The organism is Nocardiopsis sp. NPDC055551 (assembly GCF_053619415.1).
In genome coordinates this window covers 171,760-229,430 of sequence record NZ_JBSHJJ010000005.1, presented here as the reverse complement: position 1 = coordinate 229,430, position 57,671 = coordinate 171,760, and the positions used below count along the sequence as shown (strand labels likewise).

The window sequence follows — 57,671 nt, the reverse complement described above, 5'->3', positions numbered from 1 at the left end:
GGCGAAGGAATCCTGGACGTGGGACTCGCGGTTGCCGAGCACCCCCGGCAACAGCCGGGTGATCGCCTCCACGATGACCAACGTCGCGGACTCGCCCCCGTTGAGGACGTAGTCGCCGATACTGATCTCCTCGACCGGCATCCGGCCGGCCGCGTCCACCGCCACCCGGGAGTCGATCCCCTCGTACCGGCCGCAGCCGAACACCAGGTTCTCCTCACCGGCCAGACGCTCGGCGTCGGCCTGGGTGAAGGGGCGTCCACTGGGGGTGGGCAGGATCAGCCTGGCCGGCCGGTCCGCGATGACCTCGTCGAGCGCCTCCCCCCACGGTTCGGGCTTCATCACCATGCCGGGGCCGCCCCCATAGGGGGTGTCGTCGACGGTGTTGTGCCGGTCGTGGGTCCAGGAGCGCAGGTCGTGGACGCGCACGTCGAGGAGGCCCGCGGTACGGGCCTTGCCGATCAGGGACAGGTCCAGGGGGGCGAAGTAGTCGGGGAAGATGCTGATGATGTCGATGCGCACGGCGTACTCGGTCTCGTTCGCTCGGCGACCGGGCGGCTTCGGCCGCTCAGTCGTTGGTGTGGAGGTCGAGCAGGCCGGGCGGCGGGTCCAGCGTGATCCGCCCCGCGGTCACGTCCACCTCGGGGACGATCGGGGCGACGAACGGCACGAGGACCTCGTGGCCGGCCTCCGCGGTGATCACCAGCACGTCCTGGGCGTAGTGGAGGACGTCGTCGACCGTTCCGATGGTCGTGCCGTCGGTGGCGACCGCGGTCAGACCGATGAGCTCGTGGTCGTGGAACTCGTCCGGATCGTCCAGGGGCGCGATGTCCTCGGAGTCCACCAGGAGGGCGGTGCCGCGCAGCGCCTCGGCGGCGTCGCGGTCGGCCATGCCCTTGAAACGGACGAGCAGCTTCCCGCTGTGTCGACGGATCGAGGCGATGGTGAGTGGTCCCACCGACCCGGGGTCGGTGTTCAGGACGGCGCCCTCCACGAACCGGGCCTCGGGGTCGTCGGTGCGCACCTCGACGGCCACGTCGCCGCGGATGCCGTGCGCACGGCCGATCCGGCCCACCACGAGTCGCATGAGTCCTTTTTCCTTCGATCGATACCGGCCCGGGAGCTCGACCGGGCGCCTCGGTGGCGCCTTGGAAGGCTTCGGGGAAAACCGTGCCCGGGCGCCCCACAGGGGTGCCCGGGCACGGGTGTGGGGCACCGACCTCTCGGCCGGCGCCCCGGGAGGCGCGTCAGCGCACTTCGTGCAGGTCCAGCAGGTCCACACGCACGTAACGACCACCGGCGAGCGCGCCGATGATGGTACGCAGTGCCTTGGCGGTGCGGCCGTTGCGACCGATCACCTTGCCCAAGTCGTCAGGGTGGACCCGGACCTCCAGGACCTTGCCCTTGCGGAGCCGCTTGGCTCTCACCTGGACGTCCTCGGAGTTCGCAACGATCCCCTTCACGAGGTGCTCAAGCGCCTCTTCCAGCACGATCAGGCCTCGCCCTCGGACTTCTTCTCGGCCTCGGCGTCCTCAGCCGGCTTCTCGGCCGGCTTCTCCGCCTTCTTCTCGGCCTTCTTGGTCTTCTTCTCCTGACCGGGGAGCACGAGCTCCTTCAGCGCGGCCTGGAAGGCGGCCTCCTTGGCCTCCGGGTCCTTGGCCTCGGCGACCTGGAGCGGAGCCGGAGCCTGCAGGCCCTTGAACTTCTGCCAGTCACCGGTCTTGCGCAGGAGGACCTTCACCGCGTCGGACGGCTGAGCGCCGACGGAGAGCCAGTACTGGGCCCGCTCGGAGTCGATCTCGATGAGACTCGGGTGCTCCTTGGGGTGGTACTTGCCGATCTCCTCGATCGCCTTGCCGTCACGCTTGTTGCGGGCGTCGGCGACGATGACACGGTACTGCGGCGTACGAATCTTGCCCATACGCTTGAGCTTCAGTTTGACAGCCACTGGAGTGGTCTTCTCCCGAAAACGGTGTTAGCGCCTGACCGGCGACCCACGTGGGGTTGTGGAACCCGTCGAGGCAGGACATGAGCGGCGGACTAGTTAGAGGGCCGGCCCACCGCCGTTAGTCGACTCCTCATTGTGCCAGACGCCGGCGGGTTCCTCGGCCAGGACCACGGACGAGTCCGGTCACATTCGAAAGCGCGGCCATCCCCCTTCGTGGGGAACGGCCGCGCCACCGATCACTTGTCGTCGTTCTTACCGAACTTGAAGTCCGAGAGGTCCGGCATGTTCGGTCCACCGAAGGCGGGCGGGAGGCTGGGCTGCTGCCCACCGCCGCCGCCCAGGCCCGGGGGCAGCTGCGGTGTCTGCGGCCCCTCCTCCTGGCGGCGCTGCCGCTCGGCGGCGCGCTCGGCCTCCTGCTGACGGGCCTTCATCGGGTTGCCGCTGCGCTGCTTGCCCTTCTTCGGCTTCTTGCCCTTCTTGGCCTTCTTGCCGCCGCCACCCGGCATGCCCGGCATCCCGGGCATCCCCGGCATGCCGCCGCCGCTCTTCATCTTGCGCATCATCTTCTGCGCCTCGAAGAAGCGGGTGACCATGCCGTTGACGTCGCCGACCTGGGTACCCGAACCGTTGGCGATGCGCAGCCGGCGCGACCCGTTGATCATCTTGGGGTTGGTGCGCTCGGCGGGGGTCATCGACTGGATGATCGCCTGGATGCGGTCCAGGGACTTGTCGTCGATGTTGTCGATCTGCTCGCGCATCTGGCCCATGCCGGGCATCATCCCGAGCAGGTTGCCGATGGGGCCGAGCTTGCGGACCATCTTCATCTGTTCGAGGAAGTCGTCGAGCGTGAAGTCCTCGTCCGAGGCCATGGTCGAGGCCATCTTCTCGACCTCGGCCTCGTCGAACGTGCGCTGGGCCTGTTCGATGAGGGTGAGGACGTCGCCCATGTCCAGGATGCGCGAGGCCATCCGGTCCGGGTGGAAGAGGTCGAAGTCCTCGAGTTTCTCGCCGGTGGACGCGAACATGATCGGGCGGCCGGTGAGGTGCCGGATCGACAGGGCCGCACCACCACGGGCGTCACCGTCGAGCTTGGTGAGCGCCACCGCGTCGTAGCCGACGCCGTCGAGGAAGGACTGCGCGGTGTTGACCGCGTCCTGACCGATCATCGCGTCGACGACGAAGATGATCTCGTCGGGCTCGACCGCGTCACGGATGTCCGCCGCCTGCTGCATCATCTCGGTGTCCACACCGAGGCGGCCGGCGGTGTCGATGATGACGACGTTGTGGTTGTTGCGCCGCGCGTGCTCGATCGACTCGCGCGCGACCTGAACCGGGTCGCCCACTCCGTTGCCGGGTTCGGGCGCGAACACCTGGGTGCCCGCGCGCTCACCGACCACCTGGAGCTGCGTGACGGCGTTGGGACGCTGGAGGTCGGCGGCCACCAGCAGCGGGGTGTTGCGGTCGTCCGACAACCACTTGGCGAGCTTGCCCGCCAGGGTGGTCTTACCCGCGCCCTGAAGACCCGCGAGCATGATCACGGTGGGGGGCGTCTTCGCGAAGCGGATCTGCCGCGTCTCGCCACCGAGGATCTCGACCAGTTCCTCGTTGACGATCTTGATGACCTGTTGGGCGGGGTTGAGGGCCTTGGAGACCTCTTCGCCGCGGGCGCGCTCCTTGATCCGCGCGATGAACTCGCGGACCACGGGTAGTGCGACGTCCGCTTCGAGCAGCGCGAGACGGATCTCGCGCGCGGTCGCGTTGATGTCCTCTTCGGAGAGGCGCCCCTTGCCGCGCAGCGAGGAGAAGACCGATGTCAGCCGGTCGGAAAGCGTCTCGAACACGAGTTCAGCCAGTCCTTCGTATCGGGAATGGCTTCCTAGCCTACCCGCACGTCGCCACCTGGGGCGCTGTGCGGGCGGGCGCGGCAGCCGGACGTTGGAGGGGCGGGAACCTTCGGTCCCCGCCCCGGTTCACGGGAGGGCTACGAGGGCTACTGGCCCTCCTCACCCTCCCCGGCGCCCTCTTCCGCGCCTTCCTCGGTTCCGTCCTCGGCGCCCTCTTCACCGGTGTCCTCGCCACCGGAGAGAGTGGCCTCATGCTGTTCGTTGACGGCGGCGATCATCTCCTCCTGCTGGGTGGAGGTCAGCCCACGGGTGGACAGAACGGCGTCGGCGTCGATGTTGTACTCCTCGGGGTCGGAGCTGGTGACGTCGTAGTCGACCCCGCAGGACAGGTCCAGGGTGCCGCCGGCCTCCAGCGCGCCGGACTCCGAGCACTCCTGGTCGCCGAGTTCCTCGTTGGCGAAGGTGACGTCCATGCGCACCAGGACGGTGCCGCTGCCGTTGTCACCGGCGTCGTGCACGGTGCCGGACCAGGTGCAGCTGGGCCCCTCGTCGCAGCTCATGCCGGCCTCGCCGTCCCAGGCCGCCTCGACCCGGGCGTCGCGAGAGGAACCGAGTTCCTCTTCCACGGCGGTGGCCAGGCCGGTGTAGAGCTCCTCCACCGCGGGTTCCTCGGCCGCTGCCAAGTCCAGGCGTACCTGGGGACCGCTCTCGGCGCCCTCGGGGACCAGTTCCTCGATCGCGATGCGCAGGACCTGGTTGGTCTCGGCGTCGATCCACAGCTGGTTGCGTTCGCCGGCGAGGTCGACCCGGTAGGCACGCGTGCCGTCCAGGTCCTCCTCCACCGCCTCGTCGCTCTCCAGTTCCATCGCCCCGAGGGTCTCGGCGAGCGAGGGCGGAGCGAGCGTGCTGGAGGGGTTGAGTCCGGCCTGCGCGGGCGAGGAACGCACCCAATTGCCCTCGAAGGCGTCGCTGTCGGGACCGAAGACGCTCCGGTCCAGCCAGAACTCCTCGTCGGCGCGCAGGAACAGCTTGCTGTCCGCGGCGAGTACCTCGGCCTCGGCACCGTTGACCTGGAAGGTGCCGCGGGTGGCCCCACCGTCGGCGACGGTGAGCTCGGTCTCCTGTACGTCCGCGCCGACACTGGCGGCGATCTGCCCGGTCGCGACCACGGCCGGGTAGTCGGCCAGGGCGGTCAGGGCCTCCTCCAGCAAGGGCGCGGCGTCGACGGGTTCCGCGGTCTCGGTGGCGGGCTCCTCCGCCTCGTCACCGCCACCGGAGCACGCGGCCAGTCCCAGCGCGGCGATGGTTCCCACCGCGGCGAGCGTGAACCGTCCGCCCCTGTGACCCCTTTTTCGAGTAACCGGCGCCATCTTGCCTCCTGCCCCCATCGGCTGAGGGGTGCTGATACGAATCGGCGTTGAAGTGAGTCATCGGGGAGGGATCGGGCTCTTGGCGGCCCGGCCTACCGTTCCCCGGCACGTGGTGAATCGGTGCGTGTTCCGTCGATGTCCCGGCGTATGCGGGAAGGGACCGTCGCACCGCTTCGAAAGGGTACCGAACCCAGACACGGGTCACTGCCAACAGTGCCACTTGATTACGTACACATATCCGACAAGCTGGGAGAACCGACGCCCGAAAAACCCCGGCATGCCCGTTTCGGACACATGGACGGGGCCGACGGGTCATGCCCGTCGGCCCCTGGATCGCCTCACCGCGTCAACGGATCGAGACCCTCACCTCGACGTTGAGGTCAGGCATCGACCCGCGGTGAGGTCGTCTCCCCACCCGGAGGCGTCGGAGAGGAGACCGCTTCCGGAGTTTCCGTGGCCAACGCGTCGAGCTCGTCGAAGGCGTAGGCCGATTCGGCGTGCAACTCGTGATCGAGGCCGTTGGTCTCGACCTCCTCGGGAAGACGGAAGCCGATGATGAGGTCGATCACCTTGGCGATGACCCACGTGAGGACGAACGTGTAGATCGTGACGCCGAGGACCGAGATGGTCTGGGCGGCCAGGAGGCCCGCTCCCCCGCCGGTGAACAGACCGGCGTCGCCGCCACCGGGCACCGCCGAGGAGGCGAAGAACCCGAGGGCCAGACAGCCGATCACGCCGCCGACCATGTGGAGCCCGACCACGTCCAGGGCGTCGTCGTACTTGAACCGGAACTTGAGGCTGATGGCGTAGGCGCACACGGCACCGGACAGGGCACCGACGAGTATCGCGCCGACCGGGGTGACGTTGGCGGCCGACGGGGTGATCGCGACCAGACCGGCGATGGCGCCGGAGGCGAAACCGAGGGCGCTGACCCTGCCGTAGCGGAGGCGCTCGACCAGCATCCACGCGGCGGTGGCGGCGGCGGTGGCGACCTGGGTGTTGACCAGGGCCAGGGCGGCCTGCTCGTTGGCGGCGTAGGCGGAACCGCCGTTGAAGCCGAACCAGCCGAACCACAGGAGCGCGACGCCCAGCAGGACGAACGGCAGGTTGTGCGGGCGCGTGGACTCCGAGCCGAAGCCCTTGCGTCGGCCCAGGACCAGGACCAGCGCGAGCGCCGCCGCGCCGGCGTTGATGTGGACGGCGGTTCCACCGGCGAAGTCGATGACCTCGGGCAGCCCGGTCCACTCGTGCATGCGCGCGACCCAGCCGCCGCCCCAGACCCAGTGGGCGACGGGGAAGTAGACCAGGAGCGCCCACACCGGGGCGAAGAGCAGCCAGGCGCCGAACTTGGCGCGGTCGGCGATGGCCCCGCTGATCAGGGCCACGGTGATGACCGCGAACATCAGCTGGAAGCCGGCGTCGACGAGCAGCGGGTAGCCGCCCTCACCGTCGGCGGCCGGCTCGACCTCGGTCATGATCCCGGTCAGTCCGACGTAGTCGAAGCCGCCGATGAACAGGTCCAGGGCACCGTGGCCGGGAGCGTAGGTCAACGAGTGCCCGATGAGCACCCACAGGACGCTGACGATCGCGATGCTGCTGAAGCTCATGAGCATCATGTTGAGGACGCTCTTGGCCCGCGACATGCCTCCGTAGAAGAACGCCAGGCCCGGGGTCATGAGCATCACCAGCGCGGCGCTCATCAGCAGCCACGCGGTATTGCCGGTGTCGATCATTTCGTCGCCTCCATGGGATGGACGGGTGAGGTCGTCTTTCGACGAGGGCACCGGTCGGCGAGCGCGTCTTCGGGCCCGTCTCGGATCACCACGGCGACAACGGTCCATCTCCGGTGTTACCCATCGGAGCCCCACGTGTTGCGCGGGCGTAAAAGGACCGCGGACGGTGTTACGGAGCGGTGAAGCGGAGGCGCGAAGAGGCCGGCGCACCCGCTGGTGCGCCGGCCTCTTCGGTGGGTTCGTGTGGGTTCGGGACTCAGCCCAGGATCGCGTCCACGAAGACCTCGGGGTCGAAGGGCGCCAGGTCGTCGGGGCCCTCCCCCAGCCCGACGAGCTTGACCGGGACGCCCAGCTCACGCTGGACCTGGACGATGATGCCGCCCTTGGCGGTGCCGTCGAGCTTGGTCAGGGCGATGCCGGAGACGTTCACGACCTCGGCGAACACCCGCGCCTGGCGCAGGCCGTTCTGTCCGGTGGTCGCGTCCAGGACGAGGAGGACCTCGTCGACCTGGGACTTCTTCTCCACCACGCGCTTGACCTTGCCGAGCTCGTCCATGAGCCCGGTCTTGGTGTGCAGGCGTCCGGCCGTGTCGATGATGACGGTGTCGGCCCCGTCCTCGATTCCACGGGCGACCGCGTCGAAGGCGACGCTGGCGGGGTCGGCGCCCTCCTCCTTGCGCACGACCGGGGCGCCGACCCGGGAACCCCAGGTCTGGAGCTGTTCGCCGGCTGCCGCGCGGAAGGTGTCGGCGGCGCCCAGGACCACGCTGCGACCGTCACCGACCAGGGCACGGGCGAGCTTGCCGGTGGTGGTGGTCTTGCCGGTGCCGTTGACTCCCACGACCATGACCACGGCCGGGCGGTCGCCGTGCGGCGTGGTGCGCACGACACGGTCGGTGCCGGCACCGATCTGTTCGAGGAGTTCGTCGCGGAGCAGGCTCCGCACCTCCTCGGTGTCACGGGTGCCGAGCACCTTGACCCGGGTGCGCAGGTTCTCCACGATCTGGGTGGCCGAGGTCACGCCGATGTCAGCGGTGATCAGCGTGTCCTCGATCTCCTCCCAGGTGTCCTCGTCGAGGTTCTTGGCGGAGAGCAGGTTGAGCAATCCCTGGCCGAGAGAGCTCTGGGAACGGGCCAATCGGGCCCGCAGGCGGACCATGCGTCCCTCTGACGGGGGCGGGGTCTCGATCTCGGGTTCGGCGGGGGCGGCGGGGGCCTCGGGTTCGGCCTCCTCCGCCGGAGGCGCGTGGGCGGGGGGCGTGCGTACCGTCCCCTCGTCCCGTTCCCGGTCCTCCTCCGGTGCGGGCGCCTTAGGGGTGTCGGTGACCTCGGGCTTGGTCTCCTCCTTGCCCGGCGCGACCGAGCTTCGGGTCCTGACCAGGAAGAACCCGCCGACCACCAGGAGGGCGACGACGACGATGATGCTTACGAGCAAGGTGATGTCCATAGCGTGAGCCAGTCTTCCAGAGTGTCCGACGCGTTCGCATCACGTCCGGTCCACCGGGCACGGCCCGGGACGGGGCTCAGGTACCGCGATGGCGTGTGGTGCGCAGGATGAGCACGAAGAACGGTGCTCCGAGGAAGGCGGTGACCACGCCGATGGGCAGTTCCGCGGGGGCGACGATCGTGCGCGCCACGATGTCGACGGTGACGAGGAAGGCACCGCCGGCCAACACGGTGACCGGCAGGATCGCCCGATAGTTGGAGCCGACCAGGCGGCGCACGATGTGCGGCACGACGATGCCGACGAACCCGATGAGTCCGCTCACCGACACGGCGGCCGCGGTGGCAAGGGACGCGGCGGCGATGACGACCAGGCGCACCGCGGCCGGGTTGAGGCCGAGGCTGACGGCCTTGTCGTCGCCCAGCGCCAGCATGTCCAGCAGGTAACCGGACAGCAGCAGCACGGCCAGTCCCACCGCGGCGTAGGGGGCGATGAGCCGCACGTCGTCCCAGCCGCCCCGGCCGAGGCCACCGAGCAGCCACGCGTAGATGCGTTGGAGCTGGTCGATCCCCATCTGTTGGACGAGGGTCTGCGCCGCGGACAGGAAGGAGGAGACGGCCACCCCGGCGAGCACCAGAGCGGCGGTGCCCCCTCCTCCGGCGGTGGAACCGAGCGCGTAGGCGGCGGCCACCCCCAGGAGCGCGCCGACGAAGGCCGCCACGGGGACCAGCGCCCGGGGGTCGGCGACGAGGTCGCCGCCGAACACCATGACCATGGTGGCTCCCAGCCCGGCGCCGGCGGCGGCACCGAGCAGGAAGGGGTCGGCCAGTGGATTGCGGAAGACCCCTTGGTAGGCGCCGCCCGCGGTGGCCAGGAGTGCGCCGACGATCGCGCCCATCACCACTCGGGGCAGGCGCAGCTCCATGAGCAGTGCCTCCTGCCGTTCGGTCAGGGGTGACTCCACCCAGCCGAAGGGCAGGAGACCGACGAAGTGGCGGAGGATGTCGGTGGCGGTCAGGGAGGCCGCCCCGGCCGAGACGCCGAACACCGCGGCCGTGCACAGCACGACCACGCCGGCCAGCAACCACCCGAACGGGACCCCGAAGCCCTTCACCGCCCTACCTCCGCCCTTCCTCTACTCGCCCGCGCTCTGCTGGACGGCTTCGCCGACGGTCTCGGCGAAGTCGACCACACGCGGTCCCCAGCGGGAGGAGGTGTCCTCGTCGAGCAGGTGCACGGCGTCGTTCTCGACCGCGGTGACGGTGTCGAAGGCGGGGCGTTCGGCCACGTCCTCGACGGCGGACTCGTCGCCGTAGGACAGGAAGATCAGGTCCGGGTTCTCCTCCACCACGAACTCGGTGGACAGCTGCGGGTAGCCGCCGCTCTCGGTGTCGTCCGTCTGGTCGGCGATGTTCACCAGGCCGAACGCGTCGTAGACCTGACCGACGAAGGTGGCGGAGGTGACGGAGAACAGGGTGTCGTCGAGCTCGTGGTAGAAGGTGAGTTCGGTGTCACCCAGGGCTCCGCAGGCCTCTTCGACGACGGCGTTGAAATCGGTCTCGACCCGGTCGGCCTCCGCGTCGGCCTCCTCCGTCTTGCCGGTGACCTCGCCGAGCAGGCGGATCTGGGCGTAGACGTCCTCCAGGTCGGCGGCGTCGCCCAGCACGAGCGTGGGGATGTCCACGGCGTCGAGCTGCTCCACGCTGTCGATGGCGCTGTCGGAGAGGATGACCAGGTCGGGGTCGTACTCGCTGATGGCCTCGACGCTGGGGGTGTAGCCGCTGAGGTCCGTGGTGGGGGCCTCTTCGGGGTAGTAGGAGTACTCGTCGACCGCCTCGACCTGGTCGCCGGCGTCGATGGCGAAGAGGGACTCGGTGGTGCTGGGGGAGAGCGAGACGATGCGCTCGGGCGCCTCTTCCAGGGTGACCTCGCCGACGGAGTCGTCGACGGTGACCGGGAAGGTGCCGTCACCGATCTCGGTACGCTCGGCGGGCTCGGGGACACCGCACTCCGCCGACGCGGTCTCGGTGGTCTCCTCCGTGTTCTCCGGTTCGGGGTCGTCCGTACCGCAGGCGGTGAGGGCGAGCGTGGCGCCCAAGAGGGCGATGGGAAGCTGGCGGGCGATCCGCACGGTGCTCCTTCGAGTGCGTGCGGGGAGGAGCACGGCCCAGATCGGGACGGCCGGTCCTTCCCACGAGGACAGGGGACGTCGGCGTCGGCGAGGCGACCTGGCTCGTCCCCGCGCTCGGCGGGGCTTCACAGTTGCGGGACAGCGCCGGATCCGGCGGCCGGATGTGGCCGCCTGCCGGACTTCGCTCGATCGACACCGGCTGGTACCGACCCGGGTGGGACGGCACAGCGCGTCCAACTCTACTGCGCGGTACTTGGGGACCGACTCGGGCGTGTGCGACCACTCCGACCTGCGTGTCCTTCGTTACGGACGGTCGTTTTCGTGAAACGGTCACGTTCCGGCTCCGGAAGCCAACCCAACCGTTTTCATGGACATTAAGACGAAATACGTCTTCCGTCCGTTTTATAAACCATTGCAACCCCGGAGGAAACTCACGGCACTTCGTCACGCCATGTGGCCATATTGAGTCTGAATGAACATTGACACCCCACATCGCACACGGCAATGATCTCGTTGCCATGCGCGCCGATCCTCCCAATACGGACACTTCCGGCGTATCCCCTCCGTGTGTGCACTCCATACCCGGTGGGTCGTCGATTCCCCCGCTGTCCTGAGGCGCGCACGAGAAGGGATGTGTTGACAAGGTGGCACCCCACCGATCACGCCTGGCCCCATTGGCCGGATTGACACTCATCGCCGGCCTGGTGGCGGCCACACCCGCGACCGCGGACGAGGAACAGGGGCTCGCTCCCCTGCACCCCGCCCCCACCGCGGGCAACGGCGAGCTCACCCACCAGGTCCAGGACCTGTGGTTCATCGAACTCGAAGGCCCACCCACCACCGAGGGCACCTCCGTCGCCCGTGTCGACGACGAACACACCGAATTCCACGCCGAGGCCCGAGAACACGGCCTTGAGTACACCGAACGCCACTCCTTCACCGAACTGTGGAACGGCGTCTCCGTGGAGATGGAGGACGATCAGATCGGAACGGCCCGGGAGATCCCCGGTGTGGCCGCCATTCACCCGGTCATGCGGCACGAGATCCCCGAGATCGCCGACAACGAGCCCGAGATGGACACGGCCCTGGGCATGACCGGCGCCGACATCGCGCAGAGCGAGCTCGGTCTGACCGGCGAGGGACTGCGTGTGGCCATCATGGACACCGGAGTCGACTACACCCATCCCGACCTGGGCGGCCCCGGCGGGTTCCCATCCGAACGCGTGGTGACCGGCCACGACTTCGTCGGTGACGACTTCAACGCCGGCGACCCCGAGAACGCCGAGCCGATCCCCGACGACGACCCACAGGACTGCAACGGGCACGGCACCCACGTCGCCGGCATCGTCGGCGCCCAGGGCCAGGTCACCGGTGTGGCGCCCGACGTGGAGTTCGGCGCCTACAAGGTGTTCGGCTGCGCCGGTTCCACCACGTCCGACATCATGATCGCCGCCATGGAGCAGGCCCTGGCCGACGACATGGACGTGCTCAACATGAGCATCGGCTCCGCGCACTCCTGGCCGCAGTACCCGACCGCCGTCGCCTCCGACCGACTGGTCGACGAGGGCATGGTCGTGGTCGCCTCCATCGGCAACGAGGGCGCCACCGGCCTGTACTCCGCGGGCGCGCCCGGTCTGGGCGAGGACGTCATCGGGGTGGCCGCCTACGACAACACGCACATCCGCGCGGCCGCGGCCGAGGTCACCCAGAGCGGCGAGACCGTCGCCTACATGGAGATGGACGACGCCACGCTTCCACCGACGTCCGGGGAGACCGACGAGATCGTGGACATCGGCCGCGGTTGTCTGGCCGCGGGCGACGAACTCGAAGGCGACCCCGAGGGCAAGACCGCGCTGATGGTCCGCGGCGAGTGCACCTTCACCGAGAAGTACGACGCCGCCGTCGACGCGGGCGCCACCGGTGTCGTGGTCTACAACAACCTGCCCGGCATGTTCGCGGGCGGCGGCATCGTCGACCGCGGTGCCTTCTCCGTCGGCGTCTCCGACGAGTCCGGCGCGCACCTCCTGGAGCTCCTGGAGTCCGGCGAGAGCGTCACCCTCACCTGGACCGGTGAGGAGACCACCATCCCGAACCCGACCGGCGGGCTGATCAGCAGCTTCAGCTCCTACGGTCTGGGCGCCGACCTGTCCCTGAAGCCGGACATCGGCGCCCCGGGCGGTCTGATCAGCTCCACCTACCCCATGGCCAAGGGCGGCTACGCCACGGTCAGCGGCACCTCGATGTCGTCCCCGCACGTCGCGGGCGGCGTCGCGTTGGTCCTGGAGTCCCGGCCCGACCTGGACGCCCACGACGTACGCGACGTGCTCCAGAACTCCGCGGACCCGACCATGTGGTGGGGCGACCCGGACATGGGCGTGCTCGACAACGTCCACCGTCAGGGCGCCGGCATGCTCGACCTGCCCGGAGCCGTGGAGGCGACCACCTCGTTGTCCCCCGGCAAGCTCGGCCTGGGCGCCACCGAGGGGCCCGTGACCGAGACCGTCACCATCACCAACGACGGTGACGCCGAGGCCACCTACGCGATCGAACACGAGCCCGCCCTGGGCACCCACGGCGACACGTTCGCACCGCTGTTCAACGACACCTACGCCGAGGCCGTGTTCGGTCAGGACGAGGTGACGGTGCCGGCCGGCGGTTCGGTCTCCGTCGACGTGACCATCACTCCGCCCGCCGACGACCTCGACCAGATGATCTACGGCGGTTACGTCAAGGTCACCGAGGGAGACGGCGAGGGTGACACGCACCGCGTGCCGTACGCCGCCTACAACGGCGACTACCAGGCCATCGACGCCATGACCCCGATCACCGACGGCGACGGGAACACGCACGAGCTTCCGTGGTTGACCAAGATCACCGAGTGCGAGGCGTTCTTCGGTCTGGACTGCGCCGGCAGCGGCGGCGGGTACGAGAACCAGCCCGAGGGCGCCGCCTACTCCCTGGACTGGGTGGACGGTCTGCCGGACGTGCCCTACGTGATCGCCCACTTCGACCACCACGTCACCAAGCTGGAGATGACCGTGGTCGACGAGCGCACCGGCCGACCGGTCCACCCGGACCGCAACATCGCCCTGTCGGTCGACCACGTCAACCGCAGTGCGACCCCCACGGCGTTCTTCGCCTACGCCTGGGACGGCACCGTGACGGACTCGCACGGCCGGATCACCGACGTGCGCGACGGTGACTACCGGCTGGAGGCCCGGGCGCTGAAGGCGCTCGGCGACCCTGACGACCCGGACCACTGGGAGGACTGGACCTCCCCGGTCATCACCATCGACCGAGGCTGACCCCGGTCTCCTCTTCGGGGCCGTCCTCCCCACCGGGAGGGCGGCCCCTTCGCGTCCGCCCGCGGCTCGGTCGCCGGCCGGGCGTACACTGCTTCGCCGGGGCGAACGTCCCCATTCCCCGACTCTCGGAAGGGCTCCCCATGGCCGGATTCTTCGACCGTTTCCGCATTCCCGAACCCACCCGTAGGGAGCTCGACCGGCCCGGGTACGAGGAGGTCCTCGGACACATCCGGAACGGCCGCAAGATCCACGCCATCAAGGTCGTCCGCGAACGCACCGGCATGGGGCTGGCCGAGGCCAAAAGCCTCGCCGAGGCCATCGAAGCGGGCGATTGGAGCCCGGCCGGGCCCGCGGACGGTCAGAGCCTCGCCGACCGGACCCGCGAACTGTTGGCTCGGGACCGTGTCGCCGACGCCGTCCTGATGGTCGCGAAGGAGACCGGCATGACCGAGGACGAGGCCTCGCGCTTCATCGGCTCCCTCGACCGCTGATCCGAACGCGGTGGCCCATGCCGCGTCAGGACGTCGGACGTTCGAGCTTTTGGCTGATCACCTGGGAGATGCCGTCGCCCTGCATGGTGACGCCGTACAAGGCGTCGGCCGCCTCCATCGTGCGCTTCTGGTGGGTGATCACGATGAGCTGCGACGACTCCCGCAACTCCTCGAAGATCACCAACAGCCGCTGCAGGTTGGTGTCGTCCAGGGCGGCCTCGACCTCGTCCATCACGTAGAAGGGCGAGGGGCGCGCCTTGAAGATCGCGGCGAGGAACGCCACCGCGGTGAGTGAACGCTCACCGCCCGACAACAGCGACAGTCGCTTGACCTTCTTGCCCGGCGGGCGGGCCTCCACCTCGATGCCGGTGGTCAGCATGTCCTCCGGTGTGGTGAGCACCAGCCTGCCCTCGCCTCCGGGGAACAGACGGCCGAAGATCGCCGCGAACTCGCGTTCCACGTCCAGGTAGGCGGAGGAGAACACCTCCTGCACCCGGGCGTCGACCTCGGCGACGATGTCCATCAGGTCGCGACGGGTCTTCTTCAGGTCCTCCAACTGCGCGTTGAGGAACGCGTGCCGCTCCTCCAGCGCCGCGAACTCCTCCAGGGCCAGCGGGTTGATCTTGCCGAGCTGGTTGAGCTGTCGTTCGGCCGCCTTGAGACGCTTGGCCTGCACCTCGCGCACGTACGGCAACGGGACCGCGTCCTCGTGGGCGTCCGCGGGCGGCGGCACCGGTACGCGCGGACCGTACTCGGCGACGAGCGTGGGCACGTCCACGCCCAGCTCCTCCATGGCCTTGGTCTCCATCTGCTCCAGGCGCAGCCGACGCTCGGCGCGGGCCACCTCTCCGCTGTGCGCGGAGCTGGTGAGCTTCTCCATCTCCACGGAGAGCTCCCGCACGCGGGCCCGCACCGTCTTGAGTTCGCCGTCGCGCGCCTCGCGTTCGGCCTCGGCCGTGGCGCGTTCGGTCTCGGCGGTGGCCGCCGACACGGCGATACGTTCCAGGGCCAGTCGGGCGCTCTCGGTGACGGCCCGGGCGACGGTGGCCTGGGCGGCCCGGTCGCGGCGGCGCTCGGCCTCGCGTTCGACGGCCCGACGTTCCTCCGCGGCCTGGGCGAGCAGCGCGTCGGCCCGACCGGCGATGGACCTGGCGCGTTCCTCGGCGGTGCGCACCGACAGACGGCGTTCCATCTCGGTGGCACGGGCTCGGGAGGCCAGGTCGGAGAGTTCGTCGCGATGGTCGGCGTCGGGCGCCTCCTCCTCCACGGCGGCGGTGATCTCCTCCGCCTCGGCCAGCTCGGCCTCCATGGCCTCCAGCCTCAGGACGTCCTCGTCGCGCGCGGCGCCGGCCTTGGCCGCGGCCGCCTGGTAGCGCTCGGACTCGGCCTCGGCCGAACGCGCCTGCCCGCCGAGCTTGCCCAGACGCTGGGCGGATTCGTTGCGTTTGCGGTCACTCTGCTTGCGTCGGGCGGTGAGTTCCTCGGCGGCCCGGGCGATGTCGGCGCGGTCGCGCTTGGCGGCGTCCAGGTCCACGGCCACCCGTTTGGCGGTCTCGGTGGCGGTCTCCAGGCGCTCGGCGGCCTCGTCGACCGCGGCCTGGACCTCCAACAGGCTGGGCGCCGCCGCGGTGCCGCCGTGCACCAGCTCGGTGGCGAACACGTCTCCCTCGGGGGTGACGGCCCGCACCCCGGGCAGGGTTGCGACCAGGTCCAGGGCCGCACGGGCGTCGGAGGCCAACGCCACCCGGTCCAGCAACGCGGTGACGGCGCCGGTCAGGTGGTCGGGCGCGGTGACGGCGTCCGCGGCATAGCGGACGCCCTGGGGCAGCGCGGGCCAGTCGGCTCGTTCGGCGCAGGGCACCGCTCGGGACACCACGATCCCGGCGCGTCCGGCGTCCTCGGACTTGAGCAGTTCCAGGGCGGCCATGGCGCTATCGTGGTCGGTCACGGCCACCGCGCCGGCGGCCACCCCGAACGCGGCGGCCACAGCGGTCTCGTGTCCGGGTTCGACCTGGACCAGGGTGGCCAGGCCACCGAGCATGCCGGGAAGGTTCGCGGCCAGCAGGGTGCCCGCGCCGTCCTTGTGCGCCAGCCCCAGTTCCAGCGCCTCCTTGCGCGCGGCCAGCGCGGCGCGTTCACCCTCAGCGGTGCGTTCGGCGTCGCGGAGCCGGTTGAGTTCGGCGTCGGCCGCGGACAGGCTCTGGGTGAACCGTTCCTGGGTCTGGTCGAGTTCGGCGTCACCCTCGTCGAGTCCGGCCGACTCCTCGGCCGCCATCTCGTACTCGGTCTGGGCACCGGCGGCGCGTTCGGCGGCCTGGGCGGCGGCCTCCTCCAAACGGGCGATCTCCGACCCGTGGGAGGCCAGGCGACCGCGCAGACCCTCCACCCGCGCGGACAGGCGAACGAGGCCCTCGCGGCGTTCGGCGGAGGCGCGGGAGGCGGCCTCCAACCGGCGTTCCTCCCGGTGCAGGGCGTCCTCGGCGGCGGCGCGCTCGGTGACGCTCGTCTCCAGGACCTCGCGGGCCTCCTCCAAGCGGGTCTGTAGCTCCTCCTCCTGGGCGGCGGCCTCCTCGGCCTCCATCTCCAGTTCCTCGGGGTCGCGGCGGCCGACCACCTCGCCCTGCACCGCGCTCAGGTTCTGGTGGCGTTCGGTGGCCAGGCCGCGCACGGCGTCGAGGCGTTCGGTGAGGCGTGAGAGCGCGTGGTAGGTGTCGTTGGCCCTGGCCAGGTTCGGGGCGGCGGCGGTGGACTGTGCCTCCAGCTCGGCCTCACGTTCCTGGGACTGCTTGAGGGAGGCCTCGGTGGCGCCGCGTCGTTGGAGGACGTCCTTCTCGTCGGCCTCCTCCTTGGCGAGCTTGTCGGTGAGGGTGACGATGTCGTCGGCGAGGAGGCGCAGGCGGGCGTCGCGCAGGTCGGCCTGGATGACGGCGGCCTTGCGGGCGAGTTCGGCCTGGCGGCCAAGGGGTTTGAGCTGACGGCGCAGTTCGGCGGTGAGGTCGGTGACGCGGTCCAGGTTGCCCTGCATCGCGTTGAGCTTGCGGATCGCCTTCTCTTTGCGCTTGCGGTGCTTGAGGATGCCCGCGGCCTCCTCGATGAGGGCGCGGCGTTCCTCCGGGCCGGCGTGCAACACGGTGTCCAGTTGGCCCTGGCCCACGATGACGTGCATCTCCCGGCCGATGCCGGAGTCGCTGAGAAGGTCCTGGATGTCCAGCAGGCGACAGGTGTCGCCGTTGATCGCGTACTCGGAGCCGCCGTTGCGGAACATCGTCCGCTTGATGGTGACCTCGGTGTAATCGATCGGCAGCGCGCCGTCGGTGTTGTCGATGGTGAGGCTGACCTCGGCACGTCCCAGCGCCTGGCGGGTGGAGGTACCCGCGAAGATCACGTCCTCCATCTTGCCGCCGCGCAGGGACTTGGCCCCCTGCTCACCCATCACCCAGGACAGGGCGTCGACGACGTTGGACTTGCCCGAACCGTTGGGCCCCACCACGCAGGTGATCCCCGGTTCGAATCGAAGGGTGGTGGCCGACGCGAACGACTTGAAGCCGCGCAACGTCAGATTCTTCAGGTACACCCACACCTCCCACGACGGTCACCGTTCTCGCCACGGGCGGTCGCCACGAGGCCGACAACAAGGGTGCCACGAAGCGGTGACCAAAGGGTGATGTTAGGAGCTTCCGAGCCCGATGAACTGCGACACCGCGCGCACGGATCCGCTTACCGGCGGGGGTTCTCGGGAGAATGGGACACGGCCGGAAAACCGGCCCGGTCAGGGGTTGACATCCAGGGGAATGTCCGGCGAACACACAGGGTTGCCCTTCGGCCCGCCGGGTACAACGCTTAAAGAGGCCGCCAAGGGAAGGAAAAATTCAGCGGCGGAAGCACGGGTGATCGATCCGGCCAGGGACGCCAGTGATGTTGTCGGCGTCCCCGTCAGTGGATCGACAGATCTCGTTCGCACCCACCCGTGCGGCTACGAACGTGGTGTTGTGGTTCAGGCGAGCGCGGGCTCGCGGTCGGTCGCGCTGGTGGCGACGTCGGTGACGGCCATGCTGAGCTGGTCGTTCTGTGCCTGAAGACGACCGATCTCGTCCTCAAGGTCGCGTACCCGCTTCTGAAGCCGCCGCATCTCCGAAACCATTCGAGGGTCGGAGCCGCCGACGTGGCCGAACAGAGCCTTCGCCATGATGTGGGTCCTCCACGCTGAGTGACCAGTGGTTGTGCGCACGTGCGACATCCCGTGTAATGAAACGACCGTGGGTCGTGTGTCACGGGTGGTTGATGCGCGATGTGTCTTTAAGAGTCTCACCATGCGCGCCGCTGGTCAAGATTGGATTACAACAGTCCGTAACGACCACTGCCCGGCCGTAGGGGCTCAAGGCACGTGGTTTCGCACGATCCGAATCGGTCCACCCCCGGTGCCGCGTGCGGCCGGTGACGGCGGAGCTCTCACGTCCGGCGCCCTGGCCCGCGACCACCGTCCACGGCTGTGATGCGCCATTCGACGGTGGATGATTCGTACCGCGTTACCCTTCCAGTCTACTCAACGCTCGACGAAACCGTCGAAGGAACCCCCTGGCGGGGACCAACGTTCGATCACGGAATCCACACGACCGGGTGTTCCCCCGCCTCTGAGGTGCTCCAGAAGGCGCCCACAGTCGGCCCGGGGGCCCTCCGCGACGACCTCCACACGACCGTCGTCGAGATTGGTGGCGGCTCCGGTCAGCCCGATTTCGAGCGCCCGAGACCGCGCCCACCAGCGGAAACCCACCCCCTGCACCCGACCACGCACCCACGCGGTCAGCCGGACGGGTTCACTCCGTTCTCCCATGGTCGGGCCACTCCCTTACCTCGCGGCGACAGTTTCCTCACCGACACGCCCCATCGCCCTTCCCCTAGGCGACGCGGGGCACTTTCCGCCCCTGAGCAGGGGACTTCTCCAGAGAACCTCAGGCCCGGGAGCGAGGCGCCCGCTGGCAGGTCGGGCAACTGAACGAGGAACGGTTCATGAACGCCTCGCGCACGATCGCGGTCCCACAACGTCCGCACGGCCGATCCCGTCGGCCGTACGCGTTCAGCCCGCGCTCGAAGTAGCCGCTCTCCCCGTTGACGTCGACGTACAACCCGTCGAACGTGGTGCCGCCGACCTCCAGCGCCTCCGTCATCACCTCGGTGACGTGTCCGAGCAGTTCCAGCGCCTGGGCGTTGCTCAACCCCCGGGTGGACCGCGCCCAGTGCAGGCGGGAGCGCCACAGCGCCTCGTCGGCGTAGATGTTTCCCACACCGCTGATCAGCGACTGGTCGAGCAGGGCTCGCTTGACCTCGGTCCGCTTGGCCCGCAGCGCCCCTACGAACGACTCGGGGACGAACTCCGGGTCCAGGGGGTCCAGGGCGATGTGGTCCACCGACACCGGCACCTCGGCCCGCTCCCCCGGCTCGTCCACCAGCAGGTGGCCGAAGGTGCGCTGGTCGACGAAGCGCAGCTCCTGTCCGTCGGACAGTGGCAACCGCACGCGCAGGTGCTTCTCGTCCGGCTTGCCCTGTGGCTGCACCAGCATCTGGCCGCTCATGCCCAGGTGGGTCAGCAGCATCTCGCCGCTGTCCAGCACCAACCACATGTACTTGCCGCGTCGGCGCACCGCCGTCGGGGTGCGATCCGCCAGCCGGCCGACGAAGTCCGCGGGTCCGGGTACGTGACGACGGATCGAACGCGGGTGCAGCACCTCCACGGCACCGATCCGACGGCCCACCGCGTGCTCGTCGAGACCACGCCGCACGACCTCGACCTCGGGAAGTTCGGGCACGGGTCAACCACGCCCCTTCGTCTTGTTGGCCTGCCCCTTGCCGCCCTGGGACCTGGCGGGGGCCTCCCCGCTCTGGGCGGCGCCTTGGTCCGAGCGGGCGCGGATGGCCTTCCAGGCCGCCTCCGCGGCCTGCTGCTCGGCCTCCTTCTTGCTGCGCCCCTCACCCAGCCCGTGGCTCTCCCCCGCCACCCGCACGGTGGCGCGGAAGGTCTTCTGGTGGTCGGGGCCGCTCTCGTCCACGTGGTACTCGGGCACGCCGAGCATCTCGGCGGCGGTGAGCTCCTGCAGGGAGGTCTTCCAGTCCAGACCGGCGCCCAGCCCCGACGCGGTCGCGATGAGCGGGTCGAAGAGGCGGTGCACGAACTCCGAGGCCACGTCCAGACCACGGTCCAGGTAGACCGCGCCGATGATGGCCTCCAGGGTGTCGGCGAGGATCGAGGACTTGTCCCGGCCCCCGGTACCCTCCTCGCCCCGACCCAGGCGGATGTACTGACCGATGCCCAGCCCGCGGGCGACGTCGGCGAGGGCGCGCATGTTCACCACCGCCGCGCGCAGCTTGGCGAGCTGGCCCTCCGGCAGGTCCGGGTGTTTGCGGAACAGCGTGTCGGTGACGACCAGGCCCAGCACGGAGTCGCCGAGGAACTCCAGTCGCTCGTTGGTGGGCAGGCCGCCCTTCTCGTAGGCGTAGGAACGGTGGGTGAGGGCTCGGAGCAGGATCTTGGGGTCGACCTCGACCCCGATCGCCCTGTGGAACGACTTCGCCTCGGATGCGGAGAGTTGACTGGCCACGCGGGTTCGCTTCCCTGGTTCGGGCGCGCCGGAGCGCGCGAGTGCTGTGGGGATCCCTCGGCCCGACCGGGACGCTCGAAAACGAGGTGATCGTCGCGGGAGCATGTGCTCCCCCGGCGGCCACCACGATCTCGGGAGCCACTGCGGACCCGGAACCCTCCGGTGTCGAGAGTGCCACGGAAGATGACTTCCCCGGCCGTACGAGATCACTCTACAAAGACCGGGTGACACCGGGACTCCCGAATCCCCTCCTGGACAGCACAACGGGGCGGATCCCCGATGGGTTCCGCCCCGCCTGCGTGTTCGTCGAAGACCGGGATCGGGCGCATGCCGCCCGGGGCCGGTACATCGTTACGCCGGGTTCGTGACCTGGCGGTTGTTGTAGGTGCCGCAGCTCGGGCACGCGATGTGGGGCTGCTTCGGGTCACGGCAGCGCGGGCAGTTGACCAGCACCGGGCGCGACGCCTTCCACTGGGAACGGCGGGTCCGGGTGTTGCTCCGCGACATCTTCCGCTTCGGGACGGCCACTTCAATCCTCCTGGGTCACCCCCGCGCGGTCGCGGGAGGTCGCTTATCTGGTCACCCCGCGCGCTGTGGCGGGGAGGGTGTGCTCCGGTCGGTCGGGCCCTGGGGCACCGTGGGCGACCGGTTCACGAGCTCATTGCTCGCCGGGGTCCTCCGTGATTCCACGGAGTGCGTCCCAACGCGGGTCGATGCCGTCGCCGTGCCCGTGATCGGGCCCGGCCTCGGCGAGCTTGACGCCACACTCGGAGCACAGACCGGGGCAGTCCGGGCCGCACAGCGGCGAGAGTGGGAGCGCGAGCACGACGGCGTCTCGGACCACCGGTTCGAGGTCGAGCAGGTCGCCCTCTAGATAGTAGTCCTCATCCTCGTCGCCCGAGTCCTCACCACCGGACGCGGTGACGTCGTCATCGTCCCCGGGGTAACGGAACATCTCCTGGAAGCGGGCTTCCAGCTCCTCGGACAGGGGTTCGAGGCAGCGGGAGCACTCGGCGGTCAGGTTGCCGCTGACGGTCCCGGTGACCAGGACCCCCTCCATGACGGCCTCCAAGCGCAGGTCCAGCTCGATCTCCTGCCCCTTGGGCACGCCGGCCATCGCCGTCTCGAACCCTTCGGTGAGGGTCACGATACGGTTGACGGTCCGCATCGACCCCGGCTGGCGGCCCAGCGGGCGGGTGTCGACCACGTACGGGCCACGGGCATCTAGACGAGACAGAGTGATCGCGCTTTCAAAAGAGGTTCCGAGGGCCGGGCACGAGCTCGCCGACGCCTGCGCGTCGGTCGTTCACGGTGGTGCTGACCGGCCTGAGCGCACGCCGAAGACCGGCGACGCCCATGGTCGAACCAGGATTCTACCTACCATGCCCCCGCGCACCCAAATCAGGGCCCGAAGATCCTACTCCGCGTGCTTCTCCTCGTACTTGTCCTTGAGTCGCCCCTGGACGTAGGGCGTGACCAGGCTGGAGACGTCGCCGCGGTGCAGGGCGATCTCGCGGACCAGGCTGGACGACAGGAACGAGTACTGCGGGTTGGCCGTCATGAAGACGGTCTCCACACCGGAGAGCCGGTAGTTCATCTGCGCGATCTGCAACTCGTAGTCGAAGTCGCTGACCGAGCGCAGGCTGCGCACGATGGTCCCGATGTCGTTCTCGCGGCAGAAGTCGACGAGCATCCCGTCGAACTCGCTGACACGCACGTTGCCGAACTCGGACGTGCCCTCGCGAAGCATGTCGAGCTTCTCGGGGACGGCGAAGAGACCCCGCTTGTTGACGTTGTTCAGTACGGCGGCGATGACCTCGTCGTACTGTTTGGCGGCTCGACCGATGATGTCGATGTGACCGTAGGTGACCGGGTCGAAGGAACCCGGACAGACAGCTCTGCGCACGGTGGATCGCCCCTCTCCTGAACTACTCGCGGGTACCGCGATCGTAGGGGTTGGACTCCACGCCGATTAGGGCAACTCCCCCTTAGTGTCCACATTCACACGCAGTACGGACTCAGGGGACACGCTCCCTTGACCCCGCCTAACCGGTGGCGCGGGCGTACCAGAGGATGGCCTCGCCGTACTTTCGGCTGCGGTCGAGTTCGATGCCCTTGGGCCAGGTCGGTTCCGGGCTGCGCTTGGAGCGCTCCATCACCACGACCGTGTCCTCGGTCGACCAACCGTGGTCGACCAGGTCGGCGAGGACCCCGGCGATCTCCTCCTCGGTGACCGGGTAGGGCGGGTCGGCCACCACCAGGTCGTAGGGGGCTCCGGTGTTGCCGCGCGCCAGGACGCGTTCCACGCGATCCGCGGCCAGTTCGGCCCCGGGCAGCTTCAGCGTCGCGATGTTGCCGCGCACCACCTGCGCCGCCTTGCGGTCGGCCTCCACCATCAGGGCGTGGGACGCGCCGCGTGAGAGGGCCTCCAGGCCGATGGCGCCCGATCCGGCGTACAGGTCCATCACCCGGATCCCGTCGAGGGAGCCGAGGTCGGACTGGACGGAGGCGAACAACGCCTCGCGGGCACGGTCACTGGTGGGCCTGGTGGTGCGGCCGTCGGGGGCGTTGATGCGTCGACCGCCCGCCGCCCCGGCGATGATGCGGGTCATGGCCACCACGTTAGTGCGCTCACGGGATCGGGCGAGGGGCAGGGCTTCTCGGACGCCCGGAAGGTCAGGTCTTCTCCAGGTACTCGGCGCGCTCCTCCGGGAGCAGGGCGGTCAGGGCCTGGGCCAGGGGCGGGTGGTCGGCCAGGGACGGATCCTTCGCCACGTACCGGGTCGCCGCCTCTCGTGCCTGGCCGATGAGTTTCTCGTCGTAGACCAGGGTGAGCATGCGCAGGCTGGAACGGGCACCCGACTGGGCGTCGCCCAGGACGTCGCCTTCGCGGCGCATCTCCAGGTCGGCGCGGGACAGCTCGAATCCGTTGGTGGTGGACGCCACCGTGGCGAGTCGCTCGCGTGCGGGGGTGCCCTCCTCCGACTCGGTGACCAGCAGGCAGAGACCGGGCAGCCGTCCTCGACCGACCCGGCCGCGCAGCTGGTGCAGCTGGGAGACGCCGAAGCGGTCGGCGTCCATGATCGCCATGACAGTGGCGTTGGGCACGTCCACGCCCACCTCGATGACGGTGGTGGAGACCACCACGTCGGTCTCCCCCGCGTTCAGCCGGCGCATGACCGCGTCCTTGTCCTCGGGTGTCATCCGGCCGTGCAGGGCCTCCACCCGCACGTCCGCCAACGGCCCCTCCTTCAGACGGGCCAGGACGTCCAGCACGGCCAGCGGCGGGCGAGCGCCCTGGGGCGACTCCTCCGGTGGCGCGTCCACCTCGTCTCCGGTCTCGCCACCACCGGAACCGTCGGTGCCGTCGCCGATTCGGGGACACACCACGAACGCCTGCCGTCCCTGGCCGACCTCCTCCCGGATCCGTTCCCAGGCGCGGGTCAGGAAGTGGGGCTTCTCCGCGGCCGGGACCACGTGCGTGGAGACCGGGGCGCGCCCCTTGGGCAATTGGGTCAGCGCCACCACGTCCAGGTCCCCGTACACGGTCATCGCGACGGTACGCGGAATGGGTGTGGCGGTCATCACCAGAACGTGCGGGCGGCCGTCGACGGCCTTCTCCCGTAGGGCGTCGCGCTGCTCCACGCCGAAGCGGTGCTGCTCGTCCACCACCACCAGGCCCAGGTCGGCGAAGGACACGTGTTCCTGAAGCAGGGCGTGCGTGCCCACGACGATCCCGGCCGCGCCCGAGGCGGCGTCCAGCAACGCCTCCCGACGTGCGGCGGCGCCCATGGATCCGGTGAGCAGCGCCACCCTGGTGGCGTGTTCGGCGCCGTCGATCTGCCCCGCGCGGCCGAGCGCCCCGAGCATCGCGCCGATGGAGCGGTGGTGCTGTTGGGCGAGGACCTCGGTGGGGGCGAGCATCACGGCCTGGCCCCCCGAGTCCACGACCCGCAACATGGCGCGCAGGGCCACGAGGGTCTTGCCCGCGCCCACGTCGCCCTGCAGGAGGCAGTGCATGGGGTTGGTCGCCTCAAGTCGTTCGGCCAGGGCGTCACCGACCTCGCGCTGCCCGTCGGTGAGGGTGAAGGGGAGTCGAGCGTCGAACGCGTCGAGGATGCCGTCGCTCGCGCCGGGGCGGGGCTTGGCGGGCAGCTCCTCCGCCTTCTGCCGACGCTGGGCCAGGGCGATCTGCACCACGAACGCCTCATCCCACTTCAGCCTGCGTCGGGCGGGCTTGAGGTCGTCCATGTCCTTGGGCCGGTGGATCCGGGTCAGGGCGTCGTGCACGGCGAGCAGCCGCTGTTCGGAGCGCGGCTCCGGTGGGAGCGGGTCGGGGATGTCGACGGCGTAGTCCAGGGCCACGCCCACCGACCGGGCGATGGTCGCCGAGTCCAGCCCCTTGACCGCCGGATAGATCGGGATGACCTCGTCGGCGTAGGCCCGCGCCGCCTCCCCGTCCAGGCCGTCCTCGTCGAGCAGTACGTACTCGGGATGGTCGAGCTGTCGGCGTCCCTTGAACGTGGAGACCCTGCCGGAGAACATGGCCAGTCGCCCCGGGACCAGGGCGCCCTGGTGATAGGAACCCCGGTTGAAGAAGGTCAGGTGCAGGCGGCCGGTCCCGTCGGTGACGACGGCCTCCATCATGTCCAGGCGGCGGCGCCCCTGACGGGCCGGGATGGTCTTGCGCCGGGCGTCGAGCACCTTGGCCTGCACGGTCACGTCCTCGCCCTCGCGCAACAGGGCGAGGTCGGTCAGGTCACCGCGGCGGTCGTAGCGGCGCGGGTAATAACGCAGCAGGTCGCCGAGGGTGTGCAGGTCGAGTTTCTCGGCCAGTGCCTTGGCCGTCCTGCCACCGAGCGGTCCCTTGCGCAGCGGCTCGTCCCAGGTGCTCACTGTCGTCCCCGTCCTGGACTCGTGCGTCGATCCACCCGCCACGTTAGACCTCGGCTGTGACGGGTGGGACCCGATGTGGTCGGTCGCCCGTGTCGGAGGTGCCGCCCCGGGCCATCGGCGGTGGGCGAGCGGCACTCTCAACCGGGGTATACTCGTCAGAGTTCATCGCGTTTTCGCCATGCCTCTGTGGCTGATCTCGATGCTCCGGTGGTGGTGCTCCAGGCTTCGGCCGCACCTGTTCCACCGTTGCGCGAACGGGTGCCGTCCAGTGGTCCAGTTCCACTTTCGGGTAGCACCCTCGTGTACTCTTCCAAGGTTGGCGTCTTCGCCGACCTGTCCGCCCGACCTCTCCCGGTCGGATGAACCTTCGCGTGCGGCGACGTGCGCGATCCCGAGCGCTTGAATGGAGTTACCGTGGCTTCCGTCTGCGACGTCTGCGGCAAGGGACCAGGGTTCGGTAACAGTGTTTCCCACTCGCACCGTCGCACCCGCCGCCGCTGGAACCCCAACATCCAGACCGTTCGCACCCGCGTGGGCGGCACGCCCAAGCGTGTGAACGCATGCACCTCGTGCATCAAGGCCGGCAAGGTGACCCGCTAAGGGAACCCGCCCCTGTCTGTTTCATCGAAGGCCCTCCGGCTCCGGTCGGGGGGCCTTCGTCACGCCCGGATCCGTTCGTGTGCCTCGGGTCCGCGCGGAGTCGGTGGGTCAGAGTTGGCAGACGTGCCCGTTGAGCGAGCAACGGATCGGGCTCTGGGCGATCCCGACCGCGTCGAAGGTGAGCTCGGTCGACTCTCCCGGCTCCAGCGCCGCCTCGGCACCGGACCGACCGGCCAGGATGCCGTCGTCCAGGGGCTCCCAGTCGGCGTCTCGAACGTCGGTGACCTCGGCGCTCTCGAACGCCAACGCCAGTTCCCACGCGTTCAGCGTGCTGTTGGAGGTGTTGGTGACGGTGACCTGTCCGGTGAACCCCATGGAGGATGACTCCAGGATCCGGTAGACGACCGTGGTGGGTTCGGTCCCGGCCTGGGTCTGGGGCCCCGAGTCACCCTGTTCCGGGCTCGCCCCATCGGGTTCGGCGGAGGTCTCCTCGTCGGGTTCGGCCCCGTCCTGGGTCCCGGGCGCCTCGGTCGCGCCGGGAGCACCGCCGAACTGCAGGTAGATCTGGGTGGTGCTGTACCCGAACAGGAGCAGGCCGAGGATGACGCCGGAGACGACGAGGACGTTGAGCAGCCTCGGGGGTTCCACACGTTTGGGGACAGTGCTCTCGATAAGGCCGCCGAACCTCCGCAGGGGACCGGCGTTCTCCGGTTCGCTGCGGTGGGCTCCCCGGCGAGGACCACGCCGCCTAGCCATACCGCCTCATCAACCGCCTCTCGACGCTGCTCCGCTTCCCTGCCGTGACCCCCGGTCCGCCTTCCGACCGGCCGCCGGCCGATGCCGGTCGCGATGGCAAAGCCTAGCGTGATCGCCAAACAGGACAAATCCAATCGGGCTCACGCCCGACGGAAATGATCCCATCCCCCGCCCTCCATCACGTTCCCGTCCACGGTGACGGCGGGACCCGTGTCCTCCCCCGAGGGATCGCCGGTCGCCACGACGGTTCCCACCGGATGCCAGTTCTCCGGAAGGTCGACCTCGGCGGGGAAGACAGCGGCCAACGAGTGGTCCTCCCCACCCATGAGCATCAGTCCACGGGCGGCCTCTTCGATCTTCCCCTTCGCGACACCGAGTACTCCCATGGCTTCGAGGAGCGCCGGATCAGGGCGCAGTGCCTTCGAGTCCAGATCGATACGCACCCCGCTGCGCGCGGCGATGTGCCCGAGGTCCTGTAGGAACCCATCGCTGACGTCGAGCATGGCGGTGGCGCCGAGTCGGGCCGCCTCCGATCCCGCCGAGTAGGGAGGGCTCGGCCTGCGGTGTTCGTCCAGGCAGGCCGCGGGGCCGTCGATCCCCCGTTCCAGCAGGGCCAGCCCCGCTGCGGACAGTCCCAGGTTCCCCGCGTAGGCGACCACGTCTCCTGGCCGGGCGCCGTCGCGTCGCACCGGCGCCCTCCCCTCCAGGTCCCCCAAGGCGGTGACCGCGATGGTCAGCACCTCCGAGCCCACCATGTCGCCGCCGACCACGGCTCCCCCGGCGAGCGCGCACTCGTCGCGCACGCCCGCGGTGAACTCCTCGGCCCACACGATCGGCAGGTCGGGCGGTGCAGCGAACCCGATGAGCATGCCGGTGGGACGCGCGCCCATGGCGACCACGTCCGCGTAGTTCTGCGCCACGGCGCGATGCCCGACGTCACGGGCGCTGGACCATTCTCGTTTGAAATGGCGGCCCTCGACCAGCAGATCCGTGGTCGCGACCGTACGCCCGTCGGGCGCGGCAACGATCGCGGCGTCATCGCCGGGTCCGAGGATTACATCGTCCGTCCCGGGGAATTGGCTCGTCACACGTGTGATCAGAGCGAACTCACCCAGGCCCCCAATGGTGCTCAACACGAAGATCAGGGTACGGTGACGCTCCGGTTCAGGGGCCCGGACCCGGTGGGCGGGCCTCGACGTCGGTCACCCGTTCGTCATCGGCTGCGCCCCGGTTCGGGCGATTTCCCTCTTGCAGCACACCAGCACGGTACGAAGGAGTAGACACATGGTGCAGGCGTACATCCTGGTTCAGACCGAGGTCGGGCAGGCCGCCGAGGTCGCGGAGCGCATCCGGGCGATCGACGGGGTCGAGAAGGCGAACGACGTCACGGGTCCCTACGATGTGATCGTTCAGGCCGAGGCCGGCGACATCGACGCCCTGGGCACCCTCGTGGTCGCCCGCATTCAACGACTCGATGGCATCGCCCGTACCCTGACGTGTCCCATCGTCAACATCTGAGTGTCGACCGCGTCGACGGATCGAGGTTACTCGTGCTGAAACGGTCCTTGGGGGCGGCCGGTGCCGTCGTCCTGCTGACTGCCGGCTGTGGACAGACCGTGCAGATGCAGCCCTTCGAAGCACAGGTGAACACCGAAGAACCCTGCGCCGCCCTCGTCGCGGACCTTCCGGACACCCTCCTCGACGCCGACCGCGCCACGGTCCGCCCCGAGTCGGACGTGATGGCCGCCTGGGGTGACCCGCCCATCGGTCTTCGCTGCGGTGTTCCCCGCCCCTCCAGCCTCGGAATGGACTCCACCCTGACCGTGGTCGGTGACGAGGACGCGGGTGAGGAGACCGTGTCCTGGCTGCCGCTGACGGGGAACGCCTCGGTCGTGTACGTCTCGGTCCATCGAGAGGCCTACGTGGAGTTGAGCGTCCCGAGCGCCCACGGCAACCCCGCCGCCGCGCTGTCCCAGGTGAGCGAGCTGATCAAGCAACACTTGGAGGAGCGCTCCGACAGCGGCGTGTGATCCTCGACGCCTCGGGGCGCGGACGGCGGTGGATCGCCGTCCGCGCCCCGTTCGTGTGCCACCTCGCCGAGGTCCGGGGTGAGGTCCGTGACTACTCGGACTCCTCTTCGGAGCCTTCGTCGCCGGTGTTGTCCTCGTTGTCGGGGTCCGCCCCCTCCTCGTCGCTGTCGGCGCCCTCGATGGCCTCGGCCTGCTCGCCCTGCGCGGCGATCTGCTCCTCGACCTCGGCGGCGCTCTCGGCGATACCGCCCGAGCAGGCGGCGCCCGGCTCGGGAACGTCCGTGCCGCGCTCGTACAGCTGCACGTAGCGACTCAGGTTCTCGTCGTCGACGGAGTCCACGGCGATCTGGCGTTCCCAACTGGAGGCCACGATCGGGGCTTCCATCTCACCCTCGTAGGGGGTGACCAGGACGTAGTCGCCCGGGTTGTAGAAGCTCTCCAGAGCGTCCACCTCCTCCTGGGCCAGCTCCGGGTCGTAGTTGATCCACACGGCGCCGTGCTCCAGGGCGTGGACACCGAACTCCGGGGTGATCGGGTCGGGGTAGACCCCACAGTTCTGCCACTGCGGCCAGTGCTGACCGCCGACCGGCGGGGACTGCTCGTAGTCCACCCGCTCACCGACGGACACGTGGCTGTAGTCGTCGATCGTGTACTCCGCGACGCCCTCGATATTGTGGCTGCGCAGCTCCATGAAGATGGCCGTGCCCAGTAGACCCAGGACCGCGGCTCCGGCCACGGAGACACCCGTGATCTTGAGGGCCTTGGCGCGCCGCTCCTTCTTGCGCTGCTCCTCACGCAACGCGGCCGCTCTGGCGCGGCGCTCCTCCGCCTTCGACTTCTTGGCCACTGGGACTCCTGGGGATGCGAGTGGTCGGACAGAACTTTCCTATCCTCTACTTTGTCAGCAGAGTTGGGCGATTTGACCAAGGTGATTTGAATGGGGCGATTGTCCGGACCCGCCTCCGGCGACGGCGGCGACACCGAGACGGACGGGCACGAGGACGACGGCCCCTTGCCCGAGGGGTTCTCCCGCGCGTCCGGACGCACCGGGTCCACGTCTTCGAAACAACGGTCCGTTCCGCTGTGGACGTCCGTGATCTTGGTCGCGTTGGCGCTGGTCGCGGGCTTCTTCCTGGGGCGTCCCTCCTACCCGTTGGACACCGGGGCCGACGCCGGGTTCCTGCGCGACATGAGTTCGCACCACGCTCAGGCCGTGGACATGTCGATGCTCGTCCTCGACGAGACCGAGGACGTGGAGCTGCACACCGTGGCCATGGACATGGCCCGGACCCAGCAGGCGCAGATCGGCATCATGCAGGGCTGGTTGTCTGCGTGGGGGTTGACCGCGCGCGCGTCCGAGCCGCCGATGACCTGGATGGAGGGCCACGACCACGGCGGAGGCGAGGGCGAGGTGCCCGAGGCCATGCCGGGGTTGGCCACCGACGAGCAGATGGTGGAGCTGGAGGAGGCCGAGGGCGAAGAGGCCGAGGTCATGTTCTTGAACCTGATGATCGCCCATCACCTGGGCGGCATCGAGATGGCCGAGGCCGAGGTGGAGCTGGGCGGCGAGGACCTCGTCGTCCAGCTCGCACAGGGCATGGTCGACGCCCAGACGGTCGAGGTGGAGAACATGGAGAGAATGCTGGAGCGGTACGAGTGACACCTCCTCGGTGAGCGTGGTCGAGCACACCGGAGGCCACAGGGCCCCGTTTCCCGCCCCGTCCCCTCACACCATCGATGAACCGTCCGAACACCCTCGAAACCGAAGACCATGACCCGGCGGAGCGCCCTCGACCCGAGGGCGCTCCGCCGTTTCTCGGGTGCTCCGACCGAGGTGATCACCGTCACGAGCCACGTTTCACAGGGGGCCTCCGTCATTACGACAGCGAGTAGCACTACAGTTTGTAGTACTACCGGCGGTCGGTATATGTGAGAGGCGTACATGGAAGCTCTAGACCTGGCGCGATGGCAGTTCGGGGTCACCACGATCTACCACTTCCTGTTCGTGCCCCTGACCATCGGGCTGTCGTTCATCGTGGCCGTACTCCAGACGTTCTGGTACAAGACCGGACGTCACGAGTACCTCCAGGCGACGCAGTTCTTCGGCAAGTTGTTCCTGATCAACTTCGCCATGGGTGTGGTCACCGGGATCGTGCAGGAGTTCCAGTTCGGCATGAACTGGAGCGAGTACTCCCGCTTCGTCGGCGACGTCTTCGGCGCTCCCCTGGCGATGGAGGCGCTCCTGGCCTTCTTCCTGGAGTCCACCTTCATCGGACTGTGGATCTTCGGCTGGCACCGGCTCCCGCGCGGGATCCACCTGGCCTGCATCTGGTTGGTCGCCATCGGGACCAACCTGTCGGCCTACTTCATCCTGGCCGCCAACGCCTGGATGCGCCGTCCCGTCGGCTTCGAGGTGAACCCCGAGAACGGCCGCGCCGAACTCAACGACATCTGGGCCGTGATCAGCAACGACCAGGCCTGGTCCACCTACCTGCACACCGTCTCGGCGGCCTTCATCACCGCCGGACTGTTCGTGGTGGCGGTCAGCGCCTTCAAGCTCTGGCGCAACATCAAGCACGATGACACCGGCGAAGTCGGTGTCACACCGCCCAAGCGGGACCTCGCGCTGTTCCGGTCCACCCTGAAGGTCGGTCTGGTCTTCACCCTCCTCGCCGGAGCGCTCACCATCTTCTCCGGCGACCACCAGGCCAAGCTCGCCGCCGAGTACGAACCCATGAAGATCGCCGCCGCGGAGGCCCTTTGGGACACCGAGGAAGGTGCCGCGTTCTCCACCTTCGCGGTCGGCGACACCGAGGCCCGCTACAACCCGATCGACGTCACCGTCCCCAACGTCCTCAGCTTCCTGGCCACCGGGCACTTCGACGGCGAGGTCCACGGCATGAACGACCTCCAGGAGGCCTACGAGGAGTTCTACGGGCCGGGTGACTACATCCCCAACGTGTTCGTCGTCTACTGGTCCTTCCGCCTCATGATCGGCCTGGGCCTGTTCGGTGTGGCGGTGGCGGCCCTGGGGCTGTGGCTCACCCGTGGACGGGAACGTGTGCCCCGGACCAAGTGGTTCTACCTCGCCGGCGTCATCGCGCTGCCCGCCGCCCTGCTCGCCAACATCTTCGGCTGGGTGCTCACCGAGATGGGCCGCCAGCCCTGGACCGTGCACGGCGAACTCCTGACCGCGAACAGTGTCTCGCCGGGGGTGAGCCTGGGAACCGTCGCGATGAGCCTGGGCATCTTCACCGCCGTCTACGGATTCCTCTTCGTGGTGGAGGTCGGACTGCTCTGGAAGTACGTCAAGAAGGGCCCCTCCCACCTCGTTCCCGACCTGGAGAACGACGAGGACGAGTCCCAGATCCCGCACTTCAGCTACTAGGAGCAGCAAGACCATGGAACTGGCCGTCATCTGGTTCATCGCCATCGCCATCCTGTGGATCGGCTACTTCGTCCTGGAGGGGTTCGACTTCGGGGTGGGCGCCCTGCTGCCCTTCATGGGCGAGCGCAACTCCGTCGACCGCCGGGTCGCCATCAACTCGATCGGCCCGGTCTGGGACGGCAACGAGGTGTGGGTGATCACCGCGGGCGGCGCCATGTTCGCCGCGTTCCCCGCCTGGTACGCGTCCCTGTTCAGCGGGTTCTACGTGCCGCTGTTCCTCATCCTCATCGCGCTGATCCTGCGCGGTGTGGCCTTCGAGTACCGGGGCAAGCGCGATGACCCGCGCTGGCAGGACTGGTGGGACCGGGCGATCTTCTTCGGCAGCGTCGTCCCCGCGTTCCTGTGGGGCGTGGCCTTCGCCAACATCGTGCGCGGTGTGGCCATGGACGCCGACCAGATCGTCACCGCGTCCCTGCTCGACCTGCTCAACCCGTACGCCCTGTTGGGCGGGTTGACGACCCTGTCGCTGTTCATCCTGCACGGTGCCGTCTTCCTGACCCTCAAGACCGACGGTCCGGTCCGGATCCGCGCCCGACGGGCCGCAATGTACTCCGCCTGCGTCGCCCTTCCCGTCGGGGCGGGCTTCCTGCTGTGGACGCAGTTCTCGTACGGGAAGCCGTGGACCCTGCCGCTGGTCCTGATCTCCGCGGTGGCCCTGGTGATCGGTGTCGCGGCGGCCTACCGCCGCATGGAGGGGTGGTCCTTCGTGGCCACCGCCGTCACCATCCTGACCGCGGTGACGGCACTGTTCGGGTCGCTGTTCCCGAACGTGCTGCCCTCCACCACCGACCCGGCGTTCAGCCTGACCGTCACCAACGCCTCCTCCGCCGACTACACGCTGACCGTCATGTCGTGGGTGGCGTTGATCGCCCTACCGGTGGTCATCGGCTACCAGTCCTGGAGCTACTGGGTCTTCCGCAAGCGGGTCACCGGCGAGCAGATCACCCCGGCGTCGGTCGGCGGAGGTGGATTCGAGAAGGTCACCTAGTCGCGGCCCATCGACCACCCGACCATCCGACCGAAACCCACCGACGCCCGTACCCCCCGCCCCCGTATCGCCCCGGGGGCGGGGGGTACGGCGTCGCTCGGCCTCCGCCCGGCGATACTGGGTCCACACCGTGCCCGTCCCGCCTCGCCACCCACGGTCCCGCCCACCCGGGACCGCCACGACGATCACACGAGGTCCTCCGCGCATGAAACCGCTCGATCCGCGCCTGGTCCGCACCGCGAGCGCGGTCCGCGTCCACCTGGCCGTCACCGTCGTCAGCGGCGTGTTGATCACCGGCCTGATCCTCGTCCAGGCCTGGCTGCTGTCCCGAGTCATCACCGGGGCCTGGGCCGGAGACGGCATGGACGTCCTCGGCCCCCTGATCGCCCTGGTCGCCGCCGTCGCCCTGACCCGCGCCCTGTTGTCCTACCTCGCCGAGACCTCCGCGCTGCACAGCGCCGCCCGCACCAAGTCACAACTGCGGCGCAGACTCATCGCGCACGTGACCGGATCCGGCAAGGTGTGGCTGGCCGAAGGCGGCGACGGGCAGGACGGATCGCCCAAGGCCGGTGAACTCGTCACCCTCGCCACCCGCGGCCTGGACGCGCTCGACGAGTACTTCGCGCGCTACCTGCCCCAGTTGGTGCTGTCGGCGATCGTGCCGCTCGCCGTGCTCTCCGTGGTGTTCTGGGCCGACTGGATCTCCGGGATCGTCATCCTGGTGACATTGCCGCTCATCCCCATCTTCATGGCGTTGATCGGCATGCACACCCAACAGCGCACCGACCGACAGTGGAGGCTGCTGAGCCGGTTGGGCGGCCACTTCCTCGACGTCGTGGAGGGCCTGCCGACCCTGGCGATCTTCCGTCGCGCCAAGGCCCAGGCCGCCATCATCCGCGAGGTCGGTGAGGACCACCGCAAGGCCACCATGGGCACGCTGCGGATCGCGTTCCTGTCCGCGTTCGCCCTCGAACTGCTCGCCACCCTCGCCGTGGCCCTGGTCGCCGTCGAGGTCGGGCTGCGGTTGTTGGGCGGCCACATGGACTACCAGACGGCCCTTCTCGTGCTGATCCTGGCACCCGAGGCGTACCTGCCGCTGCGCGAGGTGGGTGCCCGCTTCCACGCGAGCATGGAGGGGGTCGCCGCGGCCGACCAGGTGTTCACCGAACTCGACCGCCGCCGCGACGACGGAGCCGAGCGCCCCTCGCCCGCACCGACCGGGCGTCCCTCCCCCACCACCGACGGCGACCTGCGACTGAGCGGGGTCGGGTTGCGCTACCCCGGTCGGGACACACCCGCCCTGTCAGACCTGGACCTGACCCTCGAAGCCGGTGAACACCTGCTGCTCACCGGCCCCAGCGGTTCGGGCAAGACCACCCTGCTGTCCCTGCTGCTGCGCCTACGCGAACCCACCGAGGGCCGGATCGAGGTTCGTGCCCCCGACGGTGATTGGACGCCGCTGTGGGACGTGCCCGTCGAGGACTGGCGCGCCGGCATCGCCTGGGTGCCCCAGCACCCCTACCTGTTCGACGTGTCGGTGGCCGACAACATCCGGCTCGGCGCCCCCGACGCCGACCTCGACCGGGTCCGGGAGGCCGCGCGGCTGGCCGAGGCCGACGGGTTCGTCCAGGCCCTGCCCGACGGCTACGAAACCCGGCTCGGCGAACGCGGCGCCCGCCTGTCCGCGGGACAGCGCCAACGCATCGCCCTGGCCCGCGCCCTGTGCCGTGACGCCCCGTTGGTCCTGCTGGACGAGCCCACCGCCCACCTGGACCCGGAGAACGCCACGGCCGTGCGTACCGCCGTGGCCCGCCTCCTGGAGGGACGCACCGCCGTGATCGTCGCGCACGACACCGGTTGGGCCGAGTCCGTCTCCGGCGACCGCCTGCGCACCGCCCACCTGCCGCTGCTCACCGAGAGGGTGTCCCGATGAGTGCCCCCGTCACCGGCCGTGACGTCGGCTCCGAGGCCGAGCGCGAGCGTCGCAAGGACCCGCTGCGCCGAATGATCGCGCTGGCCCGCCCGCGCAGCGCCCGCTTCGCCCTCGGTGTGCTGCTGGGCGGTGCCGCCACCGGTTCGGGTGTCGCGCTGCTGGGCGTGGCCGCGTGGATGCTGGCCACCGCCGCGAACCACCCCTCCATCACCGCGTTGAGCGTGGCCGTGGTCGCCACCCGCGCCTTGGGCGTGAGCAAGGGCGTGACCCGCTACCTGGAGCGTCTGGTCACCCATGACGCCGCGTTCCGCGTCCTGGCCCGGGTGCGGGTGCGGGTGTACGAACGACTGGCCCGAACCGAGCCGTTCGGCCGGTTCCGCTCCGGCGACCTGGTGTCCCGCCTGGTCAACGACACCGAGGCGACCCTCGACCTGTTGGTGCGCGGGCTCACCCCGCCGCTGGTGTCGGTCGTGACCGGTGGTGCCACGGTGCTGGTCCTGACCGCGGTGTACGCGCCGGGCGGTCTGCTGCTCGCGGCGGGTCTGTCGCTCGCCGGGCTCGCCGTCCCACTGATGGCCGCCGCGCTGAACCGCAAGCCCGGGCTACGCGAGGCCGAGGCGCGTGGAACCCTGTCCACCGCCCTGGTCGACACCCTCCAAGGCGCCCCGGACCTGGTGGCCTACGGAGCGATGGACCGCCACGTGGCCCGGGTGAACGAAGCCGACGCCGAACTCACCCGGGTGGCCCGCCGCGACGCCGCCACCCTGGGGTTGAGCGAGGGCGTCAACGCCCTGATCACCGGACTGACGGTGTGGGGCGCCCTCTTCCTGGGGGTGCTGGCCGTGGAGGAGGGCACCATCGGCCCCACCGCCCTGGCCGTGCTGGTGCTGACCACTCTCGCCGCCTTCGAGATCGTCGCGCCGTTGCCCGCCGTGGCCTCCCGCCTGGGGGCGATCCGGGCGAGCGGTGTCCGCCTGTTCGGTGTGCTGGACACCCCCGCCGCCATCGCGCCGCCCACCCAGGAGGGGCTGGAGATCGACCCGGACGCCGACGCCCCCGTCCACATCCGCGACCTGCGGGTTCGGTACGGTCCCGAGGAACCGTGGGCCTTGGACGGGGTGGACCTGGAGATCCCCGCCGGGGCGACCGTGGCCGTGATCGGGCCGAGCGGCGCGGGCAAGAGCACGCTGGCGTCGGTACTGCTGCGGTTGCGCGACCCCGACGAGGGCCGAGTGGAGATCGGTGGCACCGACATCACCGCCTACCCCGCCGACGAGGTGCGCCGTGTGGTCTCCGGGGTGCCGGAGGACCCGCACGTGTTCGGGTCGACCCTGCGGGAGAACCTACGTCTGGCCAAGCCCGGCGCCGAGGACGACGAACTCTGGGCCGCGCTGCGCGGCGCACGCCTGGCCCACGACGTCGAGGCGATGCCCCAGGGGTTGGACACCCAGGTGGGATCGCACGGTCTGGGACTGAGCGGCGGAATGGTGCAGCGGCTGGCCCTGGCGCGCGCGGTGTTGGCCGCGCCCCGGGTCCTGGTGCTGGACGAACCCACCGCGCACCTGGACCCCGACACCCGTGACGCCGTGGTGGCGGACCTGCTCGCCGCGGCCGAGGGGTTCTCCACCCTGCTCATCACCCACGACCTCACCGGGCTGGACCGGGTGGATCGGATCTACGTGGTCCGCGACGGCCGTGTGCTGCAGTCGGGCACCCACACCCGGCTGCTGGAGGAGGACGGATGGTACAGGCGGGTGCACGAGCGCTAGTGTTCGCCTGTGAATCCCATAAGTGAGGCCCTCTCCGGGGTCGGCACCCTGTTCCGCGGTCTGGCCATCGTCGTGCGCAGACCCCGCCTGTTCCTCCTCGGCGCCCTACCGGCGCTGATCACGTCGCTGCTGTTCCTGGCGGCGTTGGTCACCCTGATCCTCAACATGGAGGATCTGGTCGCCTGGGCCACCCCCTTCGCCGCCGGCTGGGACTCCCCCTGGCGGGGGCTGGTGCGCGGCTCCCTGGCGCTGGGGCTGCTGGTCGGTTCGATCCTGGTGATGGTGGTGGCCTTCACCACGGTGACCCTGACCCTGGGCGCCCCGATCTACGACAAGATCGCCGAGATGGTCGAGGAGGAGATGGGCGGGGCACCCGAGGCCTTCGAAGAACCCCTGATCGCCTCGATCATCCGCGCCACCCGCCAGGCGGTGGTCCTGGTACTGGTCTCCCTGGTCGTGACGCTCTGCGCGTTCCTGCTCGGGCTGATCCCCGTGGTGGGTTGGGTCCTGGGGCCGGCGCTGACCGCCGTGATGGGCGGCTGGCTGCTCTGTATCGAGCTCGTCGCCAGCGCCTTCGACCGCCGAGGGCTGCTGCGGCTCCGGGACCGCAGGCAACACATGGGCCGGCGCCGCTGGCGGGTTCTGGGCTTCTCGCTCCCCACGTACTTCCTGCTGGCGGTGCCGTTCGTGGCGGTGGTGGTGTTCCCGGCCGCGACCGCCGGCGGAACCATCCTCGCCCGCGAACTCCTTCCCGAACAGCCCGAGTCCCCGCAGACGCCGGTTCCGCAGGTCCCCCCGACGACCACCGCCTGAAACACGCCACGAAAGGGGGCGGGCGACCACGTGGTCGCCCGCCCCTTCGACACACCCTTGTTCTCGCTCAGGTATCGGAGAGCAGCAGATCAGCCGCGTCCAGTTTCAGGTCGAACGGCTTCGGGAAGCGAACCGATCCGTTCTTTTGAGTTCGAGTCACTTCCTGGTGCTCCGATCCCTCCGGTTCTTGGAACAGAGCGACCTCCTCCCGTACCGGATCGATCACCAGGTACAAGGGGACCCCGGCCTGCGCATACCCCTTCGCCTTGTCGATCCAGTCAGCGTGCCTACTGCTCGGAGAGACGACCTCCACAACCAGCTCGACCTCCTCGGCAGGACGTGTCCATTCCGGACCATCCCACCCCTCCCCCCTCGCCAGAGGGATCGGCATGACGACCAGGTCGGGAACATATCGGTCACCCGTCTTGGCGATCTCCAGAGTGATCATCTGCATCGCCCGTAGACCCTGGTCCTTGAGACCGACTTCTAGTAGCGACTCGTGTACCTCGGTGAGAATGTCGGCATGTCTGACCGTGGGCGTAGGCGACACGATGATGCTCCCGTTGATGATCTCCGTGCGGTAACCATCCGGGAGTTCGATGCTTTCGGCCAGTGCGTGGAGGTCCATCTCAGACTTCTCCGTCCGCTCCTGCACAGCACACGTCATGGGCGGCTCCCTGCGGTATCCAGAACGTTTCCGAGCGTAGCGAGAGCACTCTGCCAGCGTACGCGCTTTCTCGAAGGATCCCCAGGAATTCGACGTGCGGGCGGCGCGAAGTGGAAGAAGTTCGAGGCTCCCCCGAATTCGAGGGGACCACACGCCACAGGCCCGGCGCCACTGTGGACGGCCGGGCCTGTGGACAACGTCTGGAAGGGCTCTATCGCAGACCGGGGTCGCGGCGCAGGGCGGTGGTGATCATGCGCTCCACCAGGGTCGCGTAGTCCACGCCGGTGGCCTCCCACATCTTCGGGAAGGCCGACGCCAGGGTGAAGCCGGGCATGGTGTTGAGCTCGTTGACGAGGACTTCGCCGTCCTCGGTGTAGAAGAAGTCCACCCGGGCCAGACCCTCGCAGCCCATGGCCTCGAACACGTCGACGGCCATCTGGCGCAGACGTGCCGTGGCCTCCTCCGGGATCCGGGCCGGGATGGTCAGGCTGGAGGTGGACAGGTACTTGGCCTCGAAGTCGTAGAAGTCGAAGCCGTCGGCCACGTGCACCTCGGCGGGGAACGACACGTCGGCGATGCCGCCGTCCTCGGACTCCAGCACCCCGCACTCGATCTCCCGGCCGATGACCTGGGCCTCGACGAGCACCTTGGGATCGTGCTCACGGGCGGCCTCGACGGCGGCCACGACCGCGTCGGTGTCGGAGGAGTCCCGCACCCGGCTGATCCCGACGCTGCTGCCGGCACGGGCCGGCTTGACGAACACCGTCGTGCCCAACTCGGCGACGTCGTCCAGGACCTTCTTGCGCTCGTTGCGCCAGGTGCGTTCGGTGATGGCGACGAACGGGCTGGTGGGGATGCCGTTGCCGACCAGCAACGCCTTCATGAACACCTTGTCCATGGCGGCGGCGCTGGAGAACACCCCGGCGCCCGCGTAGCGCACGCCCATCATCTCGAACAGGCCTTGGATGGTGCCGTCCTCGCCGAAAGGACCGTGCAGCAGCGGCAGCACGACGTCGACCTCGGCCAGGCGCTGCGTGCCCTGGTCCGGGGAGACGGTCATGAGCCGGCCCGGGCCGTCGAACGGCAGCGCCAGTTCGGTGCCCTCCTCGGAGACCGACGGCAGCGTCTTGGTCACCGCGTCGATGCGCAGGGCCTCGGGGTCGCCCGAGGTCAGGACCCAGTTGCCGGACGGGGTGATCCCGACCGGGACGATCTCGTAGCGATCGGGATCGATGACGGACATGACGCTGCCCGCGGTGACGCAGGAGATCTCGTGCTCGGAACTACGACCGCCGAAAACGACGGCGACCCGAATCTTGCGCTGCTCGGACGACATGCTGACAGACCTTATCTCGCCTAACGATGGAACCGGAACGAGTGGAATTCGTCCCGTGTGTCACTTTCCCCCGTCGAGCGCCGTCAAGGCGTCGTCGATGAGGTCCTGGGGGTCCTCCAGGCCGATGGAGAACCGTACCGCGCCCGGTGAGACGCCCGCCGCCGCCAGTTCGGCCGCGCTCATCAACCGGTGCGAGGTCGAGCCCACATGCCCGACCAGGGTGTGGGTGCCGCCCAGGGACGCGGCGATCGTGGCCAGCCGCAGGCGGTCGACGAAGGCCATGCCGTCGTCGCGTCCGCCCTTGAGGTGCACGGTGACCACGGCGCCGTAACGGCCCGCGTCGAACAGCTTGTCCGCGAGGTCGTGCTGGGGGTGCGCGGCCAGTGACGGGTGGTCGACCCGCTCCACGGCCGGGTGGTCCTCCAGCGCGGCGGCGAACGCCGCGGCGGTCTCGCACTGGCGCTGTACGCGCAGCGGCAGGGTCTCCAGACCGCGGTGCAGCAGGTACGCCTCGTCCGGGGCCAGGCACGGGCCCAGGTCGACGCGGGCCGCGCGGATCCGCTCGATCAGCGAGGGCGAGGCCACGGCCACACCACCGGTGGTGTCGCTGTGTCCGCCCAGGTACTTGGTGGCCGAGTGCACCACCACGTCCGCGCCGAACTCCAGGGGACGGCAGATCGCCGGGGAGGCGAACGTGGAGTCCACCACCAGCGCGGCGCCCGCCGAACGGCAGATCCGCCCCAGTTCCGGCAGGTCGGAGACGGTCATGGTGGGGTTGGACAGCGTCTCGGTGAACACCATCCGCGTGTCCGGGGTGATCGCCGCCCGCACCGCGTCCAGGTCGGTGATGTCCACGAAGTCGGTGCGCACGCCGAACCGACGCATCATCCGGTCCAGCAGCGAGTAGGTGTTGCCGTAGATCGAGCGGGACGCCACCACGTGCGCCCCCGCCTCGGTCAGGGCCAGGAACACGGTGCTGATCGCCGCCATGCCGGAGGCGAAGGCCTGGCCGCGCACCCGGTCGGGGAGCCCCACGCCCTCCAGCGCGGCCACGGCCTCGGCGAAGGCGTCCGCGGTGGGGCTGTCGATGCGCGCGTAGGAGTAGCCGTCGGTCCTGCCGTCCAGCACGTCGGCGAACCCCTGCGAGGTGTCGAACGCGTACGTGGTGGCGCGGTGGACCGGCATCCGCATCGGTCGTTGGTCGGGGGCGGAGGACTCCGGAAGGGAGACCGCCCTGGTGTGCTCGCCCGCGTTCCCGGATCCGGGTGTGTGTGACATCGTGCTCGCTCTCAGACCCCGTACCGCTCCGGCTTGCTGCTACGGGACATGAATTCCGCGAGCGCCCGGGCCGGGCTCAGGTCGTGGTGCATCATCTTGACGACGGCCTCGGTGATCGGCATGTCGACCCCGTTGGCCCACCCGAGTTCGAGGATCGACTCGGAGGACTTGACCCCTTCGGCCGTCTGTCTGGTCTCTTGGACGACCTGTTCCAGGGTCTTACCGGCGCCCAGTTTCTCACCGAAGGTCCGGTTCCGCGACAGCGGGGAGGAGCATGTCGCGACGAGGTCGCCCATTCCGGCCAGGCCGGACAGGGTGTGCTCGTCGGCGCCGAGCGTCACCGCCAGGCGGGTGGTCTCGGCCAGACCACGGGTGATGAGCGAGGCCTTGGTGTTGTCACCGAAGCCCATGCCCTCGGCCACGCCCACGGCCAGCCCGATGACGTTCTTCATCGCGCCGCCGATCTCCACGCCCACCAGGTCGGTGCTGGTGTAGGGGCGGAAGTAGGCCGACTTGAACAGCGACTGCAACCGCACGGCCGTGGGCTCGTGCGGGCAGGCCACCACGGCGGTGGCCGGCTGGCGTTCGGCGATCTCCCTGGCCAGGTTGGGGCCCGAGACCACGGCGATCTGTTCCTCGGGCAGCTCCAGGACCTCGCCGATGACCTGGCTCATCCGTAGGAGGTTGCCCAGCTCGACACCCTTCATGAGGCTGACGGCCACGGCGTTCCGGGGGAAGACGTCCTTCAGGTCGGCGAGGTTGGCCCGCAGCGACTGGGAGGGCACCGCCAGCACCACGACCGAGGCGCCTTCCAGCGCCTCGTCGACGTCGGTGGTGGCCCGCAGCTCCGCGTTGAGCATGAGCCCCGGGAGGTAGTCGGGGTTCTCCGAGGCCTCGTTGATCGCGTCCACGATCGTGGCCCGGCGCGCCCACAGGACGACCTCGGCGGCCTCCTGCCCCGACTTGCGGGCGAGGTCGGCGGCGTCGGCGACGACGTTGGCGAACGTGGTCCCCCACGAGCCACCGCCCAGAATCGCGACCTTCACCTTGTCATCGCTCATGTACTCGGTCATGCCCCCGTGTTGTTCTTCCCGTTGTCGCCGTCGGCGGTCTCGGCCTGCCCGGCCCCGTTCGCCGCGGCCTCGGCGCCCTGTCCCCCTTGCTCCACCGCGCGTTCGGTGCGCTTGGCCTCGGCCTGCTCCCGGCGGGCCTTGGCGAAGTCGAAGGGCACCGCGGGCGGCTCCTCCCCGCGGATCTCGGCCTGCAGGGCGGTGATGTCGGCCATGATCGCCTTGGTGGCCCCCTCCAGGACGGTGGCCGTGATCGGCTCGTCCCGGTAGGCGGACAGGTCCACCGGCGGTCCGGCCTTGAACTGAATGCGCTTGCGCGGCGGCAGCAGCCGGGGCTTCTTCGCACCGTAGGGCAGGATGTTCTGCTCGCCCCAGTGCGCCACCGGGATGACCGGGACACCCGTGGTCAGCGCCAGGCGCGCCACACCGTTCTTGGCGGTCATCGGCCACAGGTTCGGATCACGGGTGCAGGTGCCCTCGGGGTAGAAGATCACCGAGGAACCGTCCTGGGTGAGCGCCTTCTCGGCCTCGCCCAGCGCCTTGACCGCGTCGGAGCTGCCGCGCTTGATCGGGATCTGGCCCGTGGCCTTGGCGACCGAGCTGACCACCGGGATCTTCATGACCGAGTCCTTCATGGTGAAGGTGGGCCAGCGCCGGGCACCGATGTAGAGGAAGTGGGCGACCGTCAGCGGGTCGGTCACGGACAGGTGGTTGGCCGCGATGATCGCACCGCCCTGCTTGGGGACGTTCTCGGTCCCCCGCCACTCCGGCTTGGTGATCAGCCAGAGGACGAAACGGACGATCCGGGACACGACCCAAACGACCCATCGTGATTCTCGTTGCTTGGTCACGGGACTCCTCACTTCAACACAACCGACTCAGTCTAGGGTGTCCGCGCCGCGCCGATCCCCGAACATCTACCCTCGTCAGTGTCGTCGCCGTATCAAGTTCCGGGGGAACCGTGACCGGCTGTGGAGAACGTGGCGGGTCCGCCCTGCCCGGGGTGCGCTGGTCCCTGATCGTCCCAGTCAAGCACCTCGGTCTGGCCAAGAGTCGACTGGCCCGGGCCGCCGGGGACCTTCGCGAGGAACTGGCGCTCGCGATCGCCTGCGACACGGTGGCCGCCGCGCGCCGGTGCCCTTCGGTGGGGACGCTGTTCGTGGTGACCGACGACGCCCGCGCGGACGCCGCCCTGTCCGCCCTGGGCGCCGTGGTGGTGTCCGGGGAGCCGGGGGGCGGTCTGAACCCGGCCCTGGTGCACGGGGCGCGCACCGCGCGCGCCCTGGGACCCGGGCTGGGGATCTGCGCGTTGTCGGCGGACCTGCCGGCACTGCGGCCGGCGGAGCTGGAGCGGGTCCTCACCGCCGCGTCCGCCCACGAGCGGTCGTTCCTCGCGGACTCGCCGCGGGTGGGAACGACCTTGTTGGCCGCGGCACCGGGTCGGCCGTTCGCCCCCGCCTTCGAGGGGGCCTCCCGGGCCCGCCATCTGGCGGGTGGGGCACACGAGCTCTCACCGCCGAACGTGGAGTCGGTGCGCCGTGACGTGGACACACCCGAGGACCTGGTCTGCGCGACCACCCTGGGCCTGGGTCCGCGCACACGCGCCCTGGTGGGGCGCGTGTCGACCCGGGAGTCACAGAAGAGCCCCTGAGGCACTCTCGGTGCGTCTGAGCGCCGTCCAGAGCATCCGTGGGCCGCGCCCGACCCGAGGACGACCCCGGACCGATGGAGAGCGACCCCGGACAGCACTCCGCCCGGGCCCCCTATGGAGGGAACCCGGGCGGGTACTTCCGGCTCGCCTGAGGCGAGAGGACTACTTCTTGTCGCCGTTGACCAGAGCCTTGAAGTCAGCGCCGGCGCGGAACTTCGGAACGAAGCTCGCGGGGACGTTGATCGTGGCGCCGGTGGCGGGATTGCGAGCGGTACGCGCCGCGCGCTCGGACTTCTCGAATACTCCGAAGCCCGTGATGGCGACCTTGTCGCCCGACGCCACGGTGGCCTGAATGGTTTCAAGCACAGCGTTGACCGCTTCGGTCGCGGTCTTCTTGTCTCCGAGCCGGTCGGAGATCGCGTCGATCAGGTCACGCTTGTTCATAAGGTTCCTCCGGTTCCCCCTTGCTCGCACGAAATTAGGGGAAGCAGCGGCCCTTACACAAATACAAACGCCCGTGGGCAAGGCGTGTCGGGGCCTTTCCGACCTGCAAGGTCACGCTCCGCAACTACCGGGACGGATGTGCCCGGACGGGGAACGCGTCCTTTTTGCCCCCTTCTGTAGGCCTCAAAAGCCTACGTATAACCGGATTCCGGGCCCCCCGACCTCCCGCCTTAAGGACACAAAGTCGGTAAGCGAATGCTCACGTCAAGTAAAGGTAAAATTATTCGGGACCGAGGGTGCGCTGCGTCACAACGACCCTCGATCCCGTGTTCGGAAGGGGCTTCCGGCCCGGACCCCGGCTAGAGCGTGGCCGGCTTCCAGGCCGGTCGGGTGCCCTCGAAGACCGTGATGTCGTCGGTGTGACGGAGCGTCAGGGCGATGTCGTCCAGACCCTCCAGCAACCGCCAGCGGGTGTAGTCGTCCAACTCGAACGGCTCCACCACGTCCGCGGCCGGAACGCGCACCTGACGCTCCACCAGGTCGACGGTCACCTCGATCGTCGGGTCGGCCTCCACGGCCGCCCAGATCCGCTCGATGACCTCCTGGGGCAGCAGCACGGTGAGCAGACCGCCCTTGAGCGAGTTGCCACGGAAGATGTCGGCGAAGCGCGGGGACAGCACGGTCTTGAAGCCGTAGTCCTGCAGGGCCCACACGGCGTGCTCACGGGACGAACCGGTGCCGAAGTCGGGACCGGCCACCAGCACACTCGCGCCCTCGTACTCGGGGCGGTTGAGCACGAAGTCCGGGTCGGACTTGCGCCACTCGGCGAACAGACCGTCCTCGAAGCCGGTGCGGCTGACCCGCTTGAGGTAGACGGCGGGGATGATCTGGTCGGTGTCGACGTTGCTCGCGCGCAGCGGCACGGCCCGACCGGTGTGGACGTCGAACTTCTCCATGGGAGGACTCTCCTTGACGGGTCGGGGCGACTACAGGTCGGCCGGGGAGGACAGGGTTCCGCGGACCGCGGTGGCCGCCGCCACCAGCGGCGAGACCAGGTGGGTGCGCCCGCCCCGGCCCTGGCGGCCCTCGAAGTTGCGGTTGGACGTGGAAGCGCTGCGCTCGCCGGGCTTGAGCTGGTCCGGGTTCATGCCCAGGCACATCGAGCAGCCCGCCTCACGCCACTCGGCGCCGGCCTCCTTGAAGATCTCGCCCAGGCCCTCCTCGTTGGCCTGTTCCTTGACCCGCATGGAGCCGGGCACGACCAGCATGCGCACGCCGTCCGCGACCTTGCGACCGCGGACGACCTCGGCCGCGGCCCGCAGGTCCTCGATGCGACCGTTGGTGCACGAGCCCAGGAAGACCGTGTCGACGGAGACCTCGCGCATGGGCGTGCCGGCCTTCAGGTCCATGTAGGCCAGGGCCTTCTCGGCGGCCGCGCGGGCGGAGGGGTCCTCGAAGGAGGACGGCTCGGGCACACCGGCGTCCAGCGGCACGCCCTGGCCGGGGTTGGTGCCCCAGGTGACGAACGGGCTGAGGTCGTCCGCGTCCAGGACCACCTCGGCGTCGAACTCGGCGCCCTCGTCGGTGCGCAGACTCTTCCAGTGCTCGACGGCGGCGTCGAAGTCGGCGCCCTGCGGGGCGTGCGGCCGACCCTTGACGTAGTCGTAGGTGGTCTGGTCCGGGGCGATCATGCCGGCGCGGGCGCCCGCCTCGATGGACATGTTGCAGACCGTCATGCGCGATTCCATGGACAGGGCCTCGATGGCCTCGCCCCGGTACTCGATGACGTAGCCCTGGCCGCCACCGGTACCGATCTTGGCGATGACCGCGAGGATGATGTCCTTGGACGTCACCCCGGGCCGGAGCCTGCCGTTGACCGTGACGGCCATGGTCTTGAACGGCTGCATCGGCAGGGTCTGGGTGGCCAGGACGTGCTCGACCTGGCTGGTGCCGATACCGAAGGCCAACGCGCCGAACGCGCCGTGGGTGCTGGTGTGGCTGTCGCCGCAGACCACGGTCATGCCGGGCTGGGTGAGGCCGAGCTGGGGGCCGACGACGTGGACGACGCCCTGGTCGATGTCGCCCATGGGGTGCAGGCGCACGCCGAAGTCCGAGCAGTTCTTGCGCAGCGTCTCGACCTGTTTGCGGGAGACCGGGTCCGCGATGGGCGCGAGGAGGTCCATCGTGGGGACGTTGTGGTCCTCGGTGGCGATGGTGAGGTCGGGACGTCGAACGGGGCGACCGGCCAGACGCAGGCCCTCGAAGGCCTGAGGGCTGGTCACCTCGTGGACGAGGTGGAGGTCGATGTAGAGCAGGTCCGGCTCGCCTTCGGCACGTCGAACGACGTGCTCCTCCCAGACCTTCTCGGCCATCGTGCGTGCCATGGGAGATCGCCTCTCTCGTGTCTTCTCGGTCTTGGGTCCCGCCGTGTCTCGCACGTACCCGGAACCCTCGCGCGGATGGTCGGCCCGACTTGCATTCCATATAGCGAGACGGCAATATCAAGCCATGGACAACTCTAGCTCATCCAGCGGTGTCGGTGTCCTGGACAAGACGATGTCCGTCCTCGACGCCCTGGAATCGGGGCCCGCGTCGCTGGCGCAATTGGTCCAGATCACCGGCCTGGCCCGCCCCACCGCCCACCGCCTCGCCGTCGCCCTGGAACGCCACCGCATGGTGACCAGGGACAGCCAGGGTCGATTCGTGCTCGGGCCGCGCCTGGGTGAGTTGTCGATAGCCACCGGAGAGGACCGTCTGCTCGCCGTGGCCGCGCCGGTCCTGGTCCAGCTACGCGACCTCACCGGGGAGAGCGCCCAGCTCTACCGCCGACAGGGCGACCTTCGTGTGTGCGTGGCCGCGTCGGAGCGCAGCAGTGGTCTGCGCGACACCGTGCCCGTGGGCAGCGAACTTCCCATGAACGCGGGTTCGGCCGCCCAGGTGCTGCTCGCCTGGGAGGACTCCGACCGCATCCGCCGGTCCCTGGTGGGCGCGCGCTTCACCGCCGCGAGCCTGGCGCAGGTACGGCGTCGCCGTTGGGCCCAGAGCGTCGCCGAACGCGAGCAGGGCGTGGCCTCGGTGTCGGCCCCCGTCGCCGGCCCCGGTGGACGGGTGATCGCCGCGGTCTCGGTGTCCGGCCCGATAGAGCGCCTGACCCGCTCGCCCGGACGCATGCACTCCCAGGCCGTGGTGTCGGCCGCGGAGAAGATCAGCGAGTCCCTGCACACCTACGAGGGAGGTCACTGACCACCCGTCCCGTCGATCCGATCCCCCGAGGGCGGCACCCGAACCGGGAGTCGCCCTCGACACGTCCTGACCGCACCGGAAGGCGTCGACCCCGAATGACCCCCGGAAACGACGAAAGGCCCCACCCGAATGGGTGAGACCTTCAGTTCTTGTACCCCCGAGCGGATTCGAACCGCCGTTACCGCCTTGAGAGGGCGGCGTCCTAGGCCACTAGACGACGGGGGCCGGACGTGATCCGCGTAGATCATCGAAACCATGATAACCACACGAACCGGACACCGATGGCGAGCATCGGCTCAGAAAGAAGGCTTCCACACCGTGGAAGCCACTTCCTGTTGGTACCCCCGAGCGGATTCGAACCGCCGTTACCGCCTTGAGAGGGCGGCGTCCTAGGCCACTAGACGACGGGGGCATACTTCTCGGATCCGAGGATCCGCACGTCCGATGCCAAGACATCGAACTCGCTGGCCTACCAGGACTCGAACCTAGACTAACTGAACCAGAATCAGTCGTGCTGCCGATTACACCATAGGCCAATGTTTTGAGGGGATCCGGTCGCTTTCGCGTCCCTGTCCCCCTCGGCGACGTAGATAACTCTAGCGGACATTCAGAGTGCTCGCGAACCGAATACGGGTGGTGGGGCACACAGCCCCACCACCCCGTGGCATCAGCCCTCCCGGGCGTCCTTCTCCTCGGCACGCAGCTTCTCCAGCGCGGCCTCCAGACGTGCCTGGACGCGCTCGCGTCCCAGCAGTTCCAGGGACTCGAACAGCGGCAGTCCCACGGTCCGACCGGTGACGGCCACGCGTACCGGGGCCTGGGCCTTGCCCAGCTTCAGCCCGAGCGAGGCACCGGTCTCCTCGGTGGCGATCTTGAGGTCGTCGGCGGTCCAGGACAGCTCGGGGTCGGAGAAGCGCGCCAGGGCGGCCTCCACCATCTCCTTGCCCACGCCCGGCTTCATCGCCTTCTTCCAGCTCTTGTCGTCCTCCACCGGCTCCTTCAGGAACAGGAAGTCCACGTTGGGGACGATCTCGCCGAGCAGCGCGACCCGGCTCTGCGCCAGCGGGGCGACGGCGGCGAAGACGTCGGCGTCGTAGTCCTCGGCGTTCCAGGGGGTGTCCTGCCCGGTGAGCCACGGCTGACAGCGCGCGATGAAGTCCTCGACCGACAGCGCGCGAATGTACTCGCCGTTGAAGGCGCGCAGTTTCTTCTCGTCGAAGAACGCGCTGGAGCTGTTGACGTCCTGGATCTCGAAGAGCGGCATCATCTCCGACCACGGCATGATCTCGCGGTCCTCACCCGGCGCCCAGCCCAGCAGCATCAGGTAGTTGATCATCGCCTCGGCCAGGTAGCCCTCCTCCTGGTAGGACTCCAGGGCGACCTTGTCGCGGCGCTTGGACAGCTTCTTGCGCTGCTCGTTGACGATGACCGGCAGGTGCGCCCACACCGGCGGGGTCAGGCCCAACGCCTCCCACAGCAGCTGCTGCTTGGGGGTGTTGGACAGGTGCTCCTCGCCGCGGATGACGTGCGTGATGCGCATCTCGACGTCGTCCAGGACGTTGGCCAGCACGAACAGCGGGGAGCCGTCGGCCCGGGCGATCACGAAGTCCTCGATGGCGGCGTGGTCGAACTCCACGTCGCCGCGGATCTGGTCGCGCACGATGGTGGGGCCGCCGGCCGGCACCTGGAAACGCAGCGCCCGCCCCGGCCCGGCCTCCAGGCCGCGGTCGCGGCAGAAGCCGTCGTAGCCCAGGTTCGGGTTGTCGCGGCGCTCCTGCACCTGCTCACGGGTGCAGTCGCAGTAGTAGGCGCGGCCGGAGCGGTACAGCTCCTGCGCGGTCTCGCGGTGCTTGTCGACGTAGGCCGACTGGAAGTAGGGGCCCTCGAAGTGGGGGTCGCTCTCGTCGATGCCGATCCACGACATCGCACGGATGATGCCCTCGGTCCACTCGGGCCGGTTGCGTGCGGCGTCGGTGTCCTCGATGCGCAGCACCATGCGGCCCTCGGGCCGCTGCTGGGCCAGAGCCCAGTTGAAGAGCGCGGATCGAGCGCCACCGACGTGGAACATGCCCGTCGGGGACGGGGCGAAGCGGGTACGAATCGGAGTCTCAGTCACGGGCCCCAGGGTATCGGTGGCGCACTCGCCCCATCGCGGAACGCGGATGCTCCCCGGCGGACGGACACCGCGGGACCGCCTCGGCGGCGCGGATCCGCTCAGGGCGTTTCGGTCCGCTCCCCGGGCGCGATGGGCAGTGGTCTCGGGTAGCCCGTCCCCAGGCCGAACTTCTCCGACAGGGCGTCGGCGAACCCGGCCGCGATCTTGATCTCACCGCCGTCGTTGGGGTGGGTGCCGTCGTAGGTGTCGGCCTTCACGTCCCAGGACTCGGCCTTGGCCAGGTCGAAGCCCACCACCGGCGAACGTTCGCTCGACAGTTCCAGGGTCAGCTTGCGGACCAGTTTGTTGTACACGTACAGGCGCAGCGCGAAGCCCTGGTCCTGGTCGGCCATGGTGATGGGCAGGGCCTCGGCGAACAGGATGTGGATGTCCGGGTTCGCCTCGCGTGCGTCCCGGACGTAGGCGCGGATGTTCTCCTCCATCGCCTCGGCGGTGATCGGGTGCAACAGGTCGTTGAGGCCGATCAGCACGCACAGTACGTCGGGTCGGTGCTCGGCCACGTCGGCGCCGATGGTGGTGGCGGCGTCGGCCAGGGTGCGACCCCAGCGGGCGTTGTGGTCCTGGTCGAAGTCCGGGTCACGGTAGTCGACGCCCTCGGTGTCTCCGCCGACCGGCTCTGTGGGCTCGGCCCCCATCATCTCCGGCGGGATGATCTGTTCGGGGGTCGCGGGCGCGTTGTAGGGGCCGACGAAGTCCAGCCCGTCCACGTGCGGTTCCAGGTGGTTCCACAGGTGATAGCGCCAGGTCCGGTCCCCGTCGGCGCCGTGGGTCATGGAGTCCCCGGCGAGCATGAGCCGCACCAGGGCGTGGCCTTCGCCGTCGGCGTCCCGTTCGGGTTCGCCCATGCTCCTGCCGAGGACCCACAGCCCCGAACCCACCAGGGCCAGGACGAGGGTGATGGCACCGGTGAGGGCGAGGGGCGGGACGCGGTGTTTTCGGGGGGCCAAGGTCGGACCTTCCGCTCGGTCGGAGCGCGTGGCCCCGACGGGTGGCCCGTGCGCGGGCGCCCGGCCCGCGCACGGCTCGCTCGGGGTCAGTCCCGCTCGACCACCCGGTTGCTGATGGTGCCCAGGCCCTCGACCGTGACGGCCACTTCCTGGCCGACCTGGACGGGGCCCACACCGGCGGGCGTGCCGGTCAGGATCACGTCACCCGGGAGGAGGGTCATGAACGAGCTGACGTGGGAGATGATGCCCGCGATGTCGTGGATGAACTGTGATGTACGTCCATCCTGACGCGTCTCACCGTCCACGGTGGTGGTGACCCGCAGGTCCTGGGCCTCCTCGATGCTCAGCCCGGTGGTGATCCACGGGCCGATCGGGCAGAAGGAGTCGAACCCCTTGGCCCGCGTCCACTGCTTGTCCTTCTTCTGCAGGTCACGGGCGGTCACGTCGTTGGCGACCGTGTACCCGAAGATGACGTCCTTGGCGCGCTCACGCGGCACCTCGCGGCAGGGGCGGGAGATGACGATGGCCATCTCGCCCTCGAAGTCGACCCGCTCCGAGGCCGCCGGGTAGAAGACCGGGTCCTGCGGGCCGGTCACGGCCGTGGACGGCTTGAGGAACACCACCGGTTCGTCGGTGGTCTCCCCCGTGACGTCCTTCATCTCCTCGACGTGATCGGCGTAGTTCTTGCCGATGCACACGACCTTCGTCGGCAACACGGGTGACAGCAGTCGCACGTCGGCGAGCCTGGCGCGCTCACCGGTGAGCTTGATGTCACCCATCAACGGGTGGCCGCTCAGTCGGGCGACGAACTCCTCCCCACTGTCCGTGTCCGTCTCGACCAGACCGAAACCGACCTCGTCGCCGGACGCGAAACGTGCGATACGCACCTGAATCCTCCAAGCAGCCCACTTCGACTCACTGTCCGAGTGAAGCGTAACCGCGTGGGAGTATCGATCGTGTCCGCAAGCCCTACCCTTTGTGGGTCCACGACTCTGGCATGCTGGGTTTCGATGACCGTCGAGAGGTGGAGGGACCGTGGGTTCACGTGGTACCCGTGCCCGGCACCGCCGGCGCAGGAACCCCATGGGGTTGGCCATCGGTGTGTGCCTGGTCTCCGGGGCCTCCGCTGTGTTGATGGTGAGCGTCCCCGAGCCGAATGACGAGCTCGACAGCACCCAGGAGACCTCCGCCGAGGGTCCCGTCGGCGAGGGAGACCCGGACGGCGTCCGCCGGCATCCCGCCGCGTCCCCCGCCGAGACCGGGGGCGCCGAGACGGACGCGGAATCCGACGCCTCACCCGACCCGAGCGCCACTCCCACCGAGGAGGAGACCCCGGTGCTGCTGCGCTCGGTCGAGGACGAGGTCGACACCGCCGACGGCGACATCCGGGTCATGAAGGGCGAGAGCGAAGCGATGGGCGAGGGTCCGCTCACCACCTTCGCCGTGGAGGTCGAGAAGGGTCTGCCCGGCGATGACTCGGACTTCGTCGAGGCCGTCGAGCTGATCCTGGGCGACCCCCGCAGCTGGGGCGAGGAGGGCTCCCGCTCCCTGCAACGCGTGGACGGCGACGACGCCGACATCCGTGTGCTGCTGGCCGCGCCCGACACCGTGGACCGTCTGTGCGCGCCGCTGAACACCAACGGGTTCGTCTCCTGCGCCAACGGCAACCGCGCCATCATCAACCAGAACCGCTGGGTCGCGGGCGTGGAGGACTTCGAGGACGACCTGGAGACCTACCGCGTCTACGTGATCAACCACGAGGTCGGCCACACCCTGGGCCATGGGCACGTCGACTGCCCCGGCGAGGGCGAGGTGGCCCCCGTGATGCAGCAGCAGACCCTGGGGTTGCAGGGCTGCGAGGCCAACGGCTGGGTCGACCCCGACGCCGACTGACGTCGCGCGACCTTTCGATCGCCTCGCGTGGCTTCGCCGGCATGGAGCGTTCGAACCGTGTTCGATGGGCTCGGCGCCGTCGTTCAGAATCCCCGTACACGAGGGGCGGGGCCGCGACGACGCGCCGCGGCCCCGCGCCTCCTACCGGGTGAACCCGGTCGATGCTCAGTCCTCCACGGACAGGTTGTACTCCTCGATGGTGCCGCCCACGCCCTGGGCGGCCTCGGACATGGCCTCCTCGGCGGTCGCGTCACTGGTCAGGGCGGCCTCCCAGCCCTCTTCGGCGGCGACGCGGGCCTCGGACATCACGCCCATCATGCAACCGGCGGTGTTCTCGTTGATCTCGGAGTCGGCGAGCTGGTTCGCGGCCACGGAGAACTGCGGGAACTCCTCGGAGCGCTCCTGCGCCTCGGGACCGTCGTAGCCCTCGGTGTTGACCGCCAGGTAACCGGTACCCGCGTGCCAGGTCGACTGGGCCTCGGGGGTCAGCAGGTACTGCACGAACTCCCAGGAACCGCGGACCTCCTCCGGGCTGTGGCCCTCACCGTTGACCCACAGGGAGGCGCCGCCGATGATCGAGCCTCCCGGGTCGCCCGCGCCGACCAGCGGGAAGTAGCCCGCGCCGACCTCGAAGTCGGACTGTTCGATGAAGCCGCCCAGGGAACCGGTGGACTCCAGGGTCATGGCGGCGCGGCCGGAGGTGAAGGCGGCCTGGCCGTCGTCGGTGTTGCGGCCGATCTGGACGGCGAGGTCGTCCTCGATCATCTGGTCCCACCACTCGACGAGCTCGATGATCTTGGGATCGTCGAAGAGCACCTCGGTGGCGCGACCGTCACGGCCGTTGGCGTTGTCGCAGTAGGGCACTGCGGCGCGCGCCATGAACTGCTCGATGTACCACCCGTACACCGCGGCGCCGAACCCGTACTGGACGACGGTGCCATCGTCGTCGGTGACGGTGAGTTCCTCGGCGGCCTCACGGATCTCGGCGAGGTCGGTGGGCGGGGAGTCCGGGTCCAGACCCGCCTCCTCGAACGCGTCCCGGTTGATGTACATCAGCGGGGTGGAGTTGTTGAACGGGAAGGACCGCAGCTCGCCCTCGACGGTGAAGTAGTTGAGGAGGGCCTCCTCGACCGTGGAGGTGTCGTAGTCGTCCTGGTCGAGGAAGGACTGGGCCGGCACGGTCTGCCCGGAGTCGATCATGAACTGGGTGCCCAGGTCGTAGATCATGATGAGTTCGGCGGTGTCGCCCTGCTGGATGGCGGCACGGTGGTTGGCCAGCGCGGTGTCGTAGTCGCCCTGGAAGGAACCGGTGACCTCGATCCGGCCCTCGTTCTCGGCGTTGAAGCCCGCGATGAGCTCGTCGAGCACCTGGCCGTTGGTGGCGTCCATGCTGTGCCAGAACTCGACCTGGACCGCCTCGTCGAGTCCGTCCAGCACCTCCGGGCCGGGTGCGGTGAGGTCGGAGCCACCGCCACCATCGTCTCCGGAACACGCGCTGAGCAGCAGGCCCAGGCTCGCGAGCAGGGCGGCGGCCTTGACGCCTCGCCGTCGGGGGAAGGTTGTCATCTTTCTCGTCTCCACTAGGTGTTTCGCGCCCTACTTGACCGCGCCCGCGGTGAGTCCTCGAACGATGAAGCGCTGTCCGAAGATCACGAGGGCGAGTGTGGGGAGGACCGACAGCGCGGCGCCGGCCAGGAGGAGTCCGGGGTTGGAGTACTCCCCCACCTTGAGGCTGTTGAGGCCGATCTGCAGGGTCTGCATCTCGGTGCTGCGGGTGATGATCAGCGGCCAGAAGTACATGTTCCAGCTGGTGATGAACACGTACATGCCGACGGCGGTCAGGGCCGGTTTGCTCAGCGGCAGCAGGATGGTCCATAGGAACCGCAGGTGACCCATGCCGTCGATGCGCGCGGCGTCGAACAGCTCGCGGGGGAACTGCTTGAAGCTCTGGCGTAGGAGGAACGTGCCGAAGGCGTAGGCCAAGAACGGCATGACCAGACCGGCGTAGGTGTCGCCCATCCCCCACCCGGTGATGGTCAGGTAGTTGGGAATGAAGGTCGCCTCGGCCGGCACCATCAGCGTGGACAGGAACAGCGCGAAGACGATCGCGCTGCCGCGGAAGCGCAGGAACACGAACGCGTACGCGGCCAGGGCGGAGGTGAACAGCTGGCTCACCGTGATGATGCCCGCCATGACCAGCGAGTTCCCGTACATACGTAGCAGCGGCACCGCGTCCAGGGCGCCCTGGACGTTCTCCAGGTTCACGCCGGTGGGCAGCAGCCTCGGCGGGAAGGCCGACAGGTCCTGAGACCCCATGAGCGCGCCCGCGAACACGTAGTAGACGGGGAACATCACCGGGATCAGGAAGACGCCCAGCGTCAGGTACAGCAGGACACGGCCCGCGATGTGCCCTGGCGTGCGCCGGTGCCTGGTGCGGACCGCCCCGGTGCGGGCGGGTGCGGTCTCACGTTCGAGGGTCGTCATGAGTAGTGCACCTTCCGCTCGATGACACCGAACTGGAGCGCGGTGCACACCAGGACCACCAACAGCAGGACGAGCGCCTGGGCGCTGGCCCGACCGAAGTCGCTGGTGCCGTAGGCGAAGGCGTCCTGGAAGATGGAGTAGACGAGGGTGGTCGTGGAGCCGACCGGCCCTCCGCCGGTGAGGATGTGGATCTGGCCGAAGCTCTGTAGCGCGTTGATCGTGGAGATGACGATCAGGAAGAAGAGCTGCGGTCCGAGCATCGGGATGGTGACGTCCCAGGCCAGCCTCGGCCCGGTGGCGCCGTCGATGCGGGCGGCCTCGTTGACCTCCTTGGGGATGGAGCCGATGCCGGCGGCCAGCACCAGCACCCCGTAGCCCAGGTTCATCCACACGGTGGTGATGACGATGGACCACAGGGCCATCTCCTGCGAGGTCAGCCAGGGCACCTGATCCAGGCCGAAGCGGTACAGGATGCCGTTGAGCACGCTGTTGCCGGGACTGTAGAAGACCGCGAAGATCACCGAGGCGCTGGCCACGGAGAAGGCGAACGGTACCGCGAAGGCTCCACGCAGGAACTTCTGTCCGCGGATCACCCCCTCCAACAGCAGGACGATGATCAGCGCGCCGACCACGCCCGGTACGACCACGCCGACGCTGAAGAGCACGGTGGTGATCAGCACCTGGACGTACTCGGGAGAGGCCATCTCGGCGAAGTGGCTCAGGCCGACGAACCGGTTCGGCCTGCCGATGATGTCGTTGCCGTGCAGCGACAGATAGATGGTGCGGCCCAGCGGGTAGACGAGGAAGAGCGCGAAGATCGCCACGGAGGGGCCGAGGAAGCCCCAGGCGAGCAAGGCGTCTCTTCCGGCTCGGGCTCGTTTCCTACGGGTCTTGGGGGATGGCGGTGACACGGCCGGCCGGTCGGTCGCCGAACCGGTGGTCACGCCGTTACCTCCACCCCGTGTGCGAATCGTGGGTGAGGACACGTCCCGAAGTCTTCAGGTGGTGCGTGACCTGCGCTTCGCGGGAAGACGAACAGCGCACCAACGGAGGGGCGCACCACGGTTTCGTTCGACATCTATCACCACTCGTCCATCGCGAATCGGCTGAAAGTTCGCAGTATCGAGTGGTCCGGGTCACGGTGGCTATGACCCTTCGGACAGGCCTTTCTTACCTGTAAGTAAGTTTCAAGCCCGTGACCTGCACCGTGCGTCGAACGGGTCCGGTCGGGTGACGGAGGAACGTGACGATTCCGTCACCCGACCGACCACCGAAGCGCTAGCGGAGGCGGGGAACGAACACCGCGCCTAATCCCTCGGGTAGCCCTGGCGCAGCAGGCCGTAGGTGAGGGCCTGCTCCAGCGCGACCCAGGAGGCGTCGACGACGTTGGGGCCCACGCCCACCGTCGTCCACTCCCCCGTTCCATCGCTGAAGGTGATGAGGATCCGGGTGATCGCGTCGGTACCCGAGGCGCCCTCCAGGATGCGGACCTTGTAGTCGGTCAGCTCCAGGCCGGCCAGCGCGGTATAGGCGTTCTCCATCGAGCCGCGCAGCGCCCGGTCCAGGGCGTTCACCGGGCCGTTGCCCTCCGCGGTGGCGATCACGCGCTCGCCCTTGACCCGCAGCTTCACGGTGGCCTCGGTCAGGCTCACGTAGTCGCTGGACAGCGGACCCGACCCGGTGGCCGGACGACGTTCGGTCAGCACCCGCCAGGATTCGGTCTCGAAGTAGCGGACGGGCTCACCCATCTCCTCGCGCAGCAACAGCTCCAGGGAGGCGTCGGCCGCCTCGAAGCTGTACCCGGACAGTTCCAGGCCCTTGACCCGGTCCACGACCCGGCCGGACAGACCACGATCGTCGGACAGGTCCAGACCCAGCTCCTGGGCCTTGAGCTCCACCGAAGCGCGCCCGGCCATGTCGGATACGAGCATGCGCATCCGGTTGCCGACCAGCTCCGGGTCGGTGTGCTGGTACAGGTCGGGGTCGACCTTGATCGCCGAGGCGTGCAGGCCCGCCTTGTGCGCGAACGCCGATACCCCCACGTAGGGCTGGTGGGTGTCGGGGGCCAGGTTGACGATCTCGGCGATCGTGGTGGCCACCCGGGTCATCTCGCCGAGGCAGCCCTGGGGCAGCACCTCACGGCCGTACTTGAGGGTGAGCGCGCCCACCACGGAGAACAGGTTGGCGTTGCCCACCCGCTCGCCGTAGCCGTTGGCGGTGCACTGCACGTGGGTGGCTCCGGCGTCCACGGCGGCCAGGGTGTTGGCGACGGCGCAGCCGGTGTCGTCCTGGGCGTGGATGCCCAGGCGCGCACCGGTGGCCTCCAGCACCTCGGTGACCACGCGGCGGATGTCGCCGGGCAGCATGCCGCCGTTGGTGTCGCACAGGACCAC

General features: G+C 69.2%; 52 protein-coding genes and 3 tRNA genes (2 of these 55 only partly in view). 14 read left to right on the top strand and 41 right to left on the bottom strand.

What is annotated here, in order from left to right; translation table 11 throughout:
- The 10 genes from trmD to ACWGSK_RS11385 form a co-directional block, all read right to left on the bottom strand.
- Positions 1-519: the 5' portion of a tRNA (guanosine(37)-N1)-methyltransferase TrmD gene (gene trmD / locus ACWGSK_RS11430; RefSeq protein ID WP_358515191.1), read on the bottom strand. 240 nt of this gene lie to the left of the window's left edge; 519 of the gene's 759 nt are visible here — the first part of the coding sequence; its start codon is at positions 517-519; its stop codon lies off the left edge, out of view.
- Between the two features lie 46 nt (positions 520-565).
- A complete protein-coding gene (gene rimM, locus ACWGSK_RS11425) occupies positions 566-1,084 on the bottom strand; it encodes a ribosome maturation factor RimM (RefSeq protein ID WP_358515188.1) in 519 nt (172 codons plus the stop codon).
- 160 nt (positions 1,085-1,244) lie between these two features.
- Positions 1,245-1,487, bottom strand: coding sequence for an RNA-binding protein (locus tag ACWGSK_RS11420; protein WP_067601808.1), 243 nt, complete (start codon positions 1,485-1,487; stop codon positions 1,245-1,247).
- 2 nt (positions 1,488-1,489) lie between these two features.
- The gene (rpsP, locus tag ACWGSK_RS11415; RefSeq protein ID WP_067601811.1) at positions 1,490-1,945 is read right to left on the bottom strand and encodes a 30S ribosomal protein S16; all 456 of its coding nucleotides are present in this window, start codon (positions 1,943-1,945) and stop codon (positions 1,490-1,492) included.
- 236 nt (positions 1,946-2,181) lie between these two features.
- Positions 2,182-3,786 (bottom strand): signal recognition particle protein, encoded by a 1,605-nt coding sequence (ffh, locus tag ACWGSK_RS11410; protein ID WP_358515185.1) that lies wholly within the window; start codon positions 3,784-3,786, stop codon positions 2,182-2,184.
- 149 nt (positions 3,787-3,935) lie between these two features.
- Positions 3,936-5,159, bottom strand: coding sequence for a hypothetical protein (locus ACWGSK_RS11405; RefSeq protein ID WP_452455785.1), 1,224 nt, complete (start codon positions 5,157-5,159; stop codon positions 3,936-3,938).
- Positions 5,160-5,539: 380 nt separating this feature from the next.
- Positions 5,540-6,892, bottom strand: coding sequence for an ammonium transporter (locus ACWGSK_RS11400; RefSeq protein WP_452455784.1), 1,353 nt, complete (start codon positions 6,890-6,892; stop codon positions 5,540-5,542).
- A gap of 256 nt (positions 6,893-7,148) precedes the next feature.
- Positions 7,149-8,339 carry a signal recognition particle-docking protein FtsY gene (ftsY, locus tag ACWGSK_RS11395; RefSeq protein WP_358515177.1) on the bottom strand — a complete coding sequence of 397 codons (1,191 nt, stop codon included), beginning with the start codon at positions 8,337-8,339 and terminating at the stop codon, positions 7,149-7,151.
- A gap of 76 nt (positions 8,340-8,415) precedes the next feature.
- A complete protein-coding gene (locus ACWGSK_RS11390) occupies positions 8,416-9,450 on the bottom strand; it encodes a FecCD family ABC transporter permease (protein ID WP_358515174.1) in 1,035 nt (344 codons plus the stop codon).
- A 21-nt stretch (positions 9,451-9,471) separates the two neighbouring features.
- Entirely contained in the window at positions 9,472-10,467 is a 996-nt protein-coding gene (locus ACWGSK_RS11385) for an ABC transporter substrate-binding protein (RefSeq protein ID WP_358515171.1), read from the bottom strand.
- A 644-nt stretch (positions 10,468-11,111) separates the two neighbouring features.
- On the opposite strand from ACWGSK_RS11385, the gene ACWGSK_RS11380 reads away from it, so the two are divergent.
- Together ACWGSK_RS11380 and ACWGSK_RS11375 are read left to right on the top strand one after the other, a co-directional pair.
- On the top strand, positions 11,112-13,772 hold the full coding sequence (locus tag ACWGSK_RS11380) for a S8 family serine peptidase (protein ID WP_452455783.1): 2,661 nt from the start codon (positions 11,112-11,114) through the stop codon (positions 13,770-13,772).
- 140 nt (positions 13,773-13,912) lie between these two features.
- Positions 13,913-14,263, top strand: a complete 351-nt coding sequence (locus ACWGSK_RS11375) for a ribosomal protein L7/L12 (RefSeq protein ID WP_358512842.1) — start codon at positions 13,913-13,915, stop codon at positions 14,261-14,263.
- Between the two features lie 25 nt (positions 14,264-14,288).
- Here ACWGSK_RS11375 and smc read toward each other — a convergent pair whose 3' ends face one another.
- From smc to recG, 10 genes are all read right to left on the bottom strand, one after another.
- On the bottom strand, positions 14,289-17,837 hold the full coding sequence (gene smc / locus ACWGSK_RS11370; RefSeq protein ID WP_358512840.1) for a chromosome segregation protein SMC: 3,549 nt from the start codon (positions 17,835-17,837) through the stop codon (positions 14,289-14,291).
- 420 nt (positions 17,838-18,257) lie between these two features.
- Positions 18,258-18,449: a hypothetical protein gene (locus tag ACWGSK_RS11365; protein ID WP_067601834.1), complete on the bottom strand. Its 192-nt coding sequence runs from the start codon at positions 18,447-18,449 to the stop codon at positions 18,258-18,260.
- Between the two features lie 357 nt (positions 18,450-18,806).
- Positions 18,807-19,094 (bottom strand): acylphosphatase, encoded by a 288-nt coding sequence (locus ACWGSK_RS11360; protein WP_358512838.1) that lies wholly within the window; start codon positions 19,092-19,094, stop codon positions 18,807-18,809.
- 118 nt (positions 19,095-19,212) lie between these two features.
- Complete coding sequence (gene mutM, locus ACWGSK_RS11355) at positions 19,213-20,067, bottom strand: bifunctional DNA-formamidopyrimidine glycosylase/DNA-(apurinic or apyrimidinic site) lyase (RefSeq protein ID WP_358512836.1); 855 nt, start codon at positions 20,065-20,067, stop codon at positions 19,213-19,215.
- 3 nt (positions 20,068-20,070) lie between these two features.
- The gene (gene rnc / locus ACWGSK_RS11350) at positions 20,071-20,856 is read right to left on the bottom strand and encodes a ribonuclease III (RefSeq protein ID WP_358512834.1); all 786 of its coding nucleotides are present in this window, start codon (positions 20,854-20,856) and stop codon (positions 20,071-20,073) included.
- 351 nt (positions 20,857-21,207) lie between these two features.
- Positions 21,208-21,384, bottom strand: coding sequence for a 50S ribosomal protein L32 (gene rpmF / locus ACWGSK_RS11345; RefSeq protein WP_067601846.1), 177 nt, complete (start codon positions 21,382-21,384; stop codon positions 21,208-21,210).
- 130 nt (positions 21,385-21,514) lie between these two features.
- Positions 21,515-22,063: a YceD family protein gene (locus tag ACWGSK_RS11340; RefSeq protein ID WP_358512832.1), complete on the bottom strand. Its 549-nt coding sequence runs from the start codon at positions 22,061-22,063 to the stop codon at positions 21,515-21,517.
- Positions 22,064-22,273: 210 nt separating this feature from the next.
- A complete protein-coding gene (coaD, locus tag ACWGSK_RS11335) occupies positions 22,274-22,762 on the bottom strand; it encodes a pantetheine-phosphate adenylyltransferase (protein WP_358512830.1) in 489 nt (162 codons plus the stop codon).
- A 139-nt stretch (positions 22,763-22,901) separates the two neighbouring features.
- The gene (gene rsmD / locus ACWGSK_RS11330; protein ID WP_358512828.1) at positions 22,902-23,468 is read right to left on the bottom strand and encodes a 16S rRNA (guanine(966)-N(2))-methyltransferase RsmD; all 567 of its coding nucleotides are present in this window, start codon (positions 23,466-23,468) and stop codon (positions 22,902-22,904) included.
- Positions 23,469-23,532: 64 nt separating this feature from the next.
- A complete protein-coding gene (gene recG, locus ACWGSK_RS11325; protein ID WP_358512826.1) occupies positions 23,533-25,752 on the bottom strand; it encodes an ATP-dependent DNA helicase RecG in 2,220 nt (739 codons plus the stop codon).
- Positions 25,753-26,166: 414 nt separating this feature from the next.
- On the opposite strand from recG, the gene rpmB reads away from it, so the two are divergent.
- Complete coding sequence (gene rpmB, locus ACWGSK_RS11320) at positions 26,167-26,352, top strand: 50S ribosomal protein L28 (protein ID WP_013151263.1); 186 nt, start codon at positions 26,167-26,169, stop codon at positions 26,350-26,352.
- A 108-nt stretch (positions 26,353-26,460) separates the two neighbouring features.
- Here the strand turns inward: rpmB and ACWGSK_RS11315 are convergent, their stop codons facing one another.
- Both ACWGSK_RS11315 and ACWGSK_RS11310 read right to left on the bottom strand, forming a co-directional pair.
- Positions 26,461-27,108, bottom strand: a complete 648-nt coding sequence (locus tag ACWGSK_RS11315) for a cellulose binding domain-containing protein (protein ID WP_358512824.1) — start codon at positions 27,106-27,108, stop codon at positions 26,461-26,463.
- A 140-nt stretch (positions 27,109-27,248) separates the two neighbouring features.
- On the bottom strand, positions 27,249-28,244 hold the full coding sequence (locus ACWGSK_RS11310) for a thiamine-phosphate kinase (RefSeq protein WP_452455782.1): 996 nt from the start codon (positions 28,242-28,244) through the stop codon (positions 27,249-27,251).
- A gap of 148 nt (positions 28,245-28,392) precedes the next feature.
- Here ACWGSK_RS11310 and ACWGSK_RS11305 point away from each other — a divergent pair, with 148 nt between their 5' ends.
- On the top strand, positions 28,393-28,626 hold the full coding sequence (locus ACWGSK_RS11305) for an Lrp/AsnC family transcriptional regulator (protein ID WP_358512820.1): 234 nt from the start codon (positions 28,393-28,395) through the stop codon (positions 28,624-28,626).
- Between the two features lie 32 nt (positions 28,627-28,658).
- Complete coding sequence (locus tag ACWGSK_RS11300) at positions 28,659-29,138, top strand: DUF3515 domain-containing protein (protein WP_358512818.1); 480 nt, start codon at positions 28,659-28,661, stop codon at positions 29,136-29,138.
- Between the two features lie 91 nt (positions 29,139-29,229).
- Here the strand turns inward: ACWGSK_RS11300 and ACWGSK_RS11295 are convergent, their stop codons facing one another.
- Positions 29,230-29,985 carry a DUF3105 domain-containing protein gene (locus tag ACWGSK_RS11295; protein ID WP_358512816.1) on the bottom strand — a complete coding sequence of 252 codons (756 nt, stop codon included), beginning with the start codon at positions 29,983-29,985 and terminating at the stop codon, positions 29,230-29,232.
- A gap of 90 nt (positions 29,986-30,075) precedes the next feature.
- Between ACWGSK_RS11295 and ACWGSK_RS11290 the strand changes: the two genes are divergently transcribed.
- From ACWGSK_RS11290 to ACWGSK_RS11265, 6 genes are all read left to right on the top strand, one after another.
- A complete protein-coding gene (locus tag ACWGSK_RS11290) occupies positions 30,076-30,798 on the top strand; it encodes a DUF305 domain-containing protein (RefSeq protein WP_358512814.1) in 723 nt (240 codons plus the stop codon).
- Positions 30,799-31,080: 282 nt separating this feature from the next.
- The gene (locus ACWGSK_RS11285; RefSeq protein ID WP_358512812.1) at positions 31,081-32,526 is read left to right on the top strand and encodes a cytochrome ubiquinol oxidase subunit I; all 1,446 of its coding nucleotides are present in this window, start codon (positions 31,081-31,083) and stop codon (positions 32,524-32,526) included.
- A 13-nt stretch (positions 32,527-32,539) separates the two neighbouring features.
- Positions 32,540-33,574, top strand: a complete 1,035-nt coding sequence (gene cydB, locus ACWGSK_RS11280; protein WP_358512810.1) for a cytochrome d ubiquinol oxidase subunit II — start codon at positions 32,540-32,542, stop codon at positions 33,572-33,574.
- Between the two features lie 205 nt (positions 33,575-33,779).
- Positions 33,780-35,507, top strand: a complete 1,728-nt coding sequence (cydD, locus tag ACWGSK_RS11275; protein ID WP_358512808.1) for a thiol reductant ABC exporter subunit CydD — start codon at positions 33,780-33,782, stop codon at positions 35,505-35,507.
- Positions 35,504-37,276 carry a thiol reductant ABC exporter subunit CydC gene (gene cydC / locus ACWGSK_RS11270; protein WP_358512806.1) on the top strand — a complete coding sequence of 591 codons (1,773 nt, stop codon included), beginning with the start codon at positions 35,504-35,506 and terminating at the stop codon, positions 37,274-37,276. Before cydD ends, cydC begins: the two co-directional genes overlap by 4 nt.
- A 9-nt stretch (positions 37,277-37,285) precedes the next feature.
- Complete coding sequence (locus tag ACWGSK_RS11265) at positions 37,286-38,089, top strand: EI24 domain-containing protein (RefSeq protein ID WP_358512804.1); 804 nt, start codon at positions 37,286-37,288, stop codon at positions 38,087-38,089.
- A 67-nt stretch (positions 38,090-38,156) separates the two neighbouring features.
- On the opposite strand, the gene ACWGSK_RS11260 is transcribed toward ACWGSK_RS11265, so the two are convergent.
- From ACWGSK_RS11260 to ACWGSK_RS11240, 5 genes are all read right to left on the bottom strand, one after another.
- Complete coding sequence (locus tag ACWGSK_RS11260; RefSeq protein WP_358512802.1) at positions 38,157-38,717, bottom strand: Uma2 family endonuclease; 561 nt, start codon at positions 38,715-38,717, stop codon at positions 38,157-38,159.
- A gap of 250 nt (positions 38,718-38,967) precedes the next feature.
- The gene (locus ACWGSK_RS11255) at positions 38,968-40,092 is read right to left on the bottom strand and encodes a D-alanine--D-alanine ligase family protein (RefSeq protein ID WP_358512800.1); all 1,125 of its coding nucleotides are present in this window, start codon (positions 40,090-40,092) and stop codon (positions 38,968-38,970) included.
- Positions 40,093-40,152: 60 nt separating this feature from the next.
- The gene (locus ACWGSK_RS11250) at positions 40,153-41,370 is read right to left on the bottom strand and encodes a trans-sulfuration enzyme family protein (protein ID WP_452455781.1); all 1,218 of its coding nucleotides are present in this window, start codon (positions 41,368-41,370) and stop codon (positions 40,153-40,155) included.
- Positions 41,371-41,381: 11 nt separating this feature from the next.
- On the bottom strand, positions 41,382-42,443 hold the full coding sequence (locus tag ACWGSK_RS11245) for an NAD(P)H-dependent glycerol-3-phosphate dehydrogenase (RefSeq protein ID WP_452455780.1): 1,062 nt from the start codon (positions 42,441-42,443) through the stop codon (positions 41,382-41,384).
- The gene (locus tag ACWGSK_RS11240; protein WP_358512794.1) at positions 42,440-43,291 is read right to left on the bottom strand and encodes a lysophospholipid acyltransferase family protein; all 852 of its coding nucleotides are present in this window, start codon (positions 43,289-43,291) and stop codon (positions 42,440-42,442) included. Before ACWGSK_RS11240 ends, ACWGSK_RS11245 begins: the two co-directional genes overlap by 4 nt.
- 152 nt (positions 43,292-43,443) lie before the next feature.
- On the opposite strand from ACWGSK_RS11240, the gene cofC reads away from it, so the two are divergent.
- Positions 43,444-44,091, top strand: coding sequence for a 2-phospho-L-lactate guanylyltransferase (cofC, locus tag ACWGSK_RS11235; RefSeq protein WP_358512848.1), 648 nt, complete (start codon positions 43,444-43,446; stop codon positions 44,089-44,091).
- A 162-nt stretch (positions 44,092-44,253) separates the two neighbouring features.
- On the opposite strand, the gene ACWGSK_RS11230 is transcribed toward cofC, so the two are convergent.
- The 3 genes from ACWGSK_RS11230 to leuC all read right to left on the bottom strand — a co-directional run bounded on the left by ACWGSK_RS11230 (position 44,254) and on the right by leuC (position 46,919).
- On the bottom strand, positions 44,254-44,535 hold the full coding sequence (locus tag ACWGSK_RS11230) for an HU family DNA-binding protein (RefSeq protein ID WP_014910144.1): 282 nt from the start codon (positions 44,533-44,535) through the stop codon (positions 44,254-44,256).
- Positions 44,536-44,894: 359 nt separating this feature from the next.
- Positions 44,895-45,491: a 3-isopropylmalate dehydratase small subunit gene (gene leuD / locus ACWGSK_RS11225; RefSeq protein ID WP_358512792.1), complete on the bottom strand. Its 597-nt coding sequence runs from the start codon at positions 45,489-45,491 to the stop codon at positions 44,895-44,897.
- A 30-nt stretch (positions 45,492-45,521) separates the two neighbouring features.
- On the bottom strand, positions 45,522-46,919 hold the full coding sequence (gene leuC, locus ACWGSK_RS11220) for a 3-isopropylmalate dehydratase large subunit (RefSeq protein ID WP_358512790.1): 1,398 nt from the start codon (positions 46,917-46,919) through the stop codon (positions 45,522-45,524).
- Between the two features lie 172 nt (positions 46,920-47,091).
- Here leuC and ACWGSK_RS11215 point away from each other — a divergent pair, with 172 nt between their 5' ends.
- Complete coding sequence (locus tag ACWGSK_RS11215; RefSeq protein WP_067602634.1) at positions 47,092-47,778, top strand: IclR family transcriptional regulator; 687 nt, start codon at positions 47,092-47,094, stop codon at positions 47,776-47,778.
- A 152-nt stretch (positions 47,779-47,930) separates the two neighbouring features.
- Here the strand turns inward: ACWGSK_RS11215 and ACWGSK_RS11210 are convergent.
- The 6 genes from ACWGSK_RS11210 to ACWGSK_RS11185 form a co-directional block, all read right to left on the bottom strand.
- Positions 47,931-48,003: transfer RNA gene (locus tag ACWGSK_RS11210), tRNA-Glu, on the bottom strand.
- 111 nt (positions 48,004-48,114) lie between these two features.
- Positions 48,115-48,190, bottom strand: a tRNA-Glu gene (locus tag ACWGSK_RS11205).
- 52 nt (positions 48,191-48,242) lie between these two features.
- Positions 48,243-48,314 (bottom strand) — tRNA-Gln (locus tag ACWGSK_RS11200).
- A 131-nt stretch (positions 48,315-48,445) separates the two neighbouring features.
- A complete protein-coding gene (gltX, locus tag ACWGSK_RS11195) occupies positions 48,446-49,894 on the bottom strand; it encodes a glutamate--tRNA ligase (RefSeq protein WP_452455779.1) in 1,449 nt (482 codons plus the stop codon).
- A gap of 98 nt (positions 49,895-49,992) precedes the next feature.
- On the bottom strand, positions 49,993-50,901 hold the full coding sequence (locus tag ACWGSK_RS11190) for a GDSL-type esterase/lipase family protein (protein ID WP_358512786.1): 909 nt from the start codon (positions 50,899-50,901) through the stop codon (positions 49,993-49,995).
- A gap of 86 nt (positions 50,902-50,987) precedes the next feature.
- Positions 50,988-51,788, bottom strand: a complete 801-nt coding sequence (locus ACWGSK_RS11185; protein ID WP_358512784.1) for a fumarylacetoacetate hydrolase family protein — start codon at positions 51,786-51,788, stop codon at positions 50,988-50,990.
- Positions 51,789-51,984: 196 nt separating this feature from the next.
- Between ACWGSK_RS11185 and ACWGSK_RS11180 the strand changes: the two genes are divergently transcribed.
- Positions 51,985-52,794 carry a DUF3152 domain-containing protein gene (locus tag ACWGSK_RS11180; RefSeq protein ID WP_358512846.1) on the top strand — a complete coding sequence of 270 codons (810 nt, stop codon included), beginning with the start codon at positions 51,985-51,987 and terminating at the stop codon, positions 52,792-52,794.
- 165 nt (positions 52,795-52,959) lie between these two features.
- Here the strand turns inward: ACWGSK_RS11180 and ACWGSK_RS11175 are convergent, their stop codons facing one another.
- From ACWGSK_RS11175 to cimA, 4 genes are all read right to left on the bottom strand, one after another.
- A complete protein-coding gene (locus ACWGSK_RS11175) occupies positions 52,960-54,360 on the bottom strand; it encodes an ABC transporter substrate-binding protein (RefSeq protein ID WP_358512782.1) in 1,401 nt (466 codons plus the stop codon).
- 30 nt (positions 54,361-54,390) lie between these two features.
- On the bottom strand, positions 54,391-55,278 hold the full coding sequence (locus ACWGSK_RS11170; protein WP_358512780.1) for a carbohydrate ABC transporter permease: 888 nt from the start codon (positions 55,276-55,278) through the stop codon (positions 54,391-54,393).
- Complete coding sequence (locus ACWGSK_RS11165; protein ID WP_358512778.1) at positions 55,275-56,222, bottom strand: carbohydrate ABC transporter permease; 948 nt, start codon at positions 56,220-56,222, stop codon at positions 55,275-55,277. Before ACWGSK_RS11165 ends, ACWGSK_RS11170 begins: the two co-directional genes overlap by 4 nt.
- Positions 56,223-56,585: 363 nt before the next feature.
- Positions 56,586-57,671 carry the 3' portion of a citramalate synthase gene (gene cimA, locus ACWGSK_RS11160; RefSeq protein ID WP_358512776.1) on the bottom strand. 525 nt of this gene lie beyond the right edge of the window, so the window shows 1,086 of its 1,611 coding nt (coding positions 526-1,611); its start codon lies off the right edge, out of view — the gene reads right to left on this strand; its stop codon occupies positions 56,586-56,588.

Excerpts from the sequence above, each read along its gene's own strand:
- ACWGSK_RS11360 (WP_358512838.1), bottom strand. The coding sequence starts at position 19,094 with ATGGGAGAACGGAGTGAACCCGTCCGGCTGACCGCGTGGGTGCGTGGT.
- ftsY (WP_358515177.1), bottom strand. The coding sequence starts at position 8,339 with ATGGACATCACCTTGCTCGTAAGCATCATCGTCGTCGTCGCCCTCCTG.
- ACWGSK_RS11170 (WP_358512780.1), bottom strand. The coding sequence starts at position 55,278 with ATGACGACCCTCGAACGTGAGACCGCACCCGCCCGCACCGGGGCGGTC.
- leuD (WP_358512792.1), bottom strand. The coding sequence starts at position 45,491 with ATGGAGAAGTTCGACGTCCACACCGGTCGGGCCGTGCCGCTGCGCGCG.
- ACWGSK_RS11405 (WP_452455785.1), bottom strand. The coding sequence starts at position 5,159 with ATGGCGCCGGTTACTCGAAAAAGGGGTCACAGGGGCGGACGGTTCACG.
- cydC (WP_358512806.1), top strand. The coding sequence starts at position 35,504 with ATGAGTGCCCCCGTCACCGGCCGTGACGTCGGCTCCGAGGCCGAGCGC.
- ACWGSK_RS11245 (WP_452455780.1), bottom strand. The coding sequence starts at position 42,443 with ATGACCGAGTACATGAGCGATGACAAGGTGAAGGTCGCGATTCTGGGC.
- rimM (WP_358515188.1), bottom strand. The coding sequence starts at position 1,084 with ATGCGACTCGTGGTGGGCCGGATCGGCCGTGCGCACGGCATCCGCGGC.
- ACWGSK_RS11180 (WP_358512846.1), top strand. The coding sequence starts at position 51,985 with ATGGGGTTGGCCATCGGTGTGTGCCTGGTCTCCGGGGCCTCCGCTGTG.
- ACWGSK_RS11400 (WP_452455784.1), bottom strand. The coding sequence starts at position 6,892 with ATGATCGACACCGGCAATACCGCGTGGCTGCTGATGAGCGCCGCGCTG.
- cydB (WP_358512810.1), top strand. The coding sequence starts at position 32,540 with ATGGAACTGGCCGTCATCTGGTTCATCGCCATCGCCATCCTGTGGATC.
- ACWGSK_RS11250 (WP_452455781.1), bottom strand. The coding sequence starts at position 41,370 with ATGTCACACACACCCGGATCCGGGAACGCGGGCGAGCACACCAGGGCG.
- ACWGSK_RS11305 (WP_358512820.1), top strand. The coding sequence starts at position 28,393 with ATGGTGCAGGCGTACATCCTGGTTCAGACCGAGGTCGGGCAGGCCGCC.
- rsmD (WP_358512828.1), bottom strand. The coding sequence starts at position 23,468 with ATGACCCGCATCATCGCCGGGGCGGCGGGCGGTCGACGCATCAACGCC.
- ACWGSK_RS11315 (WP_358512824.1), bottom strand. The coding sequence starts at position 27,108 with ATGGCTAGGCGGCGTGGTCCTCGCCGGGGAGCCCACCGCAGCGAACCG.
- ACWGSK_RS11175 (WP_358512782.1), bottom strand. The coding sequence starts at position 54,360 with ATGACAACCTTCCCCCGACGGCGAGGCGTCAAGGCCGCCGCCCTGCTC.
- ACWGSK_RS11255 (WP_358512800.1), bottom strand. The coding sequence starts at position 40,092 with ATGTCGTCCGAGCAGCGCAAGATTCGGGTCGCCGTCGTTTTCGGCGGT.
- cydD (WP_358512808.1), top strand. The coding sequence starts at position 33,780 with ATGAAACCGCTCGATCCGCGCCTGGTCCGCACCGCGAGCGCGGTCCGC.
- ACWGSK_RS11290 (WP_358512814.1), top strand. The coding sequence starts at position 30,076 with ATGGGGCGATTGTCCGGACCCGCCTCCGGCGACGGCGGCGACACCGAG.
- ACWGSK_RS11260 (WP_358512802.1), bottom strand. The coding sequence starts at position 38,717 with ATGGACCTCCACGCACTGGCCGAAAGCATCGAACTCCCGGATGGTTAC.
- leuC (WP_358512790.1), bottom strand. The coding sequence starts at position 46,919 with ATGGCACGCACGATGGCCGAGAAGGTCTGGGAGGAGCACGTCGTTCGA.
- ACWGSK_RS11365 (WP_067601834.1), bottom strand. The coding sequence starts at position 18,449 with ATGGCGAAGGCTCTGTTCGGCCACGTCGGCGGCTCCGACCCTCGAATG.
- ACWGSK_RS11285 (WP_358512812.1), top strand. The coding sequence starts at position 31,081 with ATGGAAGCTCTAGACCTGGCGCGATGGCAGTTCGGGGTCACCACGATC.
- ACWGSK_RS11375 (WP_358512842.1), top strand. The coding sequence starts at position 13,913 with ATGGCCGGATTCTTCGACCGTTTCCGCATTCCCGAACCCACCCGTAGG.
- ACWGSK_RS11230 (WP_014910144.1), bottom strand. The coding sequence starts at position 44,535 with ATGAACAAGCGTGACCTGATCGACGCGATCTCCGACCGGCTCGGAGAC.
- ACWGSK_RS11215 (WP_067602634.1), top strand. The coding sequence starts at position 47,092 with ATGTCCGTCCTCGACGCCCTGGAATCGGGGCCCGCGTCGCTGGCGCAA.